Origin of the sequence: Collimonas arenae (assembly GCF_001584165.1) — a bacterium.
Lineage (GTDB): Bacteria > Pseudomonadota > Gammaproteobacteria > Burkholderiales > Burkholderiaceae_D > Collimonas > Collimonas arenae.
The window spans coordinates 4,373,141-4,430,811 of the sequence record NZ_CP013233.1; the positions used below are offsets into that span (position 1 = coordinate 4,373,141).

General features: G+C 51.7%; 50 protein-coding genes and 5 pseudogenes (2 of these 55 running past the window's edge). 36 read left to right on the forward strand and 19 right to left on the reverse strand.

Annotation, left to right across the window (positions count from 1 at the left end; translation table 11 throughout):
- From CAter10_RS20005 to CAter10_RS20015, 3 genes are all read left to right on the forward strand, one after another.
- A protein-coding gene (locus CAter10_RS20005) for a hypothetical protein (protein ID WP_061534816.1) crosses the window boundary here: on the forward strand, positions 1-450 show its 3' portion. 1,764 nt of this gene lie to the left of the window's left edge; the window shows 450 of its 2,214 coding nt (coding positions 1,765-2,214); its start codon lies beyond the left edge, outside the window; the stop codon is at positions 448-450.
- Positions 428-940 carry a hypothetical protein gene (locus tag CAter10_RS20010; protein ID WP_061534817.1) on the forward strand — a complete coding sequence of 171 codons (513 nt, stop codon included), beginning with the start codon at positions 428-430 and terminating at the stop codon, positions 938-940. Before CAter10_RS20005 ends, CAter10_RS20010 begins: the two co-directional genes overlap by 23 nt.
- Before the next feature lie 202 nt (positions 941-1,142).
- On the forward strand, positions 1,143-2,366 hold the full coding sequence (locus tag CAter10_RS20015; RefSeq protein WP_164840472.1) for a tyrosine-type recombinase/integrase: 1,224 nt from the start codon (positions 1,143-1,145) through the stop codon (positions 2,364-2,366).
- A gap of 1,091 nt (positions 2,367-3,457) precedes the next feature.
- Here CAter10_RS20015 and CAter10_RS20020 read toward each other — a convergent pair.
- From CAter10_RS20020 to CAter10_RS20040, 4 genes are all read right to left on the reverse strand, one after another.
- Positions 3,458-4,330 carry a hypothetical protein gene (locus CAter10_RS20020; protein WP_128083150.1) on the reverse strand — a complete coding sequence of 291 codons (873 nt, stop codon included), beginning with the start codon at positions 4,328-4,330 and terminating at the stop codon, positions 3,458-3,460.
- 300 nt (positions 4,331-4,630) lie between these two features.
- The gene (locus CAter10_RS20030; RefSeq protein WP_061534821.1) at positions 4,631-5,725 is read right to left on the reverse strand and encodes a patatin-like phospholipase family protein; all 1,095 of its coding nucleotides are present in this window, start codon (positions 5,723-5,725) and stop codon (positions 4,631-4,633) included.
- Positions 5,722-7,983, reverse strand: coding sequence for a ThiF family adenylyltransferase (locus CAter10_RS20035; protein ID WP_061534822.1), 2,262 nt, complete (start codon positions 7,981-7,983; stop codon positions 5,722-5,724). Before CAter10_RS20035 ends, CAter10_RS20030 begins: the two co-directional genes overlap by 4 nt.
- Positions 7,983-9,185: a ComEC/Rec2 family competence protein gene (locus CAter10_RS20040; RefSeq protein ID WP_061534823.1), complete on the reverse strand. Its 1,203-nt coding sequence runs from the start codon at positions 9,183-9,185 to the stop codon at positions 7,983-7,985. Before CAter10_RS20040 ends, CAter10_RS20035 begins: the two co-directional genes overlap by 1 nt.
- A 178-nt stretch (positions 9,186-9,363) precedes the next feature.
- On the opposite strand from CAter10_RS20040, the gene CAter10_RS20045 reads away from it, so the two are divergent.
- The 3 genes and pseudogenes from CAter10_RS20045 (at position 9,364) to CAter10_RS20055 (ending at position 11,641) form a co-directional block, all read left to right on the forward strand.
- On the forward strand, positions 9,364-9,741 hold the full coding sequence (locus tag CAter10_RS20045) for a helix-turn-helix domain-containing protein (RefSeq protein WP_061534824.1): 378 nt from the start codon (positions 9,364-9,366) through the stop codon (positions 9,739-9,741).
- Positions 9,742-9,746: 5 nt separating this feature from the next.
- Positions 9,747-10,193 (forward strand): annotated as a pseudogene (locus CAter10_RS24640) (ImmA/IrrE family metallo-endopeptidase); the annotation flags it as partial.
- 989 nt (positions 10,194-11,182) lie between these two features.
- Positions 11,183-11,641, forward strand: a complete 459-nt coding sequence (locus CAter10_RS20055; RefSeq protein WP_061534826.1) for a helix-turn-helix domain-containing protein — start codon at positions 11,183-11,185, stop codon at positions 11,639-11,641.
- Positions 11,642-11,691: 50 nt separating this feature from the next.
- On the opposite strand, the gene CAter10_RS20060 is transcribed toward CAter10_RS20055, so the two are convergent.
- The 3 genes from CAter10_RS20060 to CAter10_RS20070 all read right to left on the reverse strand — a co-directional run bounded on the left by CAter10_RS20060 (position 11,692) and on the right by CAter10_RS20070 (position 16,033).
- The gene (locus CAter10_RS20060) at positions 11,692-14,010 is read right to left on the reverse strand and encodes a CHASE2 domain-containing protein (protein WP_061534827.1); all 2,319 of its coding nucleotides are present in this window, start codon (positions 14,008-14,010) and stop codon (positions 11,692-11,694) included.
- A 7-nt stretch (positions 14,011-14,017) separates the two neighbouring features.
- Positions 14,018-15,178, reverse strand: a complete 1,161-nt coding sequence (locus CAter10_RS20065; RefSeq protein ID WP_061534828.1) for a FecR family protein — start codon at positions 15,176-15,178, stop codon at positions 14,018-14,020.
- A 111-nt stretch (positions 15,179-15,289) separates the two neighbouring features.
- Complete coding sequence (locus CAter10_RS20070; protein WP_061534829.1) at positions 15,290-16,033, reverse strand: response regulator transcription factor; 744 nt, start codon at positions 16,031-16,033, stop codon at positions 15,290-15,292.
- Between the two features lie 458 nt (positions 16,034-16,491).
- On the opposite strand from CAter10_RS20070, the gene CAter10_RS20075 reads away from it, so the two are divergent.
- From CAter10_RS20075 to CAter10_RS20165, 17 genes and pseudogenes are all read left to right on the forward strand, one after another.
- Positions 16,492-17,367: an OmpA family protein gene (locus tag CAter10_RS20075; RefSeq protein ID WP_082798001.1), complete on the forward strand. Its 876-nt coding sequence runs from the start codon at positions 16,492-16,494 to the stop codon at positions 17,365-17,367.
- 122 nt (positions 17,368-17,489) lie between these two features.
- Positions 17,490-17,894 (forward strand): transposase, encoded by a 405-nt coding sequence (locus CAter10_RS20080; protein WP_061534831.1) that lies wholly within the window; start codon positions 17,490-17,492, stop codon positions 17,892-17,894.
- A 537-nt stretch (positions 17,895-18,431) separates the two neighbouring features.
- Positions 18,432-22,889, forward strand: a pseudogene (locus CAter10_RS22625) (ESPR-type extended signal peptide-containing protein); the annotation flags it as partial.
- Between the two features lie 33 nt (positions 22,890-22,922).
- Positions 22,923-23,096: pseudogene (locus CAter10_RS24695) on the forward strand (YadA C-terminal domain-containing protein); the annotation flags it as partial.
- 77 nt (positions 23,097-23,173) lie between these two features.
- Positions 23,174-23,572 (forward strand): outer membrane protein assembly factor BamE, encoded by a 399-nt coding sequence (locus CAter10_RS20110; protein ID WP_164840473.1) that lies wholly within the window; start codon positions 23,174-23,176, stop codon positions 23,570-23,572.
- 232 nt (positions 23,573-23,804) lie between these two features.
- Positions 23,805-25,358, forward strand: coding sequence for an IS3 family transposase (locus CAter10_RS20115; protein ID WP_082798003.1), 1,554 nt, complete (start codon positions 23,805-23,807; stop codon positions 25,356-25,358).
- A 139-nt stretch (positions 25,359-25,497) separates the two neighbouring features.
- Complete coding sequence (locus tag CAter10_RS20120; protein WP_061537460.1) at positions 25,498-25,884, forward strand: transposase; 387 nt, start codon at positions 25,498-25,500, stop codon at positions 25,882-25,884.
- A 163-nt stretch (positions 25,885-26,047) separates the two neighbouring features.
- Positions 26,048-26,263, forward strand: a complete 216-nt coding sequence (locus CAter10_RS20125) for a hypothetical protein (protein WP_128083151.1) — start codon at positions 26,048-26,050, stop codon at positions 26,261-26,263.
- 105 nt (positions 26,264-26,368) lie between these two features.
- Positions 26,369-28,048 (forward strand): SulP family inorganic anion transporter, encoded by a 1,680-nt coding sequence (locus CAter10_RS20130; RefSeq protein WP_061534838.1) that lies wholly within the window; start codon positions 26,369-26,371, stop codon positions 28,046-28,048.
- Between the two features lie 235 nt (positions 28,049-28,283).
- Entirely contained in the window at positions 28,284-28,529 is a 246-nt protein-coding gene (locus CAter10_RS20135) for a GlsB/YeaQ/YmgE family stress response membrane protein (protein ID WP_061534839.1), read from the forward strand.
- Positions 28,530-28,698: 169 nt separating this feature from the next.
- On the forward strand, positions 28,699-30,267 hold the full coding sequence (locus tag CAter10_RS20140; RefSeq protein WP_061534840.1) for an OmpA family protein: 1,569 nt from the start codon (positions 28,699-28,701) through the stop codon (positions 30,265-30,267).
- A gap of 244 nt (positions 30,268-30,511) precedes the next feature.
- Positions 30,512-30,733: a hypothetical protein gene (locus tag CAter10_RS22630; RefSeq protein WP_061537461.1), complete on the forward strand. Its 222-nt coding sequence runs from the start codon at positions 30,512-30,514 to the stop codon at positions 30,731-30,733.
- A 355-nt stretch (positions 30,734-31,088) separates the two neighbouring features.
- Complete coding sequence (locus CAter10_RS22635) at positions 31,089-31,268, forward strand: hypothetical protein (RefSeq protein WP_061537462.1); 180 nt, start codon at positions 31,089-31,091, stop codon at positions 31,266-31,268.
- A complete protein-coding gene (locus CAter10_RS20145) occupies positions 31,261-31,467 on the forward strand; it encodes a hypothetical protein (RefSeq protein ID WP_061534841.1) in 207 nt (68 codons plus the stop codon). The genes CAter10_RS22635 and CAter10_RS20145 overlap by 8 nt, the downstream gene beginning before the upstream one ends.
- Positions 31,468-31,773: 306 nt before the next feature.
- Positions 31,774-32,100: a hypothetical protein gene (locus tag CAter10_RS20150; protein WP_061534842.1), complete on the forward strand. Its 327-nt coding sequence runs from the start codon at positions 31,774-31,776 to the stop codon at positions 32,098-32,100.
- 738 nt (positions 32,101-32,838) lie between these two features.
- A complete protein-coding gene (locus tag CAter10_RS20160) occupies positions 32,839-34,053 on the forward strand; it encodes a beta propeller repeat protein (protein WP_061534844.1) in 1,215 nt (404 codons plus the stop codon).
- Positions 34,054-34,596: 543 nt separating this feature from the next.
- Positions 34,597-35,280: a DUF6088 family protein gene (locus CAter10_RS20165; RefSeq protein WP_061534845.1), complete on the forward strand. Its 684-nt coding sequence runs from the start codon at positions 34,597-34,599 to the stop codon at positions 35,278-35,280.
- Positions 35,281-35,295: 15 nt separating this feature from the next.
- Here CAter10_RS20165 and CAter10_RS20170 read toward each other — a convergent pair whose 3' ends face one another.
- Positions 35,296-35,601, reverse strand: coding sequence for a hypothetical protein (locus CAter10_RS20170; RefSeq protein WP_061534846.1), 306 nt, complete (start codon positions 35,599-35,601; stop codon positions 35,296-35,298).
- Between the two features lie 33 nt (positions 35,602-35,634).
- On the opposite strand from CAter10_RS20170, the gene CAter10_RS22640 reads away from it, so the two are divergent.
- The 7 genes and pseudogenes from CAter10_RS22640 (at position 35,635) to CAter10_RS22950 (ending at position 40,027) form a co-directional block, all read left to right on the forward strand.
- The gene (locus CAter10_RS22640; RefSeq protein WP_128083153.1) at positions 35,635-35,859 is read left to right on the forward strand and encodes a hypothetical protein; all 225 of its coding nucleotides are present in this window, start codon (positions 35,635-35,637) and stop codon (positions 35,857-35,859) included.
- Positions 35,822-36,057 (forward strand): annotated as a pseudogene (locus CAter10_RS22180) (DNA adenine methylase); the annotation flags it as partial. The gene CAter10_RS22640 and the pseudogene CAter10_RS22180, both read left to right, overlap by 38 nt.
- A 266-nt stretch (positions 36,058-36,323) precedes the next feature.
- Positions 36,324-36,836, forward strand: a pseudogene (locus CAter10_RS20180) (magnesium chelatase domain-containing protein); the annotation flags it as partial.
- A 193-nt stretch (positions 36,837-37,029) separates the two neighbouring features.
- Complete coding sequence (locus tag CAter10_RS20185) at positions 37,030-37,290, forward strand: helix-turn-helix domain-containing protein (RefSeq protein ID WP_197467150.1); 261 nt, start codon at positions 37,030-37,032, stop codon at positions 37,288-37,290.
- A gap of 97 nt (positions 37,291-37,387) precedes the next feature.
- On the forward strand, positions 37,388-38,791 hold the full coding sequence (locus CAter10_RS22185; RefSeq protein ID WP_082798006.1) for an FG-GAP repeat domain-containing protein: 1,404 nt from the start codon (positions 37,388-37,390) through the stop codon (positions 38,789-38,791).
- Between the two features lie 83 nt (positions 38,792-38,874).
- Positions 38,875-39,780 carry a lysozyme inhibitor LprI family protein gene (locus tag CAter10_RS20195; protein ID WP_061537465.1) on the forward strand — a complete coding sequence of 302 codons (906 nt, stop codon included), beginning with the start codon at positions 38,875-38,877 and terminating at the stop codon, positions 39,778-39,780.
- 70 nt (positions 39,781-39,850) lie between these two features.
- The gene (locus tag CAter10_RS22950; protein ID WP_156477179.1) at positions 39,851-40,027 is read left to right on the forward strand and encodes a hypothetical protein; all 177 of its coding nucleotides are present in this window, start codon (positions 39,851-39,853) and stop codon (positions 40,025-40,027) included.
- A 33-nt stretch (positions 40,028-40,060) separates the two neighbouring features.
- On the opposite strand, the gene CAter10_RS20205 is transcribed toward CAter10_RS22950, so the two are convergent.
- The 4 genes from CAter10_RS20205 to CAter10_RS20220 form a co-directional block, all read right to left on the reverse strand.
- On the reverse strand, positions 40,061-40,273 hold the full coding sequence (locus CAter10_RS20205) for a hypothetical protein (protein WP_061534853.1): 213 nt from the start codon (positions 40,271-40,273) through the stop codon (positions 40,061-40,063).
- Positions 40,274-40,628: 355 nt separating this feature from the next.
- Positions 40,629-40,814, reverse strand: a complete 186-nt coding sequence (locus CAter10_RS20210) for a hypothetical protein (protein ID WP_061534854.1) — start codon at positions 40,812-40,814, stop codon at positions 40,629-40,631.
- Positions 40,815-40,829: 15 nt separating this feature from the next.
- Positions 40,830-41,027 carry a hypothetical protein gene (locus CAter10_RS20215; protein ID WP_061534855.1) on the reverse strand — a complete coding sequence of 66 codons (198 nt, stop codon included), beginning with the start codon at positions 41,025-41,027 and terminating at the stop codon, positions 40,830-40,832.
- Positions 41,028-41,042: 15 nt separating this feature from the next.
- Positions 41,043-41,360 carry a hypothetical protein gene (locus CAter10_RS20220; RefSeq protein WP_061534856.1) on the reverse strand — a complete coding sequence of 106 codons (318 nt, stop codon included), beginning with the start codon at positions 41,358-41,360 and terminating at the stop codon, positions 41,043-41,045.
- Positions 41,361-42,145: 785 nt separating this feature from the next.
- On the opposite strand from CAter10_RS20220, the gene CAter10_RS22645 reads away from it, so the two are divergent.
- The 5 genes from CAter10_RS22645 to CAter10_RS20245 all read left to right on the forward strand — a co-directional run bounded on the left by CAter10_RS22645 (position 42,146) and on the right by CAter10_RS20245 (position 47,357).
- Entirely contained in the window at positions 42,146-42,796 is a 651-nt protein-coding gene (locus CAter10_RS22645; RefSeq protein ID WP_128083154.1) for a hypothetical protein, read from the forward strand.
- 172 nt (positions 42,797-42,968) lie between these two features.
- Positions 42,969-43,481, forward strand: coding sequence for a hypothetical protein (locus CAter10_RS20230; protein WP_128083155.1), 513 nt, complete (start codon positions 42,969-42,971; stop codon positions 43,479-43,481).
- A 134-nt stretch (positions 43,482-43,615) separates the two neighbouring features.
- Complete coding sequence (locus tag CAter10_RS20235; protein ID WP_061534859.1) at positions 43,616-44,176, forward strand: hypothetical protein; 561 nt, start codon at positions 43,616-43,618, stop codon at positions 44,174-44,176.
- Between the two features lie 188 nt (positions 44,177-44,364).
- Positions 44,365-45,381: a hypothetical protein gene (locus CAter10_RS20240; protein ID WP_128083156.1), complete on the forward strand. Its 1,017-nt coding sequence runs from the start codon at positions 44,365-44,367 to the stop codon at positions 45,379-45,381.
- Positions 45,382-45,386: 5 nt separating this feature from the next.
- On the forward strand, positions 45,387-47,357 hold the full coding sequence (locus CAter10_RS20245; RefSeq protein ID WP_061534861.1) for a plasmid replication protein, CyRepA1 family: 1,971 nt from the start codon (positions 45,387-45,389) through the stop codon (positions 47,355-47,357).
- Between the two features lie 66 nt (positions 47,358-47,423).
- Here the strand turns inward: CAter10_RS20245 and CAter10_RS20250 are convergent, their stop codons facing one another.
- Both CAter10_RS20250 and CAter10_RS20255 read right to left on the reverse strand, forming a co-directional pair.
- Positions 47,424-47,771, reverse strand: coding sequence for a hypothetical protein (locus CAter10_RS20250; protein WP_061534862.1), 348 nt, complete (start codon positions 47,769-47,771; stop codon positions 47,424-47,426).
- An 85-nt stretch (positions 47,772-47,856) separates the two neighbouring features.
- On the reverse strand, positions 47,857-48,276 hold the full coding sequence (locus CAter10_RS20255) for a hypothetical protein (RefSeq protein ID WP_061534863.1): 420 nt from the start codon (positions 48,274-48,276) through the stop codon (positions 47,857-47,859).
- Between the two features lie 752 nt (positions 48,277-49,028).
- On the opposite strand from CAter10_RS20255, the gene CAter10_RS20260 reads away from it, so the two are divergent.
- Complete coding sequence (locus CAter10_RS20260; protein WP_061534864.1) at positions 49,029-49,622, forward strand: tyrosine-type recombinase/integrase; 594 nt, start codon at positions 49,029-49,031, stop codon at positions 49,620-49,622.
- A gap of 69 nt (positions 49,623-49,691) precedes the next feature.
- On the opposite strand, the gene CAter10_RS22650 is transcribed toward CAter10_RS20260, so the two are convergent.
- The 5 genes from CAter10_RS22650 to CAter10_RS20280 all read right to left on the reverse strand — a co-directional run.
- The gene (locus CAter10_RS22650) at positions 49,692-50,036 is read right to left on the reverse strand and encodes a hypothetical protein (protein ID WP_164840474.1); all 345 of its coding nucleotides are present in this window, start codon (positions 50,034-50,036) and stop codon (positions 49,692-49,694) included.
- The gene (locus tag CAter10_RS20265) at positions 49,985-50,323 is read right to left on the reverse strand and encodes a hypothetical protein (RefSeq protein ID WP_061534865.1); all 339 of its coding nucleotides are present in this window, start codon (positions 50,321-50,323) and stop codon (positions 49,985-49,987) included. The genes CAter10_RS22650 and CAter10_RS20265 overlap by 52 nt, the downstream gene beginning before the upstream one ends.
- A 147-nt stretch (positions 50,324-50,470) precedes the next feature.
- Complete coding sequence (locus tag CAter10_RS20270; RefSeq protein WP_061534866.1) at positions 50,471-50,887, reverse strand: hypothetical protein; 417 nt, start codon at positions 50,885-50,887, stop codon at positions 50,471-50,473.
- A complete protein-coding gene (locus CAter10_RS20275) occupies positions 50,878-54,576 on the reverse strand; it encodes a hemagglutinin repeat-containing protein (protein WP_061534867.1) in 3,699 nt (1,232 codons plus the stop codon). Before CAter10_RS20275 ends, CAter10_RS20270 begins: the two co-directional genes overlap by 10 nt.
- Positions 54,555-57,671, reverse strand: the 3' portion of a protein-coding gene (locus CAter10_RS20280) for a beta strand repeat-containing protein (protein ID WP_164840475.1). Its footprint extends 1,752 nt past the window's final position; the window shows 3,117 of its 4,869 coding nt (coding positions 1,753-4,869); the start codon falls outside the window, past its right edge — the gene reads right to left on this strand; its stop codon occupies positions 54,555-54,557. The genes CAter10_RS20275 and CAter10_RS20280 overlap by 22 nt, the downstream gene beginning before the upstream one ends.

Below are 57,671 nucleotides of genomic sequence, written 5' to 3' on the forward strand. Positions count from 1 at the left end.
TACTACCGGCCTCATGAGGGCCGTAAAACATTCCTCATATCATTTTTCTGGTGCTACAAATACGCCAGTCTCGGTGCGGCCAGTTGGATGGCAAACCATTCATCATGGAGAGAAACGTTGAACTATATTAGCTCGGCATTCCCAGGAGACGAGCTGCCAGAATTCGAAGCACAATATGCAGCTGAGCAACTGTGGCAGTTTGAAAAGTATGGGGAAAGTGAAGTGACTAACGTAAGGGATCTCTACAGATTGGTTTGCCGCCACTTCAATGTGGCAAAAATCGATCTCATCCCGGAGGCCGATCTTAAATTCTGGTTGAAGGAAGCCTACCTCGACGAAACGTACGAAATTATGCCGATTGTTATTGGAAACAAGCGCAACGATAGCCGTATCACCGTGGCCGTTCGCATCAAGCAGGAGCGCACTCATGAGCCTAGACGCAAACCATAGTGATGCACGTATCACACGAAATGACGAACAGTTCGAATACCGGCTTGATTTACTTCGGACGATTACAGTGGAAAACTACACTGGAAAAATTCATGCGGAAGCTTGGAGGAACCAGGCCACTTTAGCTGCTCTTGATCTTCCAGAAAAGCAGATTCATCCGGTTAGTCTAAACACTCTGAAGGCCGCAGCTAGCCGCAAAGAAGGCAATGCTTGGGCTGAAATTGAGGAATTGAGAAAGAAAGCGAACGCTCTAGGGCGAAATGGGAATTCCAATTCAAAGAAGAAAAATACGCCACCAAAAAATCTTCAAGAAGACTTGGACCTGTCATTTCGATCACGTGCAATTATCTATCGCGCTTATTCAGATCTACTCTCTCTGTCATTGTCGTTCGCAACCAACGACGATGGTTTTTCTGAAAAACTGAGACAGCACAAAGCCAAATTTGAACAAGACCTCGGCTTGCTGATGGTGGCGAAAAATGCACCCTAATGCCCAACTTTTCAGAGTTGTGAAATCGGTTCGACTGCCAAGCCACTATAGCCTCAATTCAGATTCCGTTCGCCACGAGATAAAAACCCTTATGTCATTCTGCTGGCCCAACGGAGCTCCGTGTATACCCGTTGAGCTGTTCCTCCTAGACCGAAGCTATGAGCTGACGGTCCGCGACATAGACGGAGGATCTTTAAAGCCATTGTCATCGCATCTGAGTCATCTCGCACGTTACTGCTACGCAAACTCGATTCAATTTTGGGACCTTGACGATAATAGTTTCAAGGATTTCGTCTGTGAATTTCTAGTAAATCAGACGCGATCCAGCCGCGGCTTCACCCAGCGAAAAAACACCACCAACGGCAACATAGTTGCGACCTGCATCTCGTTTCTTACTTGGCTCCAGGCCAATCTCATCACCGACCGTGTATTGGTTGGGCCACGCAACACCAATCCACAAATCCGATTAATAGAGAAGAGAAGAAAATCTCGTTACGGGACATCCAGTGTTCTCGTCTATCCATTCTCTCCGATCGACGACACGCCGGAACCCAAGGGGCCCATGTCCGATGCGATAAGGAACAAGCTGTGGGCGGCCAACAGTTCATCTGACAATTCAAACACCGGCATTTATCTTCAAGCTCGGAGAGAGCAACTATTGGCGCTACTAGAAGCGACCGGCTCTCGTCCAGCCGAATTAGCACACATGCTCTTAGAAGACAATAAGACTAGCGTAAAGGAAGGAGCCCTCTTTCTTCCCACCAAAAAGCGCCGCAAGCTGAAAGACCCAACTAAGCGAGTTCCAGCAACATTGGAAATCACGATTGGCTTTAAGCGCTATATAGAAGTTGAGCGCGCACAACTAGTCCAGCATCTCAGAGCGCAGGGGAAGCAACCCGATACTCGGCACGTATTCATTACATCCGACCACGGAAAACCTCTCACGGAATGGGCGATAACAAAGGATTTCCAAAGGCTGGTCATCCGGGCGGGGGTGGATGAGCGCGCGTGCATGAGTATGTTGCGGCATCGCTTCGTCACAATACTGGTGGCATTGCATCTGCAAGACTATGTCGAGAACAACGGCATTACTTCGAAGAAGCAGCTTATCATGGTGGATCAGATCACCATTCTCACCCGTGTTGCTACCATTACAGGTCACGCTGACCCATTGAGTTTATTGCCGTATATCGATTTGGGCTGGGATTATCTGGGCGTATTCAAACCGATTGAGAAAGCCAGTCAGATCGCAAGATTTATCAATGAAAGTGCGGTCCATGTGCGAACACTAGGGAAAATCGCGCGCACTAAGACGAGCATTACAAAAGCTGAATTAGTGGCGTCGGTGGCCACGCAGCTCGACGAACTAGAAGCGCGGATTCGTAGGCTCTTAGAGAACCCAGAGCCTTCAGCTGACAAGCTATAACCACAAGACGGGATCACCGCCGGGTTGCCTCGAAATGGGATGCCTATGAAGGTAAAGAATGCCAATCGGGCTATTACGAGTTGGAACACCCATCGTAAAATCAATGAAATCAAGATCCAACTTTAGAAGACTAGTCTCTATTATTTCTCATGGCCTTAACCACATTTTCTGAACATGAATCGATTGTTGCGCTTCAACCTTTCATCATAAATCCTTTGCGCTTGGACCTGGAGAGACTACAACAGCGTGGCCAGAATCAAAACGTTTTAGTTAGTGAGCTTGAGCATTACTGCGTTAGACCCTCGCCAAAGAGCAACTGAAACGTTTTCTTGTCGTCGCTTTCCGCTGACAGAAGGTGGTAACGAGGTACCCTTGAGAAGAGAATCTCATCGGTGCAGGCGCTGGTGCAAATTGACCGCTGCGCCGGTTCTGGCTGACCTACTGTGCTGGTTCACGTTGACCTATCCAGATGGCGTTGACCTCACTGTTCATGAATGACCGACTGATGTGTGTTGCGACAGGCAGTAAACGACTGTGGATTCAACCGGTGGATGCAACACACTACTATAAACTGCTCAGACAGTGGAGGTGTTGCAAATGGCACAAAGACCTCGGATCTATTACACGGAAAGCCAGAAGGCATTGATGTGGGAGCGCTGGCAAAAGGGAGAATCTCTTCAGCAGATAGCTTTGCTATTTTCTAAGACTTCTTTACGGCCCCGACATTTGGAATTGACGACCAAGATTGTCTGAAATTTGCATACGTTTTTCGGACAAAGATTTTCTCAGTGCGCGAGAAAATGGATTGATGGATATGTAGTCCGATGAGTCGAAGAGATTATTGAATTACCCTCATGATTCACTGGAGACTTCTAAACAAGGGGAAATGATGGACGAATTCAAGCCCATGTAAAAGCATTTCATCATTCGAGATATTGATGGCGCCGCAACGGGACCGGCTGCGTACGGCGAAATCGTTGACGACGTTGCGCATAATGTCATGCTGATGGCTATCGAACAGTGATATGGTTCAATGAATGCTACTGATCAGATCGGATACCGGCACTTCATATGAACAGTGAGATTCGTCCCTAATTAGCGTATCCAGATTGACTTCCGGCGTCCGTATCAATTGGAGGCGATCCATCTTGTGGAGTGATAGCCGCTTTTTTCAACGCCCTATCGTTAGGAGTGCACGGTAACACCTTGAACCTGGAAGGTATAGTGACTTCTCCAAGGGAGGCTGTTCCCTTTAGAAAATCTTCGAACGATTCGTCGATTTCTAATTTTTGGTCAATCAAGAGTTTATTTTGATCGTTTCCAAAAAATAAGTAACTTTCGGTACTCGAGGAATCAATACAATATGCCTTGCTATTGAAGTCCAAATAGTGCGCGAGCTTATAGGCTTTCACTTTGATTTGATCATCACCCAAAGCCTTGTGGGTGATCCACCAATAGCTGCCAGCACTGAACAACGCTGCGACAATGAAGATGACCGAGCCCCAAGGAAAGCTGTAGAAATCCTCTTCCTTCGTGGCTACCCATATGGCAACGATATGTGCCAATGAAAAGAATGCCAGTATGAAGAGTACGGGGGTGCACATTTTCATAAAAAATGCAGCAGATAGCAATGCTCTTGCGAATGGTAAATTCGAACTGTCAACACCAAAAATTCCGTTGAGCAAAGTACTAGCCTGTGCACTAGAATAAACAACGGCAGCTGAGAATAAAAAGGCGCATAGTAATTTAACGGAGTTGTACTTCAACATCTGAGTGACGGTGGAACTCTTTTCAATCGATGCTGCAACAAACATGACCGTCAATACTGTCCCGAATACAAAAACAAAATAAGACACCGAATTCCACCACGTGATGTCGCTCGAAGCCTGTGAAGACATCAGAACTAGAAACAATCCTAAGCCACCACACGTCCATAAAGAGATTGCTTCTGCGCTGGATCGCATCTTGTGCCGTCGTTCCTCTGCCCATCGGCTATCAGACATATGTTCTTGTATTGCATGCAGATAGCCTTTAATGGTTCGTTCAGAAGAACGTCGATCTTTGTCATTGGGACAATACTCAGCTCCTCATAGATTGCCGATACGGTCTCTTCAGGCGTACGAGGTTTTGTGTATCTAAACTTTCTAGATTCAATTTCATCTTCAATTAACATGCCGTACCTATATTCTGGTTAAATGGAAATCTGCGATTCTCTCGCATGTGACACTATGCAGCGTGGTGTCTTCAAGGTTGAGCTACGAATGCTAGACAGCGACTGGGATAACATCCTGATGAAACATCGGCTCGGTACAGGCGACGTCATAGCCATGAGTTGCAATAGCATCAAATTCGTCTATGGTCGTTCGTCGTAAGGTCGTTGGAAAGCCAGCCGCAAATGCGGCCGATATGCAGTTCGCTGCCTCGCCGGCAGGCTTACAAATAGGTAGATACGCCCCGTTACCACCTGCTTGCCGCAAATAATTATGGAACGTGCGAACTCTGAGGGAATGAGCTTGATCGGCCATGATGTCCGCTATTCGTTTCAGGCGCCAGGGATTGAGCGCCAATGCGGAGAATCCTGATCTCAGTGGTGCGCCTGCATCGAACACAATAATGGCTTCGCCGTCAATTTTTGAAATGCCTTTCCCTGCATCCAAGAATGGCTCCAAACCTAAGTTGTCGTATACGCCACCATCATAAAGATGCAATGAGTTGAACGGCGTGTTGACCGACTGCGCAGCCTCCGCAGACGCTTCCCAGGTGGGGCGTTTGCGCCAATTGAATTTTGTCGCGTTAAGCGTCAGTGGTCCAAAACCACCGGGGAATGCAGCCGATACCGCCAGTGCTTTCGCCAGTGGAAATGTGTTGGTGGATGCGTACCCTAGGCAATAGTCTCCCATCGAGTCATGCTTGAACCGAAATCGCTTTCCCGTTTCTGCGGTGGTACCATTAATTGACCATTCCGGCAGCGCCGGAATATCTGACAGTTTTGCTGTGACGTCCCATTCCTTTTGTAACGCGAGCGCGAGCAGATTCGCGCGCGACAGAAAGAAACGCAAATTCCATGGTTTTATGAGTTGTCGCAGCGCTCCCCATTGCAAGCTGCGACTGCAGATTTTTCTGCGAAGAGCAGGGTAAATCGTGAATAGAAATTTTTCCGAAGAGGGCCATTGCATATCGGATTCTTGAAATATTAAACCGACTAATAAACTGCCTCCAGAGACCGTCGAGATCCGCCGCACATCTTCCAAGCGTCCCTTTTCGGCCAAGTGGCGAAGTGCCCCCATATGAAAAATCATAGCACGCACTCCGCCGCCGGAGAGGGCAAGTGCCAGGTAGCGGTTACTTGATGGATTCATTTTTCCGCTGTCCCTTGCAGTACCGTTATGTCGTCCTCGCCAATAATCATGGACACTGCCGGCAATCCATCTTCAGCCATCCCCAACGCCAAGTAGGTCAATTGAATAAGATCGTCACCGCTAGGATTGGCGGAATGTCCAGGAGGATGACTATGCCATTCACCGAGGTATCGGACTATCCCAGAGGTTCGCCTCGATATCTCCGCGATGGCTTCCGGCAGACCGGCCGTTCCGCGGGTAAATGACGTCGGCGTGGACACACTATCTGCTGGCGCCGGAAGACCATCCACAATAACGGCCGCTTTCATATTCAGATCGTAATATCCGATTAAGACTCCACCGGTTTCATTGGGTGCATACAATTGTCTGAGATCGCGCAAGCGGGCAAAGACACCTTTATCGATATAAAGAGTTAGCTCACCAAACTGGTGAGCTACTTCTTGAAAAATGGGAATTGCGTGTGCGACCACGGATCCCGTTGCGACGTCACGCGCCCACGCGCGAATCAATGCCTCTTGGCTTTGGCATGCGATCTGAACCTGATCCGCCAGATTGCCAGCATGCCCGAGCACTCGCGAGTACGGAAGCGCCATTGAGATATCCCGGCAACTGGCTCCACTCCAGTAAGTTCCCAAGTTTCCGTCGAGGTGATTGTTGCCCCAGGTTTCATGGATCAAGGCGCGATAGTATTGCGCCTCCAACGTGCGTAAGCGCATGCTGCGATCGGCATCCTCAGCCATTAATACTGCGGCGTTTCCGCTTGGCGTGAGAAATACTGACATATTCCTAGCAATCCCATCTACCGAGCTAGCTAGTCGTGGGTAGTCAAGGGCGGCAGATGCATCTATGATCAACGACGTTGCTTTAAGCGAAGACGCTATTTGTTCGTTCTCCAAGTCGCATACATCGGCGCAAATCACCTTCAGTTCGCTGGCGCCGGCTGTGATCTCCCAGTGCATGTTACTGACGGCTTCTGTCTTTGTCAGTCCTATATGCCTGGTATCTGCCGTGTGTCGGACAAGATTGTGCGGTTTGATATGGTCCTGGTCGATGACGGTCCATTTTCCCCATCCACTTCGCGTCCAAATATCTAATAACGCGCTGCCAATAGCACCGGCACCGACCAATACCGCTTCTGGTCCTGGTTCTGATACGCCAGATTGTATGCGTGACTGCTCAGGGGAATTTTGATGCAGGACGCCCATCGAAAATAAGGGAAAATTTTTCCACTCAGCTGTCGGGCCGTCGTCACACTTCCCCATAGCATCTTTGAAATATTGTCCGTCCAGTAGAAATAGCGCACCAACGGCTGCGCCCAATTTGAGTAAGCCAATATTGATTAAAAATGCGCGATGCGATACGCGCTCAATTGGCCCACCTATCGCTCGAACTATTGGTACGAGCAACAAAATGACCACGAATTGTGAATCCGTCGTCGTCGCTTTCCCAATAATCCCCACGCTTTCCTGAACTCGTTCGCGTAACAGCGTTAACATTTCAACGCCCCGTTCTGTCATGAGAGTAGTTAATTCTCCCAGCGTGGCTGGATCGTTTTCTACTTGACCATGTAGAATCGACGGCAGCGTCAGCTCGATAGGCTGTATCGCATTTCCTGGAATTCCTCCTCCTGCTAATGTGGGCTTCAAGAAAAATGTGATGCCACCATTCGCACGTTCAGGACTGCAGTGGATAAAATATTTCTGTTGCGACCGTCCTTCGGAGTTACTGAAATCCCACGGTAAAACCAACTCGTAGTTGGATACGAAGAACAACTGTTCCACGGCTTGATCTGTGGGATGTAATGTATCCAAGGCACTTTGCTGTAACCACCATTGAATTCGCGCCAAAAAATTCTGCGGCGTCCAGGTTCTTGCCACAGATACAGGGGGCTCAAAATAAAGACATAAGCTGGCGGGTGTCCCAATTCGGCCTTGATTCTGGTGAAGTATCCGAGGAAATTCTTTGCGTAGCGCGAGTACATTTACCAACTGCTTTTCATTCTCTGGCACACACAAGGCCAGGCGTTCGCGATACTTGATTCCATGACGATTTTTGGGCGTGACTCCATCGCACTCCACATCGACGACAATACACGCCAGCTTTGTCGTCGCGGAATCTACAGTGTTGAGTTGCTGCACAATTTTAAAATCGCGATGCCGCTCAACTGCCTTTACAATCGCGTTGGCTCGATCTATCTCGAAAACACCGGGATAGGGCACTGCGACAACGTTAACCAAATCGTAGAAAAGCTCGTCCATTAGTCCGCCTGTATTGGCGTGGACAAAATGATGATGGCGGCTTCTGCCGTCCCAGCGCGAGGAGGCCTAGATGCGATAATTGCAGGCGCACCTGACAAGCTGGCTTTCTTCCACGTGACACCGCCGCTGGTTACGTCAAAGATAATCGGCGTAGGTTGATTGGCGTTCGGCTCTTCCATCGTTACGAGAAATTTCCTGCCATTTATTTGTTTCAAATACCGTTCGTATGCCTTTCTTGCCTGGATATGTGGTGGCTGGATTTCTTTGTACGCATCTTCAATATCGGTGACCGGGCGGCTGGAACTAACGATGTACGCATCCGCTTTACCTGCAAGCAGCAGCTCTTTCACCAACGGGTTTGGAATTGTTTCCCGCTCTCCTTTTTCATCACTCAACGCAAGGTAACTACAATGATGAGGGATGTTGTACAGATCCCAGGCGAGCCTGTCATCGTTACCATGATATTTCGTTATGCGGACAATTTCCTCCAAGGCTTCCCATTCTGAATCCCCGACTTCGAGATAGTCAAAATGTTCGGTCCCGGCACGCAGTCTCACGTTAAAAATCAGAGAGGCCGTGTTACGGATAAAGTCGCCGTCGTCACAATGCTTGATGTAGGGCGAATGACAAAAAAATTCAACTTGATCGTTGTCCAATGTAAATCCGGGAACAAGCGTGCCGGCATCGACAAACAGATGATCCCGCGCAGTCTCTGCCAAACCACGCTCTTTCAATTTAGGCCTTAGCCACTCCATCAGCGATTCTGGCTGCGAAAATACACGGATATTCTTACCCTCCAACAACCGGTGACGGGCCTCTTGTCGCCATAGGATGCACTCGTCTTGTTGGTCTTCATTAGTTCCTTCCTCTATCAGCATTGCGGCAGGCACCCACAATTCCTCGATTTTGATGCGGCCCGATCCTTGATATTTCTTTGCATGTTGCAATTCAAAAAAATCGGTGCTGCCACAGATGTGATCAAGATCAGCATGCGTAAAAGCAACTACGTCGAGATAGTCGCGATTCGCCTCTTTCAGCTCACGCTTCAGGCGGGCGTTTAAATCAATTTCTGGCGTCTCTTCACCCTCGGCCTTCTGTATATGCCGAAAATCAAAAAGAATCCGTCGGCCGTTCGAAAGAATGACCTGACTGGTATCGCCATTACCTACCGGATAAAACACGACTTGATGTAATTCAAACATCTTTCCATCCTTTCAAACGCCACTTGTGATTGAGTCACCGCTGTGGCATAGTCGGTGTCTGTATAAACAACGTATTTTTATTTTTCATAGCTCTAATTGCATAGAATCAATTAAAACTTCCGTTGTCTGCATGGACAACAGGCTAGTTTAGCTTTTCATTTTTGTCAAGGAGTTTTCTATGCCGCAATCTGGATTAGGCATATTGCTTCGTCAGCTTCGCGAAAATCGCGGATTGTCGTTGCGTGAAGTAGGTCAATTATCGTCAACGGATCATGCATACGTACACCGTCTGGAAACAGGGGAAAAGGAATCGCCCTCATCGGAGGTCTTTACCAAGCTCCTGCGAGTACTTAAGCCGACCGATCGGGAAAACGAGATCGCAAAATGGCTAGTCGATCATCCGGAAGCAGATCCCGAACTCGTGTTGTACACTTTGAAAGATGCAACAATCGATCCGGAGATTTTCATGGCCGCCGCTGGTGTTCGTCACCGCGGAACAGGCCGTCCCGATCCGGCCACACTCATTGCTCGTGTCAAACGCGCGTTTGAAGATTGAATGATATGGATGAAGCCGATGTTCTTTGGAAAGCCAGACAGTTTGTAGCATCGGTCGACACATCCAATATTCATGTTGACCTGAACGCATATGTTGATGCGGCCAAAGCAAAAGTTGGCTTTGAAGAACTCGAGGACGGGGAGTCCGGGTACACAATTAACGTGAAAGGCCAACCGCGAATCACGGTGAACTCACTTGAGACACCGGAGCGGCAACGCTTTACCATTTGTCATGAAATTGCCCACATTGTGCTGGGGCTTGTTTCCCAACACGATGAAATTCCCTCCTGGGGCTACGCCAAACGCGATATCAACGAAACTTGGTGTGATGTATTTGCTGCTGAACTGTTGATGCCTTACGATATATTCAGGGCAAAGATTCGAGACGAGGGAGAACCTTCTGAAGAGTTGATTGAGTCTCTTGCTTCCGAATTTAGAACGTCATTTCCCGCCGCAGGATCCCGATTTGCTGCCGTGACAGATTTGCCGTGCGCCTTTGTCACAATTGATCGCAGCATAATTCGATATGCGTCAAGATCTCTATCACTGCGCAAAATTGGCGCCTGGATTGCACCGAAATCGCCTGTTCCCACTGGTTCCGTTGCACATCGCCTGCGCGCTGATGAAGTCAATGGCAGCGCCACCCAAGAAGTGGCACAAGATATTTGGTTTAGCGACTGGGAGAAAGATCGCGATCTTTGGGAAATGTCACGGCACTATGCCCGCTTTGATCAAACTGTCTCGCTCCTCTGGTGCGACGAAGACGATATTTCAGATGTCGAAGTATCCCGGACTCGGCTCACTACCTATGAAAATGATGGACTGAGTGAATTGACCGGGGAACTGCCATGGCCAGGAAAGCGCAGCCGACGGTAATGCCGATTGAATGACATTCGTCCGCTATCGGAAGGAACGTTGAGATACCGGCCCACCGCCGAAGGTTACCTCGTGTACCTCGGCATGCTAGACCTGTCACCAGAGGATTGCCACAGTTGCTTCAGGCTTGCCTTCATGACGTACACCGTCATCAGCGCCGTGTTGGCGGCAAGCAGTTCACCGTACGAAATCTCCGAAGAGTCATCGGCATGACACACAACGCCGCTCTCATCGTCAAGAACGACTACCTATCGGAGGCACCATGAAATCTATCGGCGCCATGCTCGATCATATTTGCGGGTTGCTCGGCACCAAGGACGTGAATGCTTGGAAAACGGCTTTTTCAAGGCCTGCATGAGCACTTGCGGCCGACGCAACCTGTTACGTTGCTATTATTGCAATCGAATATAATGCACAACATAATATGCATTAAATGTAATTGCATATTATGTTGGGCATATTTAGGAATGTTAGGAATAAAGAGAAATTCTTGATTTGTGGCAAATGCTGCTTATGCTGTGCATATTTGCTATATGCCTGTTTAAACAAGCATTTTTTTAAATGACATGACAACCCTCCTTCAAATCGGTCAGAGCCTGCGCGCCGAGCGAGTGCACCAGAAGAAACACAAGACGAAATTGGCCAAAGCCAGCGGCGTTCACCGGAACACGCTTTCGGGGTTGGAAGCCGGCGTCACTAATGTCGAGATGAACACGTTGATTGCCCTTTGCGACCAACTTGGTTTAGACATCGTCCGGGTCAGAAAAGAAGTCGCAATTCTGAGAGTCTGCCACCGGCATGGTCGTAACTCAATTCTAATCACTGCAAATACTGGGCAGCGAGTGTCAACGTCCAGATTTTCGATGTTAATTAACTACGGTTTAAATGTCAAATGTTGCAAACTCCATTTCTACTTTATGAATGCGGGCGAATTACCTGTTATATCTACGCAGAATTTTTCTTATCTGTTAGCGTTTGAATTTTATCAATGTATTAACCGTGAAATAATCATGAAACTGTACTGAAGCGTGGTCTTCGTGTTCGAATTTTGACTCATTTTCTTGAGTGAAACTATCTACTTGAATTTGTCGTTGTTGAGCAATGGCAAGCCGATCAGGAAGGTTGCCCCTGCGTCTGGCGCGCTATGGGCATCGAACCAGCCCTGGTGCCGTTTGACCACTGCATGCACCACCGAGAGTCCGAGGCCGCGGCTGCGCGCCGGCAGTTCCGCATCTTCGCGCGCTGCCTCGCGCGCCAGGTTGGCGCTTGACATCAGCTGCGCCAGCCTTGATGCGCAGATTCCCTCGCCTTCGTCGCTGACCGCCAGCACCACTTCGGTGTTATCGGCAGCTATATTCAGGCAAAGGCTGACCGTACCTCCCGCCGGACTATGGCGTATGGCATTGTTCAGCAGGTTGAGCAGGGCGCGCGTCAGCATTACCGGATCTACCCGGATCGGACAATCATCCTCGCCTAGCGTGGGTACCAGCGAGATTCCCCGTACTTTCGCATATGGCCAGGCCTGGTCGATGGCATCCAGCATGATGGCGCCGGCCTCGGTCTCCGTGAAACGGTAATCGCCGGATTCGGCCTCGGTCAGGTCCATGAAGCCTTCGGCCAGTCTCAGCGTGCGTTGCGCTTCGCGCCGGATATCGTGGACCAGGCGCGCCACGCCGATGCCGGAACCGGGCTGCTCGTACAGATTCAGCAGGCTCAGGATCGACACCTGCGGGCTGCGCAGGTCGTGCGAGACAAAGCTGAGCCACTGCTCGCGCTTGCGTTGGGTCAGGCGTTCGATCGTGAGATCCTGGAGCACGGCCAGCCAGGCGCGCGGGGCGCCGGTGCTGCCCTCAAGTCGGGCGCTACGCAGCCTGAACACCTTGCCCTGCGCTGTCGTGTATTCGCCGCTGAAGGCTTGCGACCAGTGAACTGTCTGCTGCGGATGGCTACCGGCGATCTGGTGCAGCAATGATGGCAGGCTATGTCCGCGCAGCGGATCATGCGCCACGTCGGACGGCGGCTGAGCCGGCGCCAGCAGCAATTGCGCCGCGGAGTTGCTCTGGCTGATGCCGCCGTCGTCCTGGCAGATCAGCACAGCCACCGGCATCTGCCACAAGCCTTCGCTGAGCAAGGCGTGCATGTGAGACAGGCGGTCTATCGCGCGGTCCAATGCCAGCGTCTGGTTTTCGACGGTATACAGCGCCAGCGGCATATTGCTAGACGCGGGCTCAAAAGCCCCGGCCGGGATGGCGTTAAGGGTGTTGACCCGCTCTCCGAAAAACAGCAGCAGGGCATTGAGCTGGCGCCAGCTCCAAAGGGAATAGGCGAGGGTCACTCCAAGTATCGGCGCAGTCGGCGGAAGCCAGTTATGGCCCCAGATCAGGCCGATCACGCACAACAGCAGCCATCCTGCCGCCACACAGCAGGCGAAGGACAAGGCGTTACGCGGCGTATGCAGGAACAGCAGAAGTACAAGCAGGATCGGAAAGGCGATCCATGCGAACAGTAGCCGGCCTTGGGCAAAGGTGATTGCGCGGCCCTGTTGCAACACATCGATGGCGTTCGCATGCAGTTCCAGGCCCGACATACGCATCTGCGGCCCTACGCCCGCGACCGGCACGTCGTCGCCCAGGCCGGAATCGCTCACGGCGCCGATCAGCAAGATTTTCCCTTGCAAGAATTCTGCGGGGACTTCACCGCGCAAGACGCTGACATAAGGTACTGTGCGATAAGTTTTGGATGCGCCCGCAAGCGCAAAACCGAACGGCCCGCGACGTCGACAAGCGTTGGCGCCGGGAGCTTGCAGAAGGGTGCCGGATTGAGTGGACAGGGTCGACACCATCAGCTCGCCGACATAGGACTGCAGGTTGCCGGCGACGCTTTCCTGATAGAACAGGCGCCGTGCGATGCCGTCGGCGTCGGGAGTCAGTTTGGCGTGACCGACGCCCTTGGCGTTGCGCACAAACTGGGCCAGCGGCAGACTGAAGCTAGCCGGGCCGATCGTGCCGTCGGCCGGCTCGGCATAGCGTACCGGAAGGAAAACCGGCAGTTTTAACATCGCCGCCGCCAGTTCCCGGTCCGCTTCAGGTGCAGGACCTGGCTTATCGAGAAACAGGTCGAGCAGGACTGCGCGCGGTGCATAGTGCGACAGGCGTTCCAGCAGTTGCGCATGCAGGTTGCGGGGCCAGGGCCATGGACCCAGTTCGTTCAGGCTGCGCTCATCAATGCCGATCAGCAGTATCTCGGGCGACGGTTCGTGCACGTCGAGCTTGATCAGCTTGTCATAAATCGCCAGATCGGCTTGCACCAGGCCCGGCTGCTGGCCCAGCCATGCCATGAGCGGAGGCAGCAACAGTGCTATCAGCGCCCATTCGATGAGGAAGCGATGCTTCATCGGCGCCTCAGGGGGCTGGCACTTCAAAGCTGCCGCTGAAAGACGGCGCGGCAGCAAGATCTCCCGTATTACTGTCGATTTCAACGCTGCGCCAATAATATTTGCCCGGCACGGCGAACGGCCCTACCGTCACGCCGTTGCCATAGAATGCCGAATCTTCGGCAAGCAACGGTGAGAATTCGGTGGTGCGGGCCAGTTCAAACCGGTACTTTTGTCCGGAGCGCCCTGGCCAGCGGACCTTATAGCGGCCATCCCCCAGGTTCTCCACGCCACTGCGGCGAGAGGCGCTGGCGGCGACATATACAGTACTGTCGCTAGGCAAGCCTTCCAGTTTGCGCTGATCGAGAGCAGTCAGGCGCAAGTGGAAGAAGCCCGGGGCCAGCGTATCTGGCAGGATAAAGCGCGGCTGGCTGGAGATTTGTTCATGGATCAACTGCAAAAAACGGTCGTCGCGAGCGAGCTGCAGGCGATAGCCGCTGGCCTCCGCCATCGGCGCAGCAAGGATATCGCCGTCAATCGCGCTTTCCAGCCGTTCCGGCGCCGGCAGCAGTTGGCACGACTGCATGGCGTCGCTGCCGGCCAGCAAGGAACCGCGTGCGACGCCAAGCAGGAGATTGCGCGGGTCGGCCGCCACTTCGCCGACCGCCACTTTGCCTTCAATCACTTCGACTGCCACCACATTATCTTCGTCGCGCACCCGGAAATACGTGCCGCGCACCCCGAGTTCGGCCGACTTGGTGCGGATCTCGAAATGTTTGCCGTTCTGCTTTTCGACATGCGATTCCAGGCGCCCGTTCAGCAGTTCAAAGCGCACCAGCTGGCCGTTGATCGCCAGCACCTTGAGGGCGCTGCTGGAGGGCATCACGACATGGCTGCCGTCGGCCAGGGTCATGCTCAGGAATGCGTCCTGCTCAGTGACCAGCACATCGCCGGGCTGAACGCCTGCGCCGCGCGCCAACGGTCGTTGCGGCGTATTGCCGCGCTTGATCCACGCCGAACCGGCCAGCTCCGATACGATCGCGACGGCGCCGCCCAACAGCAGCACCTGGCCGAGTTTCAGGCGTTCCGGAGTTCGCACGGCATTGTCCTTTTGTATTTCCTGCCAGTGCAACGGCGAGTGCTTGTACTGGCGCGAGAGATCCCACAAGGTGTCGCCGGGGCGCACCACATGGGTCTGGCCTTGCTGTGCTGATGCGCTGCCGCTAACGCGATCAACAAGAACAGCAGCATATTCCAGAGCGGTCCCGGGCGCCGGGCCGGCGTTGCGCTATCGCATCCGTCAGACAGCGGGTGGCGTTGCATTTTGATTGTCGTCATCGGTTGTTTCTAGTCGATAGCCTTGGCCATAAACGGTTTGCAGGCGCAAACCGCGGGCGGCATACAAGCCAAGTTTTGCGCGCAAGCGGTAGATCTGGCTGTCCAGCGCGCGGGTCGAGAGTTCACCGTCGTGTCCCATGCTTTCCATCAGGTAGGCGCGGGAGACCGCCTGGCCGAGTTTGCGAAACAGCGCCAGCGCCAGCCGGAATTCGCGCTCCGTCAGCTCGAAACGCTGTTTTTCTCCGTCCTGTTCGACGCTGATGCTGGACGACGGCCGGTCGAAGATCCAGTTGCCGTAGCGCTCCAGTGAAGTTGCGGGTCCCGGACGATTGCGCTGCAGCAGGCGCCGGACTCGCGCCGCCAGTTCCAGCGGCCGGAGCGGCTTGACGATGTAGTCGTCGGCGCCTATGCCCAATGCATTGGCGACATCGTGCTGCGATGAGCGCGAGCTGAGCATAATCACCGGCGTTTCGCTCTGCTGGTACCGGCGCAGCCAGTGCAGCAGGTCGACGCCGTCGAGGTCGGGTACGTTCCAGTCCAGCACCAGCAAGTCAAAGGTTTCGCGCCGCAGCGCCCGTCGTAATGCTTCGCCGCGTTCGAAAGTGATGCATGAGACGTTCTCGCCGTCCAGCGCAAGCTGGTTTTCGAGAGTATGCACCAGATATTCCATCTGGCTTGGTTCGTCTTCAAGTACGGCGATGCGCATCGGAACGGAGTCGGTTAAGTAGATCGGTGGAGAAAGGCCGTTGCCATGATTGTAGTCCGCAAGGCCGTATGGAATTGCAAACTTCTATCATGCGCCGGTTTTTCTGTGCGCCTGAAAACGACTATGCGCTGGCATGAAAATCCGGCGCGGCACGACTATTGCTTCTTGCTTCGGGTAGAGGATTATACAAAACATGAAAGCTGTCATGGCCGGCTCGCGAGAATTCATCAGAATCGCTCGCCAACCCGGGCGGCTGAGTAGAGAATGCGACATTTAATTTATTTGCGCAACAAAATGTCGACATAAAGAGAATGCAATTCTGATGAATTCTCGCAGAGTGATCGCGGCAGATTTTTTTTTTAATATTATCGCCTCATACAAACTCAAGGCAAGGCGGCTAGTAGTTTTGTCAAGCTGAAGTGTCAGGGTTGGTTGGGGCAATTTCAGGAGATGGAATCATGGTTGAACAAGATCGGCCTGCAATTTCGCGGATGGCAATGACGTCTGTATTGCTATCCACGGCAACGATAGGGGTTTTTCTGCTTTGCAGCTGTGCCGACTTAGACCTGGCAGGGATGCAGCGGGTACCGGCAAGTCTTGCTGCGCCGCAGGATGGCGATTTTCCCAATCCCGGTTCCGCCATATTACGGCAAGGTACGGTTCCCACCACCGAAGCGTTGCGTCTGATGCGCATCGGCATGGGTAAGGGCCAGGTGCGCCAGTTGCTGGGGCCGCCGCATTTTAGCGAAGGAGTATTTGGCGTCCGCGAATGGAATTATCTGTTCCATCTTCGTAGCGGTAAGGGCGCGGGAGATGTGGTTTGCCAGTATATGTTGCGTTTCGACGGAAATGTACGCGTCAACGGCATGTACTGGCGCAAGCCGGATTGCGCGTTGCTGGTCGAACCGCCGCCGGTCGAGGCAGCCCAGGCGAAAGCGGTGATGACGCCGCAAAAACTGGCGTTCGGGACGGATGGCTTGTTTGGCGCAGAGGGCCGGAGGGTGGGCGACATGTCGCCGGAAGGACGCCTGAAGATCGAGCGCCTTGCAACGGACATCAAGCGCAATTTCAGGCATCTCTATTACGTGGTTGTGACGGGGTATACCGACCGTCTCGGCTCAGAGGAATACAAGACGGAACTGTCGCTGGCACGTGCCGGCGCAGTCAGTGAATTGCTGGCGCAGCAAGGCATTGACGCCAAGATCATCCGCATTGCGGGACTGGGCGACCGGCAGCCGTTGGCGAAGTGTCCGGGGGCGGTGAAAACGACGGCGCTGCTGAATTGCCTGCAGCCTAACCGGCGCATTGAAATCGAGGTTGTTGGAGATGAGTGAAGTGCAAGCGTATCTGGAGTACCTGTGTCGGCTGGGTGTCATTCCGGATTGCGACGGCGCGATGTAGGTGCCTCAAGCTCCGGTAATTTTATTATCGGAATAAATTTCAGTAGAGTTTTTCAATGAGCCAGATACAAGAATACAAATTGAAACTGCGTGACGATCAATGGCTGCAGCTGGAGTCGCACCTGATCGGAAAACCGAGCGACCCCGGCGTTTGTGCCAGGAACAACCGTTTGTTTATAGAAGCCATTTTGTGGGTGGTGTCGAACCACGCCTTGTGGCAAAGCATACCGCCGCAACTCGGCAAATGGAATGCGACTTACGTGCGGTTCCGGCGCTGGACCGAGAGCAATTTCTGGCGCTTCTTGGCCCAGAGCAGGATTCAGGATCCTGAGCTGTTGCGGATGTTGGAGAAGATTGCGGATTATGCCGACCTCTACACCCAACGCAAGGAACAGCGGCTGCGCAGGAGTATGCACAAAAAACTGTACCGGGGGGAGATTGTCCCGTCCGAAGGCGTTTAGCGGGAGGTTGGGTGAGGTCGGTTTTTTTCGGCTCAATTGTCAAACCATGTTACTTGAAAAAACTTAACAATAGATGGGCAGGAATTTCGTCTTGGCAGCAAACGGCTGGCACGTATGCGGACCAGCGTTTCCGATTTTCCGACGCTATTTGTCTTGATCGATATTTAGCGAAACAGGGCCGGATCTTGAAAAGGCGGATTCCTTGCTTGTCACAGGATGATAGGCAACGCGGGGGATGGCGGACGAGAGTCTTGCCGTGAAGTTCTGTGTATTCGTCGTTGAGTTGGTACCTGATAAATTTTCGTATGGAAATCCATTTGTTAGCGCATGTGTAGCGTAACGCAGACCATGCCGAATTCCTTGTGTATGTTGGTTTCGGTATGTTCTTCATTTTTAGCTCTTCCAAAGTATCGTTATTTTACGGTACCGATGAAAGACTAAATTTCAGGGAAGCTTAGTTGGATTGTTTTTGATTGAAGGCAGGTCGCTATACCTAAAGGCCATGTACTATTCAAACAGTATTGTATTGGAGGAATAATGAATAAAATTTATCGAATTGTTTATAGCCGGGTACTTGGCAATTGGGTTGTTGCGTCAGAACTTACGAAGGGTACAGGGAAGTCTAGCTGCTCTGCGAAAAACGCAATACTAAGTACATTGCTTGCTGGTACAACGATGCTAGTCAGCATGCCAGAAACCGTTCTAGCGGCGCCGACTATCAGCGGCAACGATCAAAGTTTTACTATCGGCTCTGCCACAGCTAGTGATCCGACTTGTATCGCCATTGGCGCTTCCGGTAGCTTTGGTGCCACAGCCAATTGTAGCGGTCCGGATTCGTTAGCGATCGGTAACGCTTCTGCGGCGACTGGGCAAGCTGCGTTAGCAGTGGGCATGGGTGCCAATGCCGCGGGCTTTTTTTCGGCAGCTGTCGGTCCCCAAGCGAGGGCATCGGGCGATAACTCCTTCGCCGGCGGAGCTCAGGCGAATTCTTCTGGAGCCTCCTCTGTCGCTCTCGGCCATGGCACTACAGCCACCGCGAGCAGTAGTGTAGCCTTAGGTGATGGCTCGACTGCCACTGTGGGCGGCTCGGTGGCGCTAGGGTCTTCTGCAACTACAACCAGCGCGGCATCGGCAGCCACCGGTGGGACCGGCAGCGTCAGTAATGCCACAATCGGCGGAACTACATACGGAACGTTTGCCGGCGCAAGTTCTGCGAACGGTGTGATTAGTGTAGGAGCAACAGGGGCGGAGCGCCGGATCCAAAATGTTGCGGCTGGCTTGATTGGCGCAACCAGTACGGATGCCATTAACGGTAGTCAACTTTATACTGTGGCAAGCACATTGGATTCCAATATTGTTAGTTTGTCCACTTCAACTTCGACTGGTTTGAGCACTACGAACAGCAATGTGGCGTCGTTGTCGACATCGACCTCGACCGGCCTGAGCACGACCAACAGCAATGTGGCATCGCTGTCGACTTCGACTTCAACGGGTTTGAGCACGACCAATAGCAGCGTGGCGTCGCTGTCTACTTCGACATCGACCGGCATCACGTCTCTGTCAACTGGTCTCAGCAGCACGAACAGCAACGTGGCTTCGTTGTCGAGCTCGACCTCGACGGGCTTGAGTACAGCGAAGAGCGGAATCAGTTCCTTATCGACTGGCTTGGCCAATTCAGTTCAATATGACGATGCTAGTCACACCAAGGTTACCTTGGGAGGTGTTGGTGCGACGGCGCCAGTGACTCTCACGAATGTGGCCGCGGGTGTGAATCCAACTGATGCTGTGAATTTCAGTCAGCTGTCTTCGTTGTCGACATCTACTTCAACTGGTTTGAGCTCAGTAGCGGGTGGTAACGCTTCGTTATCAACAAGCTTGAGCACGACCAACAGCAATGTGACTTCGTTGTCGACGTCAACTTCGACGGGATTGAGCACGACAAATAGCAACGTCTCTTCGTTGTCGACATCCACTTCAACAGGCTTGAGTACCACGAACAGCAACGTGACTTCGTTATCGACTTCAACCTCGACGGGTTTGAGCACGACGAACAGCAGTGTGGCATCGCTGTCTACCTCGACATCGACCGGCATCACGTCGTTGTCGACTGGCCTGAGCACGACCAATAGCAGTGTGGCATCGCTGTCGACTTCGACATCGACCGGCATTACATCGCTGTCAACCGGCCTGAGTACAGCCAACAGCAACGTGACTTCATTGTCGACTTCGACCTCGACTGGCCTGAGCACGACTAATAGCAGCGTGGCATCACTGTCGACGTCAACTTCGACTGGCTTGAGCACGACTAATAGCAACGTGGCATCGCTGTCGACCTCAACATCGACTGGCATCACGTCGCTGTCGACCGGCCTGAGCACGACCAACAGCAACGTGGCTTCGTTGTCGACTTCAACCTCGACCGGTTTGAGTACAACGAATAGCAGCGTTGCATCGCTGTCTACCTCGACATCGACCGGCATCACGTCGTTGTCGACCGGCCTGAGCACTACCAACAGCAACGTGGCTTCGTTGTCGACTTCAACCTCGACAGGTTTGAGCACAACGAATAGCAGCGTTGCGTCGCTGTCGACCTCGACATCGTCTGGCATCACATCGTTATCGACCGGTATCAGCACAATACAGACCAATACAAATGCCTTGGGCAACAGTACAGCCTCTGCGCTCGGCGGCGGCGCGTCTTACGATCCGGCGACCGGCGCGATCAGTGCGCCGTCTTACACCATGTACAACGCCAATGGCACTACCAGCACGGTGAATAATGTTGGCGCCGCGATCGATAGCATCAACAGCCAAGGCATCAAATACTTCCATGCCAATTCGACCGGCGTCGATTCGATAGCCAGCGGTACCGACGCTGTCGCCATTGGCACCGGCGCCGTCGCCGTCGATAACAATGCCGTGGCTTTGGGTGCGAATTCCGTCACCGCGGCGCCGAATCCAACCGCGAGTGCCGTGATTGGCGGACAGACCTACAATTTTGCCGGTGCCAACCCTGCCAGCGTGGTAAGCGTGGGTGCGCCAGGATCGGAGCGTCAAGTTACCAATGTGGCTGCAGGCCAGATCAGCGCTACCAGCACCGACGCCATTAACGGTTCGCAGCTATACGCAACCAATACTGCGCTGACTTCGCTGTCTTCGTCGGTAGGTTCGGTCACTTCGCAGCTTGGCTCGCTGTCAACCGGCTTGAGTACAACCAACAGCAATGTAGATTCCTTGTCGACGTCAACCTCGACCGGCTTGAGCACAACCAACAGTAACGTGAGCTCATTGTCGACTTCGACCTCGACCGGCTTGAGCACAACCAACAGTAACGTGAGCGCATTGTCGACTTCGACTTCGACCGGCTTGAGCACAACCAACAGTAACGTGAGCTCATTGTCGACTTCGACTTCGACCGGCTTGAGCACAACCAACAGTAACGTGAGCTCATTGTCGACTTCGACTTCGACCGGCTTGAGTACAACAAACAGCAATGTGACATCGCTGTCGACATCGACTTCGACTGGTCTGAGCACTGCGAACAGCAACGTGGCATCGTTGTCGACTTCGACTTCTACCGGTCTGAGCACGACGAATAGCAATGTTGATTCGCTGTCGACCTCTACTTCGACCGGTTTGAGCACGACCAACAGCAGCGTGGCGTCGCTGTCAACGTCGACTTCTACCGGCCTGAGCACGATCAACAGCAACGTCGGTTCACTGTCGAGCGGCCTGAGCACTACGAACAGCAACGTGGCATCGTTGTCGACTTCGACTTCTACCGGTCTGAGCACGACGAATAGCAATGTTGATTCGCTGTCGACCTCTACTTCGACCGGTTTGAGCACGACCAACAGCAGCGTGGCGTCGCTGTCAACGTCGACTTCTACTGGCCTGAGCACGACCAACAGCAATGTGGCATCGCTGTCGACATCTACTTCGACTGGCCTGAGCACGATCAACGGCAATGTCGGTTCACTGTCGAGCGGCCTGAGTACTACGAACAGCAACGTGGCATCGTTGTCGACTTCGACTTCTACTGGTCTGAGCACGACGAATAGCAATGTTGATTCGCTGTCGACCTCTACTTCGACCGGTTTGAGCACAACCAGCAGCAACGTGGCATCGCTGTCAACATCTACCTCGATCGGTTTGAGCACAACGAACAGCAGTGTGGCGTCGCTGTCAACGTCGACCTCGACCGGCCTCAGCACGACCAACAGCAATGTGGCATCGTTGTCAACGTCTACCTCGAGCGGTTTGAGCACAACGAACAGTAGTGTGGCATCGCTGTCAACCTCGACCTCGACCGGCCTGAGCACGACCAACAGCAATGCCGCATCGCTATCTACCTCGACTTCGACCGGCCTGAGCACGGCCAACAGCAGCGTGGCATCACTGTCGACCTCCACCTCGACCGGCATCACTTCGCTGTCAACCGGACTGAGCACGACCAACAGCAATGTGACATCGCTGTCGACCTCGGCTTCCACCGCAATTGCGGCCGCCAGGTCGCCGATTGCTTCCAGCGAAGGCAACGTATTCGCCGGCGCTGTCGGCGGAGCCGGATCCAATTCACTGGCGGTAGGCACCAACGCAGTCGCTACCGGCCAGAATTCGACCGCGGCAGGCCAGGGTTCGGTGGCCAATGCTGCCGGCGCAACCGCGCTGGGCGCGGCTGCTACTGCAACTGCGGCCAATGCCACGGCAGTTGGCGCGGGAGCGCAGGCGACGGCAAGCAATTCAGTTGCGGTGGGCGCTAATTCGGTAGCGAACGAAGCCAACACGATGTCGGTCGGGTCCGCCGGCAACGAACGCCGCGTCACGAATGTCGCTGCAGGGGTCAATCCTACCGACGCGGTCAATGTCTCGCAGATGAATGCAGGAATCGGCAATGCCGTGACGCAATCGAACCAGTACACCGACAGCCGCGTCCAGGGCCTGCAGAATACGGTCGATTCCAACCGGCGCGACGCCGACGGCGGCACTGCCGCGGCGATGGCTGTTGCCGGATTGCCGCAGCCAACCTCGCCCGGGATGAACATGGTGTCGCTGGCGGGCAGTACTTATCAAGGGCAGACCGGACTGGCGCTGGGCATATCGACGGTTTCCGAAAATGGACGCTGGGTCTATAAGGCTGCCGCAACATCGAACAGCCGCGGCAAGACGGGAGCCGTGGTAGGCGCCGGCTTCCAGTGGTAACGATGAAAGCCATGGCTTGCGCCGAATCGGACAAGCCATGGCGTCAAGCAGCTCAACGCGTTTGCAGGAAGAAAAAGATGAAACAACAATCGAACACGCTGCGCGGCATGCGCACAGCTGCATTCGCAGGCGCGCTGTTGACGGCCGCCTGCGCTGCATCGGCGCAAGATGAAGCCGTCAGTTTCCCGGATCCTGCCTCTGCCTATCTGCAGGAAGGCAGTTTCGTATCGCTTGAAAACCTGCGCAATGTCGCTCCCGGCCTGACAAAAAACCAGGTGCGTGAATTGCTGGGATCGCCGCACTTCAGCGAAGGCGTTTTTGGCGTGAAGACCTGGAACTATATTTTCCATTTCCGGCGCGGCGGCGAGATCGTCACGTGTCAATACCTGGTGCAATACGACGACGGCAAGCTGCTTCGCAGCACTTACTGGAATCGGCAGGAATGCGAAGATATTGCAAAAACAGGTACGCCTTGATTCACATTTTCAAAAAACCGGAGTGGCGATCCGGCGGATTCATGAGCACGAAGCGGATTGCCGGCCGGGGTAGGCGCCGGCTTCCAGTGGTAACGAAACAGACCATGACGGATGCAAGCATCTGTCATGAGGCTAACATCCTGAACGTCAAACGCCGCCCCCGGTGTCAGAATAGTTGTCGCGTCATCTGATTGATTGAAATCATATCCGGGGGCGGGCAAAAGAAGAACGAGTGAAGAAGTATTCAGCAGAACGAAAAGAAGCACTCATGAGGCGGATGATGCCGCCGGAGAACAAGCTGGTTTCTCAACTGGCTCGTGAGAGCGGTATCACCGAGCAAACGCTTTATACTTGGCGCCGTCAACTTCGGAATCAAGGAATGCCAGTGCCGGGTAGTGGGAAAAATGCTGAGGAATGGACCTCAGAAGACAAGTTTGCAGTCGTGCTTGAAACAGCGGCGTTGAACGCGGTCGAGCTGGCCGAGTATTGCCGCCGCAAGGGCCTGTTCGCCGAGCAGATCGCTGCGTGGCGGGCTGCTTGCAGCTCGGCCAATGCGAGCGTAGCTCAACAGGCGCGTGGTCAGCGCGAGCAATCGAAAGGTGACAAGAAACGCATCCGGCAACTGGAAAAGGAATTGCTTCGCAAAGAGAAAGCCCTGACGGAAGCCGCCGCGCTGTTGATTCTGCGAAAAAAGCCCAGGCGATCTGGGGGACAAAGAGGAAGACTGATCAGCGTCCCAGATCGCCTGTTATGTGTATCGTTGATTCGCGAAGCCGCAGCGGCTGGCAGCCGCTTGCACAAGGCATGTGCCGAGCTCAATCTAAGCTTGCGTACATTTCAGCGTTGGGTGCGCGATGGCGATGATGCCGTTTCCGCCGACAGCCGCACGACCAATATGCGGCCCGCGCCGGCAAACAAGCTGAGCGAGGACGAGCGCGCGCAGATTCTGGCCGTTGCCAACAGCGAGGAATTTGCCAGCATGCCGCCAAGCCAGATCGTGCCGACGCTGGCGGACAGGGGCGAGTATGTGGCGTCGGAATCGAGCTTCTACCGAGTCTTGAAACAGGCGTCGCAGCAGCATCATCGGGGCCGGGCGAAGAAGCCATCGAACCGCGTGGTGACCAGTCATTGCGCCAGCGGTCCGAACGAGGTGTGGAGCTGGGATATCACCTGGTTGCCGGCAGCAGTGAAAGGGCAATATTACTATTGGTACATGATGCTCGACGTCTTCAGCAGCAAGATCGTCGGCCACGAAGTGCACACGGCTGAATCGGCAGAGCTGGCGTCGCGTTTAATGCGCCGCACCAGCTTGGCGGAAGGACTGGCGGGACGCAAGCTGGTGCTTCATTCGGATAACGGCAGTCCGATGAAGGGTGCCACCATGCTTGCCACCCTGGAGCATCTGGGCGTGGCAGCGTCGTTTAGTCGGCCGCGTGTGAGCAACGACAATCCTTACGCAGAGTCGCTGTTCCGCACCTGCAAGTACCGTCCTGATTACCCGAACAAGCCGTTCGGCAGTCTGGAAGAAGCGCAAGTATGGACACAGCAATTCGTGCGTTGGTACAACCAGGATCACAAGCACAGCGGCTTGAAGTTTGTCACACCGGCGCAGCGCCACAACGGACAGGCAGAGGCCATTCTGAAGCAGCGTGAACAGGTTTATCGTGAGGCCAAGCGTCGGAATCCCCAGCGATGGGCGCAACATACGAGGAACTGGAAACTGGACGACCAGGTCTGGCTTAATCCGGAACGGATTCAGCCAGAAGCATTAAAGCAGGCGGCTTGAGATGACGCGACAACTAGTTTGACAAACGCTGCTTCGGTGGTGATCATCAACTAATGTCACCTGCCGCCTCATGTCTGTGTATTGCTAGTTTCATTAGCATCGCTGTTTTGCCATATTTGATTAAATGCAGAAAGACCCAATGAATTTACGTGACGATCAATGGCAAATACTGGAGCCCTTGATCGAAGGACGCAAGGTTCCTGGCATTCATTGCAAAGATAATCGGTTGTTCATAGAAGCGGTACTTTGCGTCACGTTAAATCAGTGTGAGTGGTCTGATCTGCCGCAGAAGTACGGTAAATGGCGTACGGTGTATATGCGTTTCCGACGCTGGAATACAGCCGGCTTTTGGCGCAGTCTGACAAATAGTAACATTGACAATCAAGAGTTACTGCTGATGCTTGAACAAATCGCCAGCTGCGGCGACGTGTATAGCCAACGTGCGACGCAGAGGAAATTAATAATATATGGTCGCCGAAAAAATCATTCGGAAATCGGTGCAAGCGCTGACATTGCGCGACCATAGCTGTACTTCCGCGGCGCCAAATTGGGAGTGCATTTGTGGTTCTGCCGGTTAAATATTATTCGCAACAACACAGCAATCGTAGTATGAAAAGTGACTAACTATGTTGGCTTGTCCGCTGTAGTGAAGTCCTCAATAAATCGTCATCATGCGGCAGATGTACTGATTGAATAAAATTATTTTGCGGGTCTTATCTATGACCAAATTTGATAAAAGTAATGCTAGTGGTACACCCAACCTCAATGAACTAAGGGTCATCACCATGACGATGGAGGAAGATTACGCGGCCATCAAGCGAAAGAAAGTCGAGGCGCGTCGCATGCTCGAAGATGTATTAGAAGCCGCAAAGGAACGCCGTGCGACATTCAACTGGACACTTTAAGTAGATTTTCCAGTTGCATGTACCTATGTGCTGCGTTGTAAATGGTCGTTCCTCCGTGAAAACGATATATAAATCCATAGCACCAAATGAGAATTGAGATGACGCATGGCACCTTCACAATTACAACAAGCCGATCCGTCTGTATCACCACAACCCGCCAAAAGGATATATCTAGCGGATTTAATTGCCGGCCTGTCGATTGCAGGCTTGTTGCTACCCGAGGCAGTCGCCTATTCCAGTATCGCTAATCTACCACCGCAAACCGGCGTCATCGCGCTGTTCGCCGGCCTGCTGTGCTACGGCCTGTTCGGCAGCAGCCGCTTTGCGATCGTCTCCGCCACCTCTTCCTCCGCGGCAGTGCTGGCGGCAGCCACCGCCTCCATGGCGAACGGCGACATCGGCTTGCGCATGACGCTGGCGATCGGCCTGGTGATGATCACCGGCCTGTTTTTCCTGCTGGCGGGACTGGCGCGCATGGGCAGCGTCACCGACTTCATCGCCAAGCCGGTGCTGCGCGGCTTTGCTTTCGGCCTGGCCATCGTCATCATTCTCAAGCAGTTCGCCGGCGTGGTCGGCGTCCATCCCGAACATAGCGACATGACCCGCTTCATTCCCGAAATGCTGGCGCAGGCCGGCCGCTGGAACTGGATCAGCGTCGCCGTCATGGCGGCGGCGCTGGCCCTGCTGTTCCTGTTTGCGCGGCTGCGGCGGGTGCCGGGCGCGCTGCTGGTGATCGTCATCGGCGTCGCCGCCGGCCAGTGGCTCAATCTGCAGCAATATGGCGTCGGCCTGGTCGGCAGCATCCATCTGCAGCTGGCGGTGCCGACCCTGCCCGTGCTGTCGCGCGCCGACTGGTTGCGTCTGGGTGAACTGGGCTTTGCCATGGGCATGATTCTGTATGCCGAATCGTATGGCGCGATTCGTAGTTTTGCCATCAAGCATGGCGACACCACCGCGCCCAACCGCGATCTGCTGGCGCTGGGCGCCTCCAACCTGCTGTCCGGCCTGTTCCACGGCATGCCGGTCGGCGCCGGCTATTCCGCCACCTCCGCCAATGAAGCGGCCGGCGCCACTTCGAGCTTGTCCGGCTGGGTGGCGATGCTGGTGATTCTGGCGATCGTGCTGACCTTGCTGCCGGGAATAGCCCTGACGCCGGAACCTGTTCTGGCGGCGATCGTGATTCATGCGGTCAGCCATACTCTTAATCCGATGGTGTTCCGTCCCTACTTCCAATGGCGCCGCGATCGCCTGGTGGTGATTGCCTCGGTAGTTGCGGTATTGCTGCTGGGTGTACTGGACGGCTTGCTGGTATCGATCGCGATCAGCATCTTCATGATGCTGCGACAGTTTTCTCAATCGACCATTTCGGTGCTGGGAAGACTCGGACAAAGTCATGATTTCGTCAATATAGGCACTCATCCAGAAGCGCAAGCAGTAGTTGGCATCATCATCTTGCGCCCCAATGAGCCGCTGTTCTTTGCCAATGCCGAACGCATCCTGAGCCAAGCGCGCCGTTCCATCAGCGCTGCCTCCGGCCTGCACACTGTCATCCTCAGCCTGGAAGAATCGCCCGACCTAGACAGCACCAGTCTGGAAGGCTTGCATGATTTTTTCAGTTTCGTCAGCGCCAGTGGTCTGCGTCTGCTGCTCGCACGCCTCAAGGATCCGGTCTACGACATCATGAAAAATGCTGTCGAGCCTGCATTTCCGGCCGCCTCTCTCAGCGCCCTGAGCGTTGCCGAGGCCGTGCATTTGACGCTGGCAGATCAGCAAATGACAGCCTAAACAATCGCAAGCCAATCCAGAGAATAAGCACTCGCGCATGGTGGAAAATATTGGCAGCGAAGTTTCAATCTCGAAAATCTTCATTCCATGGAAATGACATTAGGTGCGCGGAATATTACATTCAATAACACATTCTGCTTTTATCTATCTGTAACAATTCCGCGAATATTTTTGATGACGTTTGCGTTATGCTTGTCGCGCGACTTATTGATGTACAAATTTAAAAGGAAATGTCATGGGTTTTATTGCTTGGTTGATAGTTGGTGCGATTGCAGGATGGTTAGCAGGGGTTGTCGTCAAAGGCGGTGGCTTCGGTGTGTTGGTTGACATCATCGTTGGTATCGTCGGCGCTTTCATCGGCGGTTGGTTGGCCGGAGCATTGGGGATTCACATCGGCGACGGCCTGTTGGCATCGATTGTGACTGCCACCGTGGGGGCCGTGATCCTGTTATTTATTCTGCGCCTCATCAAGCGTGCCTGAGTCGTATTGAAAGCGCAAACGAGTGATAGATAAGCCTCGCATAAATTGCAGCAGAGACCGGTTAATTTTGCTGGCGCATGCGTTGTGCCGGCAAGTAACCCGTTACTGATACCGCATTGACAAATTTAGATAACGTAACGCCCTCTTTTTGGAGAATTTTGAGATGAGTATGAACCTGCTACAACTTACGCAAACCGCACTGGGCGGGCAAGTGATTCAACGCATAAGCGCCCATTATGGGATTGACGCTAGCAAAGCGACGACTGTCTTTGATACTTTGGTGCCAACCCTGATTGGCTCTGTCGTGAAAAAGGCTGACACACCTGAGGGAGCGCGGGCGCTCTATTCGGCCATCATGTCTCCTAAAGTTGATCCTAACATTGGCACCAATTTGGTCAGCGTCATCGACAATCCAGTGTCCCTAAGTAACTTGGGGAAAATCGGTGAAGAACACACCGTCCACTTGCTCGGCGACAAAGCCGGGGATGTAACAAATGCTGTTGCTCAGCACACCGGTGTGGGAATCAGCACCGTAACATCAATGACGTGCGTGGCCGCAGCCACCCTGTTTGGTTTGATCAAAAATCACTTGCAAGCGAGTAAAGGCGGGCAGCACACGTTAATTTCTACGCTCGAACACCAAGTACCATTCATCCAGGGCAAATTGCCTGAGGGCGTGTGGGCGGCGTTGGGCCTGGGTACTGTAGCGGCATTTTTCAACGGCATTGGCAGCAAACTCAAAAACACGCTGTCAGCCTTTCATGTGCAAATGCCACAAGCTGCGCATCCAAGCACAAGCGTTAGCCAAGCACCTGAAAAAAAATCAGGCCTGGCAAAATTTTGGTGGCTCTGGTTGTTGTTGGCCTTGGCTGCATTGCTATTTTTGATGCGCGGTTGCAATAAGGAATCGACACCAGCACCGGCGCCGGTCGTAACGCCACCTGCTGCGGTCTCTGCCGCACCGGATAAGTCTCCTGTACTGTCGTTGACCACTGATAAAGACGGTAAAGCTACGGTAGTTGCCACCGTCGGTAGCGAAGCTGAGAAAACTGCGATTATGGACGACTTGAAAAAGGTTTATGGCGATGCGGTGAGCGCCGACATTAAAGTTGATGCGGCGACTAAGCCTGCTGACTGGATCGGCAAATTACCTGATTTATTGCCGACCATCAAATTGCCGAACGCAGAATTGACGATCAAGGGCAACAATATTGAAATCGGCGGCGCCGCAACTGATCCTAAACTGGCCTTGCTGGATAAGACCAAGACGCTCTTTGGTAGTGCTTATACCGTCTCCCTGTTCGACCTGTCCGAAGCCGTGGCCAATAGCAAGAAAAAATTTGAGGATGCACTAGCTGCACTCAAACCAGGTACCTGCACGACGGCCGACGTGGTGAAAGCAATGAATATCTATGCATTTAATTTTGCTTCCGGTTCCTTTGTTATTCCGAAGGAAGATGTCCTGGAGTTTGCCAAAGCGGTGACAGCCATCAAGGATTGCGCCAAGGATGCAAAACTGGAAATCGGCGGCCATACCGATAATGTAGGGTCTTCTGCCGTCAATATGGGATTGTCGCAATCGCGTGCCAATGCTGTGCGTGATTTCTTTGTGTCCAAAGGCATTGCTGCCACCGCGTTCACGACCAAGGCATACGGGGACTCCAAACCTATTGGTGACAACGATACCGCTACTGGCCGCTTCCAAAATCGTCGGATTGAGTTTGTCGAAAACAAGTAATTTGAGGGGGCATTAAAAGGATGCTGGCGCGGGGATAAGTTGGGGTTCAATAAGTTGCGATTAATGCTTACCAACGCCTACCGAACCCCGCGCCTGGTGCTTTGATTTATCTCGAGAAGGAATAAGTGATGGCATGGAATCCACGGACATCAGGAGACTGCAAAGATTTTGTGGATGATGAATTTTTAAATTGCGGCAATCATGCCGCTTTGGGGCAATTTAGCGCGGTCTTAGGGAGATAATAATGTTTAAAATTAACAAAACCATTGTGGCAATTTTGGTTACTGGCGCCTCGGTGCTTGCTGCGGCATGTCCGGCAGAAGCCTCAACCAAAGGGATGCATCGCGTTGGTGGTCATGGTCCACACGGAAAAGGCAGCCATTACGTTAAGTCACACCATAACAATGGCATGCATATCGTCGGCGGCCACGGCCCGCATCATAAGGGCGGCCACATGGTGAAGTAATTCGAATAGGGATAGTGCGGACATGATCATGTGTGTATTACCCGTATGCATCGCACGCTCTTGCTCTGTGTATGAGCAAGAGCCGTGCTGGATAGTTCAACATCTATAACATTCCATTTAACGAAGTCAAATTCGTGTCCAATCCAACGGGACCAGTTCTGGTCGCTCTCATGCCCCTCAATATGACCACAACGGCGCTGGTGTCCAACCAGTACGCCCACGGATATTCGCGGTTAGTGCGCGTTCGTGGATAATGCATGATTTTCGTAAGTCGTACTCAAGTTCAAAAAAAATGAATACGAAACGATGCAACATGAAACAGAGTAAGACAATGGACTGCTGAGTAGAAACATATATGTTTGGATTACAGAAAAGCCGCGACGACGACGTCGGCACCCTTAAAGAATTAATGATTGCTGTACCGATGACGATGGAAATTTATGCGGCCATCAGACGCAAAAAAATTGAAGCACGCAGCATGATCGAAGATGCACGCGAAACAGCAAAGCAGCGGCGAGGTACCTTAGATGAATGAGTGGTTGGTTATTGATAAGAAAAAAATTGCAGTGGTGTTGGCTTTGACCATTGCCGGCGCAAGCGCCCTAGCAGATGAAACGATTGTTTTTATTCGGCACGGCGAAAAGCCAGAAAAGGGAATACTTCTTCACTCGTTCTTCTTTTGCCCGCCCCCGGATATGATTTCAATCAATCAGATGACGCGACAACTATTCTGACACCGGGGGTTAATATTGCATCAGAATGCCGCGTCCGCAGTGAAAATTGGCGCCAATCCTTGGCAAAGTACCTTACTGCGAGAATTGATGAAACAGACACGACTGACTTGTCATCAGATGAAATGACAGCTAATGGTGCGTACGCCTCACAAATTATGACTGAAGCAAGATTTGAATTTCAAGCGGATGACCGGAATTTGCATTGTCAAAAATATTTGAATAGTCAGGAGTTAGTTAGGTTGGATAAACTGCATGCATCAATAGCCCGAAATCGCCAGTGACTTGTAGATGTAGTTTTTTGCAACGATGAATATCATGAATTTTGAAAATTGGATGCTTTTAACGATTCCGTTGCTAGCGGGAGGATCATTCATCGCTACGCAGCTTGTCCGAGAGGAATTGTTTGCAAGGATATTGGAAGATCGTAGCTTTCCTTTAGATCGTCTCTGGTATGGCCCTCGAAATGACACCATCCTAAGGATGACCATGATTTGGGGAGAGAAATCACGAGAGATGTTGAAAATTAGAAGGCTAAGGAATTTGATTTTTGCCGCACGCGTCGCTGCAGGCACATTGTATGTTTGCGTTGCTGTAGTACTGATCGCTTTGGGATGGTTTGCCTGGCATCACTAATTTGATATGTTGGCCTACGCCGATATCCTCAATAGAGGATCGAGCCGTGCAATTTCTACAAAACTAGGGTGCTGCATGATATTGGGACCAATGCAAAATTTGGAGATATTCGACAAGGCAACTGGTCGCGATGGAGTTTAGTTCAGTCTACGTTTTGATGGAGTAACCATTTATGGACTTTGCCTACCAAAAATCATTAAATTATTTTCTGGCACCTGGACAGTAGGGGCGTTTGAGAATACTGACAAACATTCGCTTGTTGCTTGGATTGATCCCGTATCTGGCAAATTTATTTCATTGAAGTCGAACTGGCTTTACTCTGTTTACGGTGTGATGATTCTCATTGGGTATTTTGGGATGACATTTATGGCATGGAGTGGCCTATGGTTGCGTCATATGGAAACTGCATTCAACAAACATTTCGCCAATTTCTCTTTGATCGCGCTCGCAGTTATGTGCTTTACGTCCGTAGTGTTTTGTGCGCTCAAGGCGACGAGAAAATCGCCGCTTGAAATCGAGCTTCGAGAAGAACTGGCAAAAAACATGTATTCTGAGCGCCTGTCCGCCAAGGCGCCTACACATTCCGATTCGTTGTAGTTGCTTCGGGATGTAATGGCTGACGGTCTAAAAGCCAAGATCAAAAAAGATTCCAATTCTCATTTGGACTCATCGCTCTTCGAATTTAGCTCAATGTGCCGTCATCCGTTGCACAGAGCCCCTGCCACAGGAAATGGGAGCATGAAATTAAAGGCAGTCCTTGTAATATGTATGATCATTGGGAGCGTGGTTCTAAATTCGCGTGCCAATGCGCTTCCGGTGCAGACGAGTACCAGCATTAGAGGCAATGGCTCAACGCATATCGCGTGCGGCCCTGAGGTAGAAAAGGGTTCCTGTGGTCCGTGGAAGTTTACCGGAAAGCCAAGCGCCGTAGTTACCGCAGGTATGTTCAAGGCACACCATATATTGCGTATCGGGGCGGATCAAAATAATGTTTACGTCGGTGTCAATGCACGCTGGCGTGTGCCAATGGCGGGTGAGATGCAAAATTCTGGCGATCAGGGAAACCCACTGTTGGTCTGTAGAGCGCAGGACGCAGCATGCAGTTTCGTAAAGATGTATGACTCGACAAGAGTGTCGCACATCATCGGTATCTCAGGCTTGAATTTACTTGCTGAAATCGAGAGCTACAAGAGTGATTCTCTAAATCGATTCGACGTGAGCTATGAACGCTCTTTCGATAGCGGGCAGACGTGGATACCGGTAAAAGTACCGGTGAATTGCAATCAGCATCGCTCGTGTCGTCTCGTCTTTTTGGACGCCAACCGGTATACCTTGTTGGCCACGGACACATCTGCACCATCGTTCGATAATTGGACCACGCAAATTTATGAGACCGAGGACAGTGGCATGTCATGGATAATGCGAACGGACGGTGCCGGCTTATCTGGCTCCCATTGGGATGCTTATGTCGGAGACCGCACAGTCAGCATCACTCTCGGGGCGCGTGAACATCAGAAGGCTATTCTCACTATTGCCAATAACCGCGATGAACTTGCACTGGAGGACATGAAACAACTTCACGGTGATGTCGTGAAGTTGATCGGTAACCACGATTTCTTGTACGCGCAAGTTGATAGCGGCACAGCGGAAAACCCAGAAGCGAGATTGTATGCAATTGCGGGGCATTCTGCCAACGAACTCTGGAAAAGTGAGAGCAACGTATCAGATGCTTTGGCCACACACGATTTGCTGCTGATTCGCACTTGGGATCATCGTGACTTTGTGTTGCCAGCGGGTGAATTTCGCAGCACGCTTCACATTAGCAAGGACCGAGGTGCAACCTGGATGACGTACCCCATGCCGGATGACTTGATCGATAGTTTAATAGCGGTTGTTAACTCGCGTATTTGGGTGGTAACACAAAAGGCAGTTTACTACTTAGATGTGCGATGACAAACTCAAATGCTGCCCTACCCGCCGCTTGAGTATCGAGAAGATTTATTGCACAGCATTGACGTCAATGAAAATATCTCTCTGATCTAAACCAGGCGGATTAAACGATACAACTGAAATACAGTGGCGGTGCAATTACGAATAAGCAGCGTGACATGGCTTTGGAGAAAGCTCAAGAGTTACGGGAGAGAACTTAGAGTGTTTTGGATCGATTCCAGGGCAACTATAGAACCGCATGTCCTCAGTAACTTTCTTTTCAGGCAACAGGTAGGTCCATGCACTTAGGATTGCTGTAAATACCGTTATGAGGTAGTCGCGACCCGAAGTGCGCAGTCATCCGCAACTACACCTAAGCGGCAGGTCAGCGTGGACCAGCACAGTAGGTCAGCCAGAACCGGCGCAGCGGTCAATTTGCACCAGCGCCTGCACATTGGAGGGTAAGTCTGAGTTCGCGCTCAAAATGTCCGAACTAAAGCCGCAAATTTCGGACAATTTCTTGCGCGATGTCCGAAAAAACCATATAAATATCGGACAAGGAAGAAAATGTCTGTACTCAAATCCCATATCTCTACCCTAATCGAAGCGGCAGGTCCTGGACAAGTTTGGGTACCAACCGACTTTGCACAGTTGGGCAACCGTGATGCAATCGACAAGACTCTGCAGCGCATGGTGCTGGCAGAAGAGTTGCGTCGCATCGACAGGGGTCTATATGACAGGCCCAAGTGGAACAACCTGACTAAGCGTCCCACATCCCCCGACTATCGCGCAGTGGTGGAAGCGATTGCCCGTCGGGATCAATTGCGACTGCTTATAGACGGCATGACCGCCGCCAATGATCTTGGCCTGACCAATGCGGTACCGGCTCGCGTCACCATACATACCGACACGCGCCGTCGCACAGTTCAACTAGACAATCTCACCGTCGAGTTTAAACAGACGGCACCCAGCCGCCTCTACTGGGCGGGACGTCCGGCCATGCGCATCGTTCAGGCGCTGCACTGGTTGAAAGACACATTGACTTCGGACCGTTCTCTTGTCTTGAACAAGCTGACCAAGGTTCTGGACGATCCTATACACGGCGCCGCGATCCGTCAGGATCTGCTCGATGGTTTCAACGTGTTGCCAGCGTGGATGCAAAATTTGGTCCGTGAACTTCCCAGATGTGACCCACAGGTTTTATCGACCGCGACACGTCAATCTCCCAGCGCTGGTGGGAGTTGGAAGTAATCGGACAGTAGGATCCTAGGTGTAATCCATCAGCTTGTTGCCGGTTTGATCGATGAGCTGGATCGTCGAGCCAAGGGCATCGCTGAAATAGTTAATCGTTTGGGCGCTGGCGCCCGTGTCAGTTTGCTGCGCCAGCACTTCGTCGACTCCAACACCGTTGAGTTCCTGGATCAGGTTGAGGCCGTCGTAGACATAGCCAGTGCCGACGCCGTTAATCGTCCTGGTCTGGCGCCGTCTGAGCGCGTCATAATTGAATCCGGCTGTGACGGCACCGCTGATTTGCGTGAGCTGGTCGCGCGCACTCCAGATGTAGGTATTCACGCCGCCACTGGTGAGGTTGCCGGTGAGGTCGGAATGAGGCTCTGTCCACTGCCGACGGTGAGGCGATTGGCGGCATCAATCTCGGTATTATTGCTGTTGGCGCTGGGGTTGATGCGGGCGAAGCTGCCGCTGGTCCGGATGCGCCGGCCGGCGTTGTCATACGCATACACTCTGGTGCGCGAGTACGTCATCGAACATCTGACACTGGAGCAGTACGTGCATTCCCTGGAAGGGTCGCAAACGCCGCCTGGCCGATAAACTCATCCCCATATTCCCGCCTCACGAATGTTACGTCGAGGTGTTTTGCGACGGTGCCACGCTGTATTTCCCGCGACCAGCGCCGGCGCGCACCGAAGTCGTTGACGACATTAATGGCGCACTGGTCAACCTATATCGCGTTGCGCAGCACCACATGAATGAGTTCCCGGGGAGTTCGGGTGGGCAATCAGCAGTCGGTAGCAGTTCAAATGGCAACAGGACTCATGGCCTAAGACATTGACAGATACCGGAGGCAAACCTGAAACGTTGGCTCGAAATAAGTTCGATGCTGCCATACGCCCTATCGAGTATTGAGACACACTCCCTCCAGATTTGCATTTATTGTAAATTCAATATCACCTCGCAGAAATAGATATACATTCCTTTCTCGCAACTACATCCTCCAATATTTCCAAAAGATACTTGCGACATCTTTTTGACAGATATCTAGGGCTGTCTTGAAAACCGTTAATTTAGCGCCGGCCGACCTGCCCAAGGAATCCGGCCGTTTCGACCTCCCCATCGCACTCGGCATCCTGGCAGCATCGGAGCAGATGCCGGCGGATGAACTCGATGCCTACGAATTTGCCGGCGAGCTCTCGCTGTCGGGCGAACTGAGGCCGATTCGCGGCGCCCTTGCCATGACTTTCGCCATGACGTCGGATAGCCGGAATGCCGATGCGTCCAAGACCGGCAATGGCACCTCATCGGCATCGCCGCGCGCCTTCATCCTGCCGCAAGCCAACGCGGATGAGGCGGCGCTAGTGTCCGACGCACATATTCTCCCGGCCGAATCGCTGCTTCAGGTATGTGCGCATTTCTCCTCCAGGCAGACAGAAACCAGGCTCCAGCGTCATATTCCACATGCGCAATCGAAACCACGCAGTCATCCCGATTTCAGCGATGTCAAAGGCCAGTTGCAAGCGAAACGGGCATTGGAAGTGGCGGCGGCCGGCAACCACAGCGTCCTAATAATATAGCCAATTAAACCCCAAAGCTTCCCCAGCCTAGGTCCTGCCAAACCAGCGTTGGAGAGACTGCTAACGACAGCGACCATATTGGCCAAGCAAATCAGAGATGTTGATTATTCGAAACAATTGTGAGCTTGTTATGATAATATAACCCATAGTAGGTTATGGCATATCCCGAGTTGGGTTTCACCCTATGTGAATGGCTAATCCTATTCACGACCCCAACTCACAAGTGTTTCGGCAGATGCTGGTTGAAGCGCGCATGTCGAGTGGACTATTGCAAGCTGACCTGGCTGACAAACTCCGCAAGACACAATCTTTTGTCTCGAAGTACGAGCGCGGTGAACGACGTCTGGATTTTCCAGAATTCATCACTATCGCTGATGCGCTTGGCCTTGACGTATTTGCCTTTATTGAAAAGTACAGGTTACGCATTGCCAAGGATCATCCGATGATCTAACTGCCTCATCGAGTCGGGAAACACTGCGTCGATAGACCCTCCAATGCCGGGACTTCATAGATGGCAAGCACACAAATGGTGCGAGTGGAGGAAATGAATGAAGAAGTCTATTGGAGCAGGATTTGTCGCACTAGCGCTGGTCGGATGCGGTGGAGGTGGCGGCAGTAGCGCTACTCCAAGTGTCCCAGTACCAGCCGTTTCATTAACTTTGAGTCAGCCGAAAACAAGTATCGGATCGCCTGTAACCGTTGCATGGTCATCCACCAATGCGACAAGCTGCACGGCTTCGGGTGCATGGAGTGGCATACAGTCGATTTCAGGATCGGCCATACAAACGCCAACAGCATCCGGTGTTGGCACATATACCCTTACTTGTTCTGGCGCCGGTGGAAGTGCCAATCAGTCAGTCTCATTGACTGTGCCAATTCCGGTATTGAAATCTTCGTATGAGAACAAGGCCGCAGCAGGCGAATCGATTGGCGCTCAAACTCTTCCGAGTGAAGTAGCCGCTGGCAATGCAGTGGCGTTTGCCGACTTCTTTCAAGACGGCACGTATTCAATGGTGACGCATACGCTTGAATACAATTCACAAGACCCATCCACAGCTAGTAAATTCGGACACATTCATTTCTGGCAGAAAGTTAATGGCACATGGGTAGACCATACGTCTACCTTGTTAGCAAATAACACTGGATGTCTCCACCCACGCAAGGCGGTTGTGGCCGATTTCAATGGCGACGGCAAACCAGATATTTTCTTCGCTTGCCACGGCTTCGATGCATCGCCGTTTTCAGGTGAGCAGCCTCATGTCCTACTTAGCCAGCCTGACGGCACTTACAAGAACGTAACCATTCCGGTAACTTGCTACTGCCACAGCGCATCCGCAGCAGATATACACGGCAATGGCTATGCCGATGTTTTGGTGACGGATCAATTCGTCCAGAAAACACCATTTTTCTTTACCAACAACAAAGACGGCACCTTCAATAGTGATTTCTCTCACTTCCCGAAAGTAATCAATGCTTACCAGTCGAACGGACAGCAAGGCATTACAGGATCGAATACTGGACTACCCGAGATATTCACTTCCGAGTTGATCGATTTTTCTGGCACAGGTCATTTCGATGCATTTTTAGCTGGCAATGCACCGGACAATAGTTTCGGAAACTGGCCGCCGACCATTTTTAAAAATGACGGTAGCGGAGTGTATTCAGCATCCAACGCAACCGTTCTGCCATATAGCCAGCAATATCAAACGACGCTTGATATTGTGTATCAAGGCGGCTTTGTCTATTTAACTGCCGTGCAGGACACCTATTCCTCCAACCCATACGGCTTCAGCAACATCGTCAAAATTAATCCAGCGACGATGGCATCAACCCAAATCTACGCGAACACTGCGAATTTTTCTAACGGCCGTACCTGGCTGAACTGGATTGTTCCAAACAACGGCCACATCACCAGTCTCGATACGACCTACGGCGTGTCGGTATCTCAATAACTCAAAGCACATGGCAATCTATTGCGAAAAGTCATCGCAATGGATTGTCATGTCCATAGTCACATCATACGGGGAATAAAAAAATGATCGTATCAATGAAGAACGACGCGGGTTTAGTCCGGCAGGTCAAAGTAGGATTTTGTTGGACTGCATTTTTCTTTGGCGCATTGCCGTTCTTCTTTCGCGGTATGCCATCAACAGGATTTCTATGGTGCTGTACGTTATTCATCGGGAATTTCGTACTGCCATTCAAGATGAACAAATACACCGCGCAATATTATTTGGAGCATGGCTACAAGCCATACGGGAAAGGCTGGCATAAAGCTGCTTTAGCTTGGGGTGTGGCGATACCATCCACTGGCGAAGAGACAACGAATGACGCATTCAGCGATGAACCAGAGTCTTCGAAATATGTATTTAAGATTTGGCATGCGCTTGTTGCCGTCACTGTCATCCCAGGAATTTTGATGGCAATGTTCGGTTCACATGAAAACAAGTCTGCAAAATCCGAACCCGTAGAACAAGTGGTGCATATTCAACCGACTGAACCTGTCGCGCCAGCCATCATCGATACGCCTGCCGCTTTGGATAAGGCCGTTGTGACTCAAATGGCTGAAATCGCCTCATCGCAAAATCCGATTGCAGAAACTCCGCGTAACGACATAGCCAAATCCGAATCGCCAAAAACGGAAGCAGATATTCCGCCTGCGAACGCCAATAACGCAGTTCAATCTTGGACACCGAGCTTTGACTGTGCCAAAGCCTCGAATGGCCCTGAACGATTAATCTGCTCCAGTCCTGAACTATCGGCAGCAGACGTAAGGCTTGGTCAAGTATACAAATCAGCACTTAACAATGCCAAAGATACAGGCGCTCTCAGGAAACGACAGAACGAATGGCGCAAGCTTGAACGCGACGGATGTTCAGATGTGAGTTGCATGTTGAAGGCATACCAAAATCGAATTACTGAATTGGCTGCGTCCGAGTGAAATTAAATTGGCTGGGCCGACTGGATTACGGAACGACATCGATTCAATCGGCCAATCACTGGAAAAATTGATGGGTACACTATTCCTGCTGGTGCTTTATCTGTATTTACTATATCGGCTGCTGGTGACAGTGATTGCGATTTTGAAGAACTTCTCGGCGGCGCCATTCCTAGCTACGTGCTATCTGCTGTTACTGGCTGGCTTTGGCAGCGGCTGTTACTGGCTGTATAAAGCAATGTTCGGTTGATGGGTTGGATTCGGTGCCGGTGATGGCATCGTATCAGAGCACTATCGGAACGCCATTGATAAGCCAGTTTTGCGCCTTCATTTGCAGTACCCATTCCCGAAATTCACGCCTTTCTTCGCAATCACGATCATAGGCCGCATCTTCTTCCATTGTCGAATGTCGGTTTTCTCTTTTTTCGGGCCCGAGTATTTTTCTCATAAGTGCTTCGTGCCTGGCGAGTGTAGCTTCAAGGTCATAATTCTTCATGTCTGGCAATCCCCTATCTGGCCTGTAGGTTGTTGTTCAAGCCATAGGTATTTATCTCTATCCGCACCGGCCTTCAAACGTCCTGAAGTGTCCCTGGTCTCGCCCTTGAGCTAAATACCATCAGTTAAGATTGCCGGGCCTTGATCGATGCCGGACGGTGCTAACGGATGCACTTTAGTATTTACCAGTTTTAAAAATGAGTTAGCACCGGATTCGGACGGTCAAAGAGGCCAATTCGGTTGCTTCCTATAAAAACTCCGCCAAAGAGCTTTGTGGGTTCGTTGCAGCTCATATTGTTGGCAGCAACTCACTAGTCCACTATCAGTGAATTTCTCTTTGTCCATGATATGTTCTTTTAATGCAACGGTAATTCAGAGTCATTATCAAACATTGCTTGCATCTGTTCCTTGGTCAAAGTCATTCCACTCGGCTTGTTTGCGATCCGCTCAGTCAAACGAATAATTTTTTCGCGATCTGCATCAGTCATTTCTGCGCATGCGTCCAAAAATTCCTGCTCTTGCTCAGTTCTATCGTTAGGCATGATGCTTCCTGGAGGTTATGGATGCTCAAATCTGCTAGCAAGATAAGCACGAAGATCGGTAGGTGAAGATGAATCGGCATCTTTCCTTGCGTCGAACCATGTCTCCGCGTACGCTTCAACGCGACCTTCATTTACATTTTCGTCAGTCGCAAAATCACGTGCGATTTGCAGCGCTTCCATATTGGTCTTTACCTGATCGACAGCCATTTTCATTTTTCTCAGTGGGCTCTAAAAATCGTCGATATACGTAGAGGAAGGGACTGGCCAGTTAGCTTTGATCACTTTGTAGAGGCGATCAATCCGTGCGGTATTTTTAGCAGCGTCCGGCCCTACATAGCCATTTCCGGCCGTATTCGTTTCAAGGCGAAACAGTAAATCATCTATCTCCTTTGAACCAACTGTTTCCGACACGTACAATTTTCCTACCTTCGAAACGCGTATTTGCGTGTGAACCGAGTCGTCGCCTGTCGCGACTAAGGCAGCAATATTCGCCTTCGTAAGTTCGCCCGGCTGATTTAAATCAATTTCAAAATTTTTGTTGGTCATAATTCACTTTTCTAGGATTGACTAAAGCATTTATGCCACTGGACTGACAACGCATCAGCACCAGATTGTCACAATCAGAATGAGCGCCAGCGAGGGGGGTTGATCTACATGAGGGCGATCAGGGCAATGCCCCGACCGTATATAAAAATATATAGTTTTTTAATGACGCCGTATAGTGGCTGCGAACAAAAAATTTGCTGCTATGTATGCAGAAATGTACTTTACATGAAAGTGTTGGTGCTAACGCGAGCACTTTAATATTTAACTGATTTAGAAACGGGTTAGCACCGGACTCGCCCGATCTCTTCAGCCCGAAGGTGCTTGTGCTGGTCTCTTGCTGTTCGATGGGTACACGCCTAGGCAAACGTGAATCTTTTATAAAGTTGTTGACAAGAAAAGTTGTCTTATGTATAGTAAAAGAAGCGTTAGTGCTTCAACCCAGCTTTCGCTGCCAGATTTTGCGGATACTCTCCGCGCCCTGTGGGTAACACGGCCGACATTGAGCGGTACCGTCATGTAGTTAGATTTATGACGGAAGGGGCAGGCTTGAAATTCTTTCATTCGGTATTCCGGATGCAGGAGTTCGCCTGCGAGTCTGACAGAGTCACAAAAGATGGTATCCCTACCGTCTTCACTTCTCCGTACGCTCATAGGCACTCAGCCTGCTAAATTTCCGTTTTCCCGATTGGTTTCGTTCGACTTTGCTTTCGTCCGCATTTGGGCTGCGCATTGTCTGCCGATGGAATTTCACTTTTAATTTTCCTATTAAATCTGAAAGGCATCAAATGAAGAAAATCGTTACTAATAATTCGTCGACACTGCGTAGTCTCCAGTTAGAGCCCTTTGATGGTCTCTCCAAGGGACCTTATTATTATCACTCGCTGAATATTTCAGTCTTTGAGAATTTTGAAGACGATCGGCCTGAGTTGTTGCAGAGAGATTGGGGTACTCTATCTGCATTTCTCACTGCTATTACTAGCAATTCGAGTGAAGACACCGCTGGCTTCAGCCCGTGGATCAATGGCACGTCAACTGCCAAGACGAACGCTATAACAGCGCTGGTGATTGACTTCGACACCAAATTCGATATCAATCAATTGGCCCCTCAGTTCCGTGACATTGAGCGCGCCAGCTATATGGCGCGCGATCCAGAAACCGGCAACGAAATTTTCCGCGTGCTGCTTCCGCTGCTCAACCCTATCTCGCTCGAAAAATTTCTGATCCTGAAACCCACAATCCAAAATTGGGCTGATGGCATCGGCAATCATCCTGCATCCAATCCATCTAGCTACCGAGTCGGACGCTTTTGCTGCTACCCCAGCTATAACAAAGCTGACCCCGCTAGTCCACGCGTCGAATTTGCTTCTCCTGGCTGGATGCTGGACGAAAGCGCGTTTGACGAGCTGAGGGAAACTGGCGTACTGACGCTCATATAAACAGTTATCGCATTAGGAGCGTAATTGGGAAATTTCTGCCCAGTCCAGTCTCGGCTCCTGAAATAAAAAACACGCGGTAAACCATCGTGACCGTACTGGCGACAATGATCGCCGGTACGGTGCCAGCGCCGCATCGTCTATCACAGAAAAATAACAATGTAAGGACTAAAAAATGAAACAAAAAAATCAAGCAGTAAAAAATATGGCGGCTAGCTTTATAGGGATTGGCATCGAACAGATGCTGGCTAGATTGCATAGCGAAATCAGCTTGGCAACACAGTTCTCTCCAGCCCTTCCTCGACGCATTAACTTTGGCGTATCTCTTTGGACTTCCACTGACGTGCCATTTCCAACCTATTCTGCTTTTGAATCGGAAATTCAACAAACTCAGCTTTGGCAGTTTGATACGTCCGACTGGAATCCTGACCTCATTGTCTACCCAACATCTCGAATTCGCGTCCGGATACCGTGTTGGGAAGGCGAGGTGCGGTGCTGGAAAAACGTTGAGTTCGCGAGCGACGACGGCACACCCTTCAAGACTGGCGAACTGCTTTTCAAACTTCACAGCGCGGTTGTGAAAAATTCACGCGGCGCTGGTGATGTTGTTGTGGTGTCAGCCTTGAGTATGCATCGCTACCACAATCGCAAAGAGCCCCAACTGTATATCTTGGATGAAGACTACTGATCTGTCGAGCGTATCGGCCATTCGTAGCCGATACATCCTCGGGTGCTAACACACGTCACTTAGTATTTACTGATTGAGAATTGTGTTAGCACCGCATCGTCCGCCGACAAAATAAAAACAACCTTGGAAATAATATGAACAATATCAGTCAACAAAAAAATATGACCGCGCTGGATAAAATTCGCAACAAAATTGAAAGCAATATATTGGCTGCACAACAGCCTGAACCAGTTCAACGGACATGTCGCGTCTTTGAGCCACCATTGTCACCGAAACGGGAGAGGCCACCTCATCCTGCTCGCATCACCTTCCCTACATTTTTCTGCACATTCGTCAACGTGGCGTTTCGCTGCTATTCCGATTTTGACGACATGATCGAGCACAGCCACTGGAATCAGAAACGGATCGTTTTTCCTGAGTCGCGTATTCATATTCATGTGCCACATGGATTAATGGCAAAAGATATTCCATTTCCATCACGTGTCGAACTTACGACCAACGATGGCAGGCCATTCACGTCAGGCGAATTGTTCTACAAAATTCATAAAGCCCTGGTTGAACCCGCAGCAAACCCGTCCAGACTCCTTCACGGAGCGAAGCTCACTGCGCACCCAAACCAGTGGCCGAATGACGGCAAGCCGTATCTGTACGGATTTTATACGAAGGATAAGTGGAGCATGAATTACCCGTACTGATCCAAATATCACGATAAATATACCGAGTGCAATGGACAGCTGGCTAGGCACGCTGCTTCGCGAAAAGTTACCAAACGATTCGTGCCTGGCTTGCTGTCACATGCCTCGTCGGATTGGTAACCGACCAAATAACGCGAAGCGAAATCTATGTGCAGATTTCCGCCGACTAAATCGAAGGGGACTTCAATATGACGCACATGCTTAAACTTGCCATCAATCGGCACATCATCAACAAAATAGAATCTCAATCTGATCCACGCTGGGAAATATTTACAGCGCAATGCGAAAACGTCGAACTCACGCTCGATGAATTTTCTGACCATATCAATCAGGGTCACGCATTCTGCGCTCAGCATAAAAATCGCAAAAAAAATGCTAACTTCGTCGGCACCAATATTGTGACTGTCGATATTGACAAGGGCATGACTGTCGAGCAGGCGTTGGTCGATCCATTCGTCCAGCAGTACGGCACATTGCTCTACACAACACCATCACATATGCCTGACCAGCATCGGTTTCGCCTTATCTTCATGTCGGATCGCACCATCACCGATAGCGAAGAAATGAAGCTGGCCTATAAAGGTATAATCCGAAAATTCGGCGGTGACGACTCGTGCAGCGACGCATGCCGTGGATTCTTCGGCTCGACCGGTAGCAATCCAATCATCCTCGGCAATATTTTGCCTAACGACGAACTGACTAAGCTCATTGTGCTTGGCGGCGAAAAGAGAGTATCCGCGACGATTTGTTCTGACACTGGCGGTGAGCTTGGTGGCAAATCAACTCAAACTTCGTCCGATCCGCTGGAAAAAAACCAAATGGTCAAGTTGGCGCGCGGGTTGGGTCATATGGTCTTGCTTGCGGATTTGCCGAAATGGACATCTATTCATTGCCCGAAGCATTCCGACAATAAGCCGAGCGCATTCGTCGTCACCAATAAAGATGGGATCAATGGTGTGCGCTGCCATAAGTGCCATGCCAGCTTTTGGCCACAATCTGAGCTTTGGAAAAAGCGTAAGTCCTACAATTTCTATGAGATCGAAGATTTTGTTCGCGAACAGGACTACGCTCAAACCCCCGAAAATTTCTACGACATGGATGCCGAAGATGCTCAGCCGAGCTTGCTTGATGAAACGCCGAGCGAACGGAACCATCACATTTTGAATGAAAAATATCTACCGAATATCCCGTTACATGAAGGGTAACGTTTGTGCGCAGTCCCAAGGGTTCAGGAAAAACAGAGTGGCTGCAAAAAATCGTCACTCAGTGTCGCCAAAAAAACCTGTCCGTGCTGCTGGTCGGCCATCGGCAATTACTCATTCAAGGGTTGGCAAAGCGTCTTGGTCTGATTTGCTATTTCTATACCCAGGGAGAAAAGTTAAAAAATAACCAGTCCGACGAATACTATAGTGTTTGTGTGGACAGCATCGGCAAGCTTCTTCGGCCGGATTTAGATCAATACGATGTCATCATCATGGATGAATCTGAGCAGGTTTTTTCGCATCTGACTTCCGATACGCTCCGTGGAAAACGTCGCACTTGCTATCAGAAATTATTTTATTTTTTGCGATCAGCAAAATCAGTTATCTTCACCGATGCCGATCTCGGACCAGTCACTATAGTGGCTGCCTGCGAATCCGTGAAAGCGAACATGCCGTATCAATTTTATCTCAACGAATTCAAGGAGAGCCGCTGCGATTTCCATTACTACGAGAGCGACGATCATCTTGTACAAGAAATGATCAACACAATCCGAGCCGGTGGCCGTCACTACGTTTGCACGAATTCAAAAAAGAAAGCTGAAAATTTGCTGGAAGCGATTCGCTACGAATTCGGCACCAAGCGAAAAACAATGTTAGTCACTTCCGATACAGCCGGCAACGCAGACGTAAAGCATTTTGTGAATAACATTAAGACCGAAATCTTGAATTACGATGTGGTGGTCGCTTCGCCGACGTTGGGTACCGGCATCGATATTACATTCATGGAACAAGCGCAGCATATTGATACGGTGTACGGTTTTTTTGTATCACGTGTGAACACGCATTTCGACATCGATCAGCAGCTTTCCCGCGTTCGACATCCCAAACTGATCAAGGCATGCGTTGCACCAGAGCGCTTTAACTTCGAAACCGAAGCAGATGTAATTCGCAATGAGGTGCGTGACAATGCTGCGCTTAACGATGTGTTGATTGGCTATGAAGATGATGGTCAACCGAAGTTAGATGACAGCTACCTGAATGTGTATGCCGCCGTCACTGCAATGCAACGGGCGTCGAAGAACAACCTGCGTGCGAATCTTCTGAATCTGCGAGTCAGAAATGGCTGGACTGTTCAAAACGTGGCGATGCTACCCGAACTTGCTAAAGACGGAAAGCGCCGGACGAAGGAAGCGAAAGATGTACTGGCGGAAAAGCGCGCCGAACAAATTTGTGCCGCCGGAAAAGTCACACCCGAGACATACCAAGAACTCTACGCCATCAGCAAACAAGGCATCAAGCTAACGCGTGATGAGGAACATGCTATGCGTCGACATGAAATCGAGGCGTTCTATCGCGAAGACATCTCCAAAGAATTAATTGACATTGATGATAATGGCAAGTATCGCGATCAGGTACGAATGATGCAGATTTACCTGACCCCGCTGGAAAACCTGATTGATAAATCATCGGCAGAGCGGAAGGCAGGACGTTTTGTTACTGACATGACTACTGAGCCGCTAAAAAAGACGATGCTATACGATTTACTGGAAGCTGCGGGTCTTGCTGATACGACGACGCTGATCAAAACCGGTGTAATCGTTTCGGAGAAATCATTGACGGCCTTTACTGATATGTGTCGTGCGCGTGCTTCGAAAATCCAGGAACTGTTCGGCCTGAAAGTTCACAAGAATACTGTGCAAACGTTAGGTAGGATTTTCGACCTTATTGGGCTAAAGAATTGTCCGGCGATTCGGGAAAAAGTGAACGGTATAACAACGTACTATTATGAGCTTGATGTTGGCACGTTGAACTCGGTTCGCAACATCATCGACAAGCGTATGAGTACGTCCACTAGCTCAGCGCCTGAAATCATGGACTCTAGCAGCGGTGATAGTGGTATTGCACTCGGGCAGGCGATGAGGATGCGAGAACGGAAAATGCGTACCGACATGCCGGCGGTGCTAACGGAACTAGTCTAGTATTTAACCGTTTTAAAATTGAGTTAGCACCGGGTGGCTGAGAATTTTCAACCACTTCCGGTCGCCTCAATATTCGATCAGGTTTTTCCGTGATTTCTTATTGAGAATGTCGTCCAGTTCGGCGATCAAGCTTTTGTTCTCATGCATCGGCTCGACAGGGAATTCTTCAGTTTCGATTTTAATATCTACCAAAAGCACAACTCTGTTGTTGCGGACTGGACGGCTACCGGCACCACTATTCATTTCCTTGCGTTGAAGTTCTGCGTTCACTGCACGATAGACCCCTGCCATTAGCTTGTCTGTTAAATCTTTGCGGGCACGTTTAATCTGATCTCGGCGCCCCTTGAAGGTGATGGGATTTCGTACTATGTCTACCAGAGTTTGCCAGGTAGTTTGGACTGCTCGAATTTGCATATTTTTCCTGTTCTTAAAATCGTTGTGATCTGCGCTGCCCTGTGGCAGCGCAGATATTCAATATTTGGGGAAGCCCTGTTCGCGACTAAGTGAGTACCAGTGGCTCGCTGATCGAGCTGCTGGTAATAACGTCAGATGCGTTTGCCAATGCGGCACGCGCCAACGCCTGTTGAAGATTTACCTCCATACCGGTATCTGGCCACCAAATCACATCTTCATCGTGGAGAATCTCCCAATTCGGGTATGGATCGCGGCTGAACGTCACGCACAACGATCCGTCGTCCAACTCGTCGAAGTCGCAATCAGCAATCAGTCCGATATCATCCTCCTTAATGTTCTGCCAAATGAGTATCCGAAAGTTGCGAAGACCGTATTTTTTCTCCAGTACGACGGCAATTCGCTGAGCAACCCAAACGTGGAATGCGTTGAGCGAATGCTCGTCACTCAGGTCGTAAAAATCGCGGTAGCGGGAATTGACAACGTATTTGCATGTCATATCGCCCATGATCAAGCCTCCAACCGAAATGTGGCGACGTTGCCTGAGCCGGAATCGTCTATGCAACGGCAGTAGTCATGCCGGAGAATGTCGGGCTTCGGCTTCGCTTCCAAGATTTCGAAATCATGGTAGACGTAGCGATACAAGAATGACGGCTTGCGCAGGTATTGAACCGGCTTAGAGGTGGTACAAGGGAATATGTTAAGTGACATAGAAAGTCCATGAAAATTTGTAGTTGTGTTCAGTCCTCCAAAAACGTCTCGGATAAACATGAACTTCTAACGCCCACCAAATTCGGCATAAAGCGGCGTGCCAGCTCGGGACTGGCTACAAATCAACATGGCTTGGGCGGGGACAACCCGCGGACAATCGCCACCAACAGGTGATTAAATCTGTCAGCGCTAGCAAGCATATAGAAATAGTTTCTTTTTGTCAATGCCAATTTAGCGCGGGTTAATTTATGTTGCAACCATCTCGCTCATCCGCTGACTGGCATCCGCCGTACCTACCTCACACTTTAAGTTGCCTACTTATATGTTCTTATCTGGCGGCCTATAGAAATGGTCCTGACGGCGTATAGGACGGCCGGTCTGATGGTCGACGGCAACCTCTCTGCGTGTCAGTACAAATGTTTACTTAAAACAATTAGTAAACAAGCCTATGCCTGGCGCCATCTTTCCGATGTACGAAACAAAATAGGCTGGATAGAATGTTTTTAAGATTGAAAATTTGGCAATTTAATAAACATTCTGGAGAGCTTTATGAAGGAAGGCCAAGCCAAGGTGCTGTCGGAGACAGAATTCAGGCGCGTAGTAAATTTAGTCAAAAAGAAGGCGCATGCAAAACGGAATATCGCATTGCTCTATTGTTCGTTTGGACTCGGACTACGCGCCAAAGAAATGGCATCGCTAAAAGTGAAGCATGTCCTCGGCATCGATGGCGAGTTGCTGGAAGAAATCAACCTCGATAGTTCGATGACCAAAGGCCGGAAACAGCGTCATGTTTTTTTAACGAACTCTCGGGTCATCGACGCCTTCCGTTACTATTTGCATGACCGGCAAAAGCAAGAAGGAATTTTGTTCAACTACGATGCTGCGCTGTTCCTATCGCAGAAAGGCGATGCGTTTTCGCCGAACACTCTGCAACAGCTATTTCATCGCATGTTCCGAGAGGCCCGATTACAGGGAGCATCAAGCCATTCTGGGCGCCGATCATTCGCGACAGCATTGATAGAAAAAGGGATAGACATCAAAGCAGTCTCGACGTTGATGGGGCATTCCAGTATCGCCATGACAGCGAAGTATGTTCAGGATAATCCAGTGCGATTGAAACAGATATGCACTGATTTATTCTAATCATTCGATGCCATCACTGTCGAAAGGTAGCCTGAACTTTCAAATTCAGGACAGCTAATATTTCAGATCTTAGGCACCGAAAAATTTTATCAAAGTGCCGATAATACTAGAAAAATTCGAGCCAATAGCGCTTGCCTTTTCCATCTTTTCAATGCCGCTAACAGCTGCCACGTCATTTGCATTTGATGTGTAGAAATTTACAGTCCCAATGTGACTAGCTAACAGAGAATTTTTTGGTTGCTCTGACTCCACCGCATTTTCTTTTTTTTCTGAATTTCTGGGAGCGTAACGTTCTTTTGAAACAAGGAAGGTGTTAGCTTGAAGATTGTCATATGCAAGCTCACCCCCTAGCTCAACGGTTCTTAGAAGGCGTTGCAATTCCGCGTCAATGCGAATTGCAATTGAGGCATACATTTCATGGCTGATTTTATTTTTTTAACCTCGCTACGCCAGGTATATAAATCGACAGGGTTATCGAAAGAATAGAGGATATCAAAACCGATATGAAAGAAACGCTCTTGCGCGGTTTTTCCCAAGGCGATGAGACATGAATGGGCCTCTATCGCAAGATCACATAGTTTGTTATCCCAGTTTAAAAAAATCTGATTTTCCTCATAGCTTTTCGGAAAATCCTTAATAAATTCATGGCAATATTTGTTGTGCGCCGCTTGCAGCGCATTGATCAGCTCAAGTTTGTTCATTTATTATCTCGCGTCGATTTTGACGCAGTGACTACCCGCGGTCGCACTCACGAGGTATATTCTTCATTCCCTCAACTAGTTTCCACGTACCAGTGTATGCAATCGGAAAAATTAACTTGAATAACTAATGCTAGTTCAGGTTTTCCTTTACGATTGATAGTAAAGGCGCAATATGAATATTGCTGCCACCACGCCAACAAACGTTGATACACCAACAACAGCGCCGATCAGCAATCTTCCACGAGCAAACATTCCCTCTTCGCTCAGATATTTATTGGAAAATACGTAGAACGAATTAAGTGGTGGCGCATCCCCAAGAGATGCCCCATTCTTTGGCGATAAAACCATTTTAATAAAATAAACAATGGATACTAGCCACGAAATCCCGCCAATAACTGCGAGAATAGTTATCCAACCAAATAACATACTGAATATAATTGGAGCTTCTGGCATCTCCGCTAACGCCTTACTATAGAAAAGCGACGAAACAACTACAAATACAATTAGAAAAATTGCAATCAGCAACATAATTTTTCCGGCCATAGTTGTTTTTTTTACTTGCATGGCGATGCTCCTTGTACAACTGAAACCACATTACTTATACCCACAGTGCAGGTAGTCATCAAAGTGGTCGACGCTGTTCCTCCAGGTACTGCCGGAATACCTCTGATACCCAAATTATATGCGCCACCAGCTACTTGCCCGTTAGTAATAACTGTCGTTCCTGAGGCGCCCACACCACCAAAATCAACACCCAAATTAATGTTCGTAGATTGCCCTCGCAAATCTGCTGCAGTACCTTTGTTCGCACCCAACGCAATGCTGGCCGAGGGATCAAAACCAAAACCTTTGCCATATGTCCAGTAACTGCCCGTATCAAATGTATTTTGGCCGAGGGTAAGGTATACCCCCGCTCCAGCTGAAACACCATAACCTACAACTATTGTCCCGTTAGGGCCAACCGTAAATGTTAATGGCTGCTTAGATGGGTTGCTTGGCAACCCTGTCGAATATTCGCCAGTATTCCAGCCCGCCGCAAACGGATTAACGTATGGTTGAGGCACTGCACCTGGCGTTGCCACATTACTCCACGTGTACATACTACCGCCATTAGCTTGAATAAAATTTCTCAGATCTGCCGGCGGTGTTTGCAGCATTGCTGAATTTTGCGCCAGAGAATTATTCCCTTTCCCATCGCCTGTCAGCACCATTCCGGTAGTGTCATAGATAGCGCTTGCCGGTGTGTTTGAGTTCAATGGCACAACAGCCGTACTTAGGGTTGTCTCACCCAGTTGGATATTATTCGCCGCGCGTAATGCATTCTCAAAATCTCCTGCCGTATACGCCGACCCGTCAGACTTCACCAATCCTTGTGCATTGGCCTTATCTGCGAGTTGTTTCGCCAATGTTTTTTCTTTAGCCTTGCTATCTTCATGCAATTGGCGATTGTTTTGGTCCGCAATCAATCCAACATTCGCGCCAGTCGTAGCACCCTGCGTGCCACCGCCAGCCAGCATGCCTGAAGCAGCCCCAACCAAAGTCGCACCCAGATTCATCATGTCGTTGAAGGCTTGCGAACCAGGTTTATAGCCTTGGCTGACCAGATAATCGCTCATAATTGGCACCATCGCTTCATGCGTCATTCCAGCAATAGCACCAGCGGCAGCGCTACCGCCGCCGATTTTGGCTTCGATCAATCCGACGATCCCGTGCAAGGCGATCTTTTCCGGGGAACCGTCTGGCCATTTTCCTTGTGCCATATCGCCGACCATACCGGCCAACGTCGCACCAACTAGCCCTGCAGCACGCTGATTCTCTTGCGCTTTCTGCTGTTGTGCCTGCAGATCCTGCGCTTGCTGCAGAGTCAAGGTGTTCGCCAGCGACTGATTCGCCGTAGCCGCATCGCGGCTGGTCAGCGTCGTTGCGTTCGCCTGGCTCTGCGCATCTTTCGCACCGTCGCCGGTACCAGTGATGGTGACATTGGCCGGACTGATCACGCTGTTGGTGCTACTGGTCTGATCACCGCTCTTTGGCATGCCGATACCGCCGTTCAGATTACCCAACACATTATTCATGACATTGCTGGCGATGCTACTGGTCGAGGCACTGGCACTGACGCTCTGCGAATCAGTATGTTGCGTGTTCGTCAGATCGCTATAGGTCAAGCTGGCCGTCTGCAGGCTGTTTTTGTCAGGCGTGGCCGTGCTGGTGATGGCTGCGCCTTTCAGGTCGGTATTGCCCTTGACCTTGATATCGAAGCCATCGCTGCCAGCAACGATGCCGCTTTGTCCGACCGCGCTCTGATAGTTGTGATCAACTGATTGCTTTGCATAGCTGACACTGCCGCTTACCATTTGTCCGACACAGATCGGCGGAACGCAGATACTCAGACTGAAGCCACCGCTTTCCTGCTTGCTGTCGAAGTTGCTGACGTTTTGCAGGGTCCAGATATTGAGATCACCGCCCACATCTGCAGTCACCTTGTTGCCGGCCAGTTGCGCGCCCTTCATGTTGAGATCGCCGCCGCTCTTAACGCTCAACTGATTGGTGGCGCTGATCTGCGTGTTGTCGTAGGTGGTTTCGGTGCCGTTGGCATGGCCCTTCGAAACCGATGCACCAATCTGGAAACTCAAGCCGGTCTGCTGACCGTTGGAGCCGAGCGTGGCGCCGATACCGGCACTGCTGCCGCTATTGGAAGATTGCAGATCGGCGGTGCTCTTGGCTGCGCTCAGGTTAATATTTTTAGCGGCATCAAGACTGATGTCTTGCGCCTGCAGCTTGGCGCCTTCCATATTGATATCGCCCTCTCTGGCGGCGATATCAATGCTACCGGCTTGCGCCGTGGTGCCGCGTGCCTGGGTGGCGCTATTCTTGCTGTCCTGCTTGCTTTGGCTCGTGCCGAGATTGACGCTGATGCCGAAGCCCGCACCCGCACCTGCATTGGCGGGATTGTCCTTTCCGACCAGACCATCCTGCGTTGCGCCGACGCTATTCTGGACAGCGTTGCCTACACCGGGAAGAGCACCGGCAAGTTTGTAAGCGTCATAGCCCGCTTTCAAGGCCAGCGCGCCCTTGAGGCGGTCATTGCTGGTGTTCTGACGTTCGGTCGCCATATCCCCTATGTTGGTGAGCGCACCGCCGATAGCACCCGTTAAACTGCTGCCCAAGGTGACGCTGTGGGTCTCAGCATGGAACTGACTATTGCTGCTGTCCTGGATTGCCTGCAAATCAACGGCATTACCGCCGATGCTGAGCTTGTCCTTGGCAATGAGTTCCGCACCCTGGGTGGTCACGTTACCCTGTCCGGTGCCCTTGTATTGTTTGTCCAGTCCGGCTTGCATGTTCAGATTACCGCCATTGGCCGAGATCAGGCTGGTGCTCTGCGTCGTGCTGTTGCCGGTGCCGTTTTGTTCCGCGCTAGTCTGACTGTAATTCGTGAAGCGGAAGTTGGCGCCGCCCATGACACCGATGCTGGTGCCGCTGCTGTGACTGTCGCTCTGCGAAGTTTGTGTATTGGCAGCAGCCAGCACGTTGATATTGCGTCCGGCGTTAATGCCGATGTTTTGATCAGCGGTCACGGCGCTAGCGGTAATGGTAGTGTCGCGCCCGCTGCTGGTGTGCACATTGGCGCCGCTGACGTCGCTGCCGATCTGGTTGACGCTCGTACCATTCTGGTGCTGATCCTGCGCATTGCTGCCGAAGCTGACGCCAGTCAATACGCTACCGGAGAAACCGGATTTCTTTTCTTCAGCGGAGAAGCTTTGCTGACTAGTCTGCTGCGCACTGACGATATTCAAATCGCGCCCAGCATTGATATTCAAATCGCTCTTGGCGATCACCTGGCTGCCTTGCACGGTGGTATCGCGGCCGGACTGGATAGCAATGCCGTCGCCGGTGAAACTGCTGCCGATGGCGTCTGTGGTGTGCAGGTTCTGTTGCGAACGGCTGGATGACGAGGAGAACATGCCGCTGGAAGTGGTATGAATCGCCCGGTCAGCTGTTGTTTCCTGCTGCGCAGTACCGATATTCACATCGCGTCCAGCCACGGCGGTCAGCTGACCGCCGGCATTGGCCGTGGCTGCTGCAGCATTCAAATCTTGCCCTGCGACCAACGACAGTTTACCGCCGGCGTTGATCGCCGTGCCGTTGACTTGGGTCTGATTCAGGTACAAATGGTTATCGCTGTTGTAGGCGACGTTATAGCTGCTTTGGGTATTCACCGCCTTGAGGTTCAGATCCCGCCCTGCCGACAATACCGCGTCGCCGGTGGTATTGACTGCAGCAGCAACCAGATTGACATCGCGCCCGCCTGGATCGACAACTGATCGGCGGTCACGCTCGCCACCCGGCCCAGCACCGTGTTCGTACCCTGCACGCTGGTGGCCGAAATAGCATCGGTGCCCATCGTTACATCGCGTCCGGCTAGCACGCCGACACGGTGGCCGGAAATACTGCCGCCATTGTTCAACACGTCGTTCTGCGCCACCAGGATGGTCGTGCCGTCTTTCCCTGTGCTGCGGATATCGCCGGTATTGGCAATGTCCGTCGCCTGAATAATCATGTTGTTGGAGGCCTGCAGCGTGCCGCCGTTTTTCAACGTCCCGTTGATGGTCAGATCGATGTCTTTACCGGAGATCAACGCGCCAGTCGGCGACAAATCACCGGCATCGGCACGCGTCAGATACACGACCGGCGCCAGCACCTGCGCATGACTGCCATCGGGCAAGGTCACATCCTGATTGACCATCCAGACAATATCGGAGGTCAGCGAAGCCATTTGCGCATCGGTCAGCGCAATGCCTGGCGTCAGCTGGAACTGTTTAGCCGTAGCCACACCAGATACCATCAGCGCTTTGTATTCGTCTTCGTTACTGGCGTAGTCACCCAGGAAGCGCTTGCCGGTCAACTGAGCGACCTGGTCAGTGACTAACTTCTGTTCATAGAAGCCATCGCCCAGACGTTTTTCGGTGACCGCCGGATTCAAGCCAAGCAAGCCCAGCATGTAGTCGCTGGAAATGAAATTACCGTAATTCGTGAACTTCGGGTCAGTTTGGATCAGATACGGCTGCCCCGGCTGTGCGTGAACTGTGAACAGCTGGTTATTCGGTAAGACCAGATTCGGCAACGGCTGTGTAGGCGTGCCGAGAGTCTGATGACTGCCAGTCGTGGCGGTCACCTGGCCAGCGCTACCGCTGCCAGTGGCGACGGTTTGCGCACCACCACCGACACCAGTCGCCCCCACGCCACCGGCGACACTCCCAACCGATTTACCGCTGCCGGCGCCAACCGATAGACCGGACTGATTCGCGCCCACCAAGAGGCCGCCGAAGGTCGGCACAGCATTGCCGCCGACACCGTTACCGACAGCCTGGTTCGGGCCGGTCACGGGTTGGGTGTTTTGCTGTACGGTCCAGACCTGCAGGGCCAACGGGGTCGAAGGTAAGACGTTATCGTAGGCAGCGCCGTTATTGACGAGATCGTAGTGGTTCTGATGCGGATGGCCGTCGACGTAGTGATAGTAATTTTCACCAGCAGTCATGTGCTGAACGGTGTCTGTGGTCCCTGTCGCACCGATATTGTTGATGGAACCAGTTGTGCCGCCCAAGGTGCCGCCGGCAATGATCGTGCTTTTATCGTTGGTGACATTACCGGACAGAGTCATATTGCCGGCCGAGCTAATCTTGCCAGGGTCACTGCTGGTGACGACTGTTTTAGATACTTCCTGGGTGTAGTCTTTTTTAGAGAATTTTTCGTAACGGCCGCCCATCGGATCAATCAGCACGACGCCACCGTCGCCACTGTCTCCCCAAGTCACTTGATTCGGTGTATACCAAATGGTCGGGTCATACCACGGATTGTATTCGGTCACGTGCGTAGTTTGCGTCGGATCGACCTGCTGAGTCGTCGAAAAATGATTATTCTGGTTCGTCAAAGATGCCGTTTGCAGGAATAATGCGCCGCCGGAATCGATGGTCGCCGAACTGTTCAGAATGCTGGCGGCACTACCAGTCACATTGTTGTTGGCATCGAGCGCGCCGCCCAGGGCCATGTCGCTCAGGCTCTGGATAAGCGCGTGTTCGCGGTTGGTGATCTGTTGCGCGCCGATCTGCAGCGTGTTGCGCGAAGCGATCACGCCGGCCTGATTGGTGGTCGTGTCGACATCGTTGGTCAGCGTTTGCGCACCGATGGCAATATCGCCGCCGTAAATCCGACCGGTGTTGGTCACGGCATTGGACGAATGGATGACGGTCTCGCCATTGCCGGCATTGATGAGGCCGGTGCTTTGATTGTCGACATTGGCTGCATTCAAGGTCAGATTGCGCACCGCCTCCAGATTGCCGGTATTGGTCAAGTTGCCGGTGATCGACAAGGTTAAATCGCGGTTGGCGGCCAACAGGTTGCTTGTCGCCATATTGGCATAGTCGCCCTGCAGGCTGATCGCCGCATCCTGTCCAGCCACCACTTTACCGTTACCGGTCAGGGTCGGCGCCGTCAGTGCCAGGTTATGATCGCTAGCTATGGTCCCCGCCGCATTATTGAAATTACTAGCGGTCGACAATGCAATATCGCCGCCGGCGCCGGCGGTCGTCGCAATCAAACCGAAGGTGTTGTCGACGCTAGCCACCGCCACATTGATATTACCCGTCGCACTGACCACACCGCCGACGTTGGTGACCGCCGCACCAGGTTGATTCAATTGCAGGTTTTTACCAGCAAACAGCTTGCCGGCATTGTTGTTGACCGTGCCACCCTGGTTCAATGTCAGATTACCGGCAGCGATCACCTGGCCACCGCTGCTGTTATCCAGATTGGTACTGGTCAGCGCCACATCGCCGTTGCCGCCGATGGTGCCCATATTGGGCGTATTGGCGGCGTTAGTGTTCGTGATCTGGCTGCCGCCATTGATGTTAGTCAAACCAGTGCCGCTGTTGGCGATGCGGCCCGAGGTATTGTCCAGGCTGGAGCCAGAGACCGTCATGGTCGCCGTGCTGCCATTGGCCTCGATACGGCCATTGGCATTGACGACCGCACCGTTGGCGGTCGCGCTCAGGTTGCTGCCGCTCTGGATCACGCCGTAGGAATTGGTCAGCTGGCCGTTCGCTTGCAGCGTCAGCGCATCTTTCGCATACAAAGTGCCGCCCGTGTTATCGACCGGACCAGCGTTGATATCGACGTCGCCAGCACTGCCGATAAAACCGCCGACGCCATTGGCGACACCGTTGCTGATACCTTGCGCAGCCGTGATCGAGAGCGGCGCACCGCCCAGACTCTGGACAGTGCCCGCAGCATTATTGAGGCTGTTCGCGCTGAGCGTGAGGCCGGACTGCGTGCCTTCTATTTTTCCACT

Coding starts and splice junctions, on each gene's coding strand:
- CAter10_RS20010 (WP_061534817.1), top strand. CDS start 428: ATGAGCCTAGACGCAAACCATAGTGATGCACGTATCACACGAAATGAC.
- CAter10_RS20020 (WP_128083150.1), bottom strand. CDS start 4,330: ATGCGATCCAGCGCAGAAGCAATCTCTTTATGGACGTGTGGTGGCTTA.
- CAter10_RS20030 (WP_061534821.1), bottom strand. CDS start 5,725: ATGAATCCATCAAGTAACCGCTACCTGGCACTTGCCCTCTCCGGCGGC.
- CAter10_RS20035 (WP_061534822.1), bottom strand. CDS start 7,983: ATGGACGAGCTTTTCTACGATTTGGTTAACGTTGTCGCAGTGCCCTAT.
- CAter10_RS20040 (WP_061534823.1), bottom strand. CDS start 9,185: ATGTTTGAATTACATCAAGTCGTGTTTTATCCGGTAGGTAATGGCGAT.
- CAter10_RS20045 (WP_061534824.1), top strand. CDS start 9,364: ATGCCGCAATCTGGATTAGGCATATTGCTTCGTCAGCTTCGCGAAAAT.
- CAter10_RS20055 (WP_061534826.1), top strand. CDS start 11,183: ATGACAACCCTCCTTCAAATCGGTCAGAGCCTGCGCGCCGAGCGAGTG.
- CAter10_RS20060 (WP_061534827.1), bottom strand. CDS start 14,010: ATGAAGCATCGCTTCCTCATCGAATGGGCGCTGATAGCACTGTTGCTG.
- CAter10_RS20070 (WP_061534829.1), bottom strand. CDS start 16,033: ATGCGCATCGCCGTACTTGAAGACGAACCAAGCCAGATGGAATATCTG.
- CAter10_RS20075 (WP_082798001.1), top strand. CDS start 16,492: ATGGTTGAACAAGATCGGCCTGCAATTTCGCGGATGGCAATGACGTCT.
- CAter10_RS20080 (WP_061534831.1), top strand. CDS start 17,490: ATGAGCCAGATACAAGAATACAAATTGAAACTGCGTGACGATCAATGG.
- CAter10_RS20110 (WP_164840473.1), top strand. CDS start 23,174: ATGAAACAACAATCGAACACGCTGCGCGGCATGCGCACAGCTGCATTC.
- CAter10_RS20120 (WP_061537460.1), top strand. CDS start 25,498: ATGAATTTACGTGACGATCAATGGCAAATACTGGAGCCCTTGATCGAA.
- CAter10_RS20130 (WP_061534838.1), top strand. CDS start 26,369: ATGGCACCTTCACAATTACAACAAGCCGATCCGTCTGTATCACCACAA.
- CAter10_RS20135 (WP_061534839.1), top strand. CDS start 28,284: ATGGGTTTTATTGCTTGGTTGATAGTTGGTGCGATTGCAGGATGGTTA.
- CAter10_RS20140 (WP_061534840.1), top strand. CDS start 28,699: ATGAACCTGCTACAACTTACGCAAACCGCACTGGGCGGGCAAGTGATT.
- CAter10_RS22630 (WP_061537461.1), top strand. CDS start 30,512: ATGTTTAAAATTAACAAAACCATTGTGGCAATTTTGGTTACTGGCGCC.
- CAter10_RS22635 (WP_061537462.1), top strand. CDS start 31,089: ATGTTTGGATTACAGAAAAGCCGCGACGACGACGTCGGCACCCTTAAA.
- CAter10_RS20145 (WP_061534841.1), top strand. CDS start 31,261: ATGAATGAGTGGTTGGTTATTGATAAGAAAAAAATTGCAGTGGTGTTG.
- CAter10_RS20150 (WP_061534842.1), top strand. CDS start 31,774: ATGAATATCATGAATTTTGAAAATTGGATGCTTTTAACGATTCCGTTG.
- CAter10_RS20160 (WP_061534844.1), top strand. CDS start 32,839: ATGAAATTAAAGGCAGTCCTTGTAATATGTATGATCATTGGGAGCGTG.
- CAter10_RS20165 (WP_061534845.1), top strand. CDS start 34,597: ATGTCTGTACTCAAATCCCATATCTCTACCCTAATCGAAGCGGCAGGT.
- CAter10_RS22640 (WP_128083153.1), top strand. CDS start 35,635: ATGAGGCTCTGTCCACTGCCGACGGTGAGGCGATTGGCGGCATCAATC.
- CAter10_RS20185 (WP_197467150.1), top strand. CDS start 37,030: ATGGCTAATCCTATTCACGACCCCAACTCACAAGTGTTTCGGCAGATG.
- CAter10_RS22185 (WP_082798006.1), top strand. CDS start 37,388: ATGAAGAAGTCTATTGGAGCAGGATTTGTCGCACTAGCGCTGGTCGGA.
- CAter10_RS20195 (WP_061537465.1), top strand. CDS start 38,875: ATGATCGTATCAATGAAGAACGACGCGGGTTTAGTCCGGCAGGTCAAA.
- CAter10_RS22950 (WP_156477179.1), top strand. CDS start 39,851: ATGGGTACACTATTCCTGCTGGTGCTTTATCTGTATTTACTATATCGG.
- CAter10_RS20205 (WP_061534853.1), bottom strand. CDS start 40,273: ATGAAGAATTATGACCTTGAAGCTACACTCGCCAGGCACGAAGCACTT.
- CAter10_RS20210 (WP_061534854.1), bottom strand. CDS start 40,814: ATGCCTAACGATAGAACTGAGCAAGAGCAGGAATTTTTGGACGCATGC.
- CAter10_RS20215 (WP_061534855.1), bottom strand. CDS start 41,027: ATGAAAATGGCTGTCGATCAGGTAAAGACCAATATGGAAGCGCTGCAA.
- CAter10_RS20220 (WP_061534856.1), bottom strand. CDS start 41,360: ATGACCAACAAAAATTTTGAAATTGATTTAAATCAGCCGGGCGAACTT.
- CAter10_RS22645 (WP_128083154.1), top strand. CDS start 42,146: ATGAAGAAAATCGTTACTAATAATTCGTCGACACTGCGTAGTCTCCAG.
- CAter10_RS20230 (WP_128083155.1), top strand. CDS start 42,969: ATGAAACAAAAAAATCAAGCAGTAAAAAATATGGCGGCTAGCTTTATA.
- CAter10_RS20235 (WP_061534859.1), top strand. CDS start 43,616: ATGAACAATATCAGTCAACAAAAAAATATGACCGCGCTGGATAAAATT.
- CAter10_RS20240 (WP_128083156.1), top strand. CDS start 44,365: ATGACGCACATGCTTAAACTTGCCATCAATCGGCACATCATCAACAAA.
- CAter10_RS20250 (WP_061534862.1), bottom strand. CDS start 47,771: ATGCAAATTCGAGCAGTCCAAACTACCTGGCAAACTCTGGTAGACATA.
- CAter10_RS20255 (WP_061534863.1), bottom strand. CDS start 48,276: ATGGGCGATATGACATGCAAATACGTTGTCAATTCCCGCTACCGCGAT.
- CAter10_RS20260 (WP_061534864.1), top strand. CDS start 49,029: ATGAAGGAAGGCCAAGCCAAGGTGCTGTCGGAGACAGAATTCAGGCGC.
- CAter10_RS22650 (WP_164840474.1), bottom strand. CDS start 50,036: ATGTATGCCTCAATTGCAATTCGCATTGACGCGGAATTGCAACGCCTT.
- CAter10_RS20265 (WP_061534865.1), bottom strand. CDS start 50,323: ATGAACAAACTTGAGCTGATCAATGCGCTGCAAGCGGCGCACAACAAA.
- CAter10_RS20270 (WP_061534866.1), bottom strand. CDS start 50,887: ATGCAAGTAAAAAAAACAACTATGGCCGGAAAAATTATGTTGCTGATT.